A 56,814-nucleotide genomic window follows, 5' to 3' on the forward strand; every position below is an offset into this window, starting at 1 on the left:
CTCCGAAGCCATTTCACCCACGAGCTGGCCGGCGCGGGTGACCTTGAAGGCCGCCTTCTTGACCTCTTCGGCGACCTCGTTGAGGGTGGCGCCCTCAAGGGAGCCGAGCGCGCGATCGACCACGCCCGGGCCCGATACACCTACGGAAACGACGCAGTCCGGTTCCTCAATGCCGTGGAAGGCACCGGCCATGAAGGGGTTATCGCCCACGGAGTTGGAGAAGATCACGAGCTTGGCGCAGCCGATGGCGCTGCGATCCTTGGTGAGCTCGGCAGCTTCCTTGATGATGCGTCCCATCTGTGCCGCAGCATTCATGTTGATGCCGGCGCGGGAGGAAGCGATATTCACCGAGGAGCAGACCAGGTTTGTCTCTGCCAGGGCTTCCGGGATGGAACGGATAAGCGCCTTTTCGGCGGTCGTTGCGCCCTTTTCGACGAGCGCGGAGTAGCCACCGACGAAGTCAACACCGGTCGCTGCGGCAGCGCGATCCAGCGCGCGGGCAACGTCCACGGGGTTTCCTTCGATACCGGCCACGATGAGCGCGATGGGGGTGACAGAGATGCGCTTGTTGACAATCGGGATGCCGAGCTCGGCCTCGATTCCCTCGCACACCTCAACCAGGTGTGCGGCGCGGGATGTCACGAGGTCGTACACGGCCTCGGCGGTGGCTTCCATGGTGGGGCGTGTGCAGCCGAGCAGCGAAATGCCCATAGTGACGGTGCGGATATCGAGACGGTACTTCTCGATCATCTCGATGGTGTCGAGAATGCTGGCGGTATTGAAGCGGTTAAGCATGACTGGTTATCGTCCCTAGATCTCGTTCATTGCGGTGAACAGCGCTTCCGACTGCACGCGAATGGATTGCTTGATGGACTCACCGACGGTGTTCATCCGCTCCTGGAGCTGCTGGATGCTGACCTCGTTCTCATCGAATTCGACGCGCAAGATCATGGTGAAGTACTCAGACATGAGAGTCTGGGAGACGTCAACGATATTGACGTTAAGTTCTGCGAGAGCGGTGGACACGGCGGAGATAATGCCGGTGTTATCGACACCGGTAACAGTCATGATGGCGATCATGACTAGATTGTAGCCTGTACGTTTTTCCAGCTGCTCTGGGGTCCTGCAGAGAGATCAGATAGCGCGTACGGTGGCGCACATGACTGATACGACAACAACTGCACGCAAGAAGGTTTTGTACATCGGCGGCCACGGAAAGGTTGGGCTTTTGGCGGCGCCCAAGCTTGTCGACGCCAACCTCACCGTCCATTCCCTTATCCGTAGCCCCGACCAGGTCGCTGATATTGAAGCCCTAGGCGCCACCGCAGTGGTGCGCGATCTCACCGAGCTTTCTGTTGAGGACTGGGCAGAGCTTTTGGCTGACTATGACGTCGTCGTGTGGGGCGCTGGAAACGGTGGCCGCGCGGGTGCGGAAGTGACGTGGGCAGTCGACCGCGATGCGGCACTTGCCTCCATCGCTGGCTTGGAGAAGCTAGCGGAGGAGGGGAAGCACACCCCGGCCTACGTGATGATTTCCTACATCGGCGCTACGGAGAACACGACCGATCCTGCGGATGAGAAGTGGTACGCCTACGTGGAGTCCAAGAAGGCCGTAGATAATAAGCTCAATTTCACGGATCTTAACTACCTCATCCTGGGCCCTGCGGCCCTGACTGAAGAGCCTTCGCGTGGCATCACCGTGTTGGACAAGGATGCAGAGCGGACCGGAAAGCTGACCACTTCCCGGGAGCTTGTTGCCGAGGTTGTCGCTGAGGTTGCTCGCCGCGATAGCTTCCCGGCCTCGCCTCTGGAGTTCATCGATGGTGAAGGCCGCGTTAAGGACATCTAGGATGCAGGAGACGCCGCGGCGTTAAGGCCAGCACTTACTTGCTCGCGGGTCAGACCGTTGTGCAAGCTCGCCTGGCGAAAAGGTTTAGTAGCGAGGTGGGCGGCGATGTACCACCCCGTGGTGTGCTCGAAGGTGGCTTGGCTTTGGAAGCGCACCACGGCAATACCTTGCTCGCGGAAGGCCCGGGGAGAAGTGTGGGATTCAAACTCGTCGCTGATGATTTCTTTAACCGTGCCGTCGGGAAGGAAGAGGCGCACCTTGGCTTTGTAGTAGTACTCGGTGGGATCGGCATGCGGCACGTGCCGACCGGTCTGCCAGATCTCGCTGAGCAGAGCGGGATAGTACTCAATCCAGCCTTTTTCTGCGGCGGTGCCCAGTCGGCGTGCGCCCCACGTCGAACTGCGGATGGACCGGATCTGTCTCCCTACCGCGACCACGAGCACGAGGACAAAGACTGCGACGGCCAATCCCTGCCACCCCGAGCTGATGGACGTATCTTCGCCGATAATGGCTGATATCGCGATAGCGAGTAGCACCACCGCCACGATGAGGTTGGTTCGCAGGTTCTTCCATCCAGATGTGGATCCACCGGGCAGAGGCCCAGCCGCTGCAATGGCCCGACCGACGGCAGCTGTCGTAGGAGAAGGGTTTGGCGAAGATACTTCCCTTAAGCTACGAGGAATGAGCCTTTCGGAGTATTCATGATCCGGAAAGTCGAAGGGGGCTATCGCTTGCTGAGACATTGTGGTGGGCTCCTGAAGAAGGTGGGGCGTCCCGATGGCACGCTGTTGAGCGTTAACCTTTTACCCAGTTCTGCTCAGCAAAAGACAGCGCCGCCTCGATGTTCTTCTTGCGCAGACCATGCTGGAGTTCTAGTTGCGGTTTGTCCGAGTCGGCGCGGTATCCCACCACACTCCAGCCGTTATTGTGGTTGAAGTCAACGGTGGCGACGAGGGGACCGTCGGCGAGCAGCCGGCCGCGAAGCTTCAGCCAATTCGGGTTCGGAGCGACGAACTCCGCTGTCATGGCCTTTTTCAACGAGCCGTCTGGCTGCAAGATGAGTATCGGGGCGGTGTAATAGTAGTCGGTGTTGTCGTTGTAGTCGACGCGGCGCTTGTAGACGAGCTCCCCGATTAACGCAGGACGGTACTCAACCCACCCATTCGCCCAGGCGGTCCGCAACCTAGTTCTCCTTCCCCAGCGACCCCGCACGAGCATGACTCCGACAAAGATGAATACCAGTGCGGCAAGCCCGTTGATAATGCTGGCTATTGGTATCCCGCCGTTCGTTCCGTCTGCGCCCGGAAATAGGATAAAGAGGAATAGCACATGGAACACTGTGAAGAATAGGGACATGACACCCATGGAGATGAAGATGAATCCAAAGATGATCGCGCCGAGATTCGTATGGCCGATCGGTCGCCCGACACTATTGATAGCTTCGCGTATACCGCTGCGGTCCACGTTAGGGTTCGGCTGCTGATCGTGCTCCTTTAATTCCTTAGGCGCGAGGGAGCCGGCACTGGCTGCATCAAATTTCAGCGGTGACCGAGGCAATTGAAGAGAAGATTGCGTCATGAATCACAGTGTAAAGGGGTTAGAGCCGCCTTTCTCGTCGGTTCAACACCCAATGGGGAGTAGGACCCGTGTTGGGCGGCGGGCCAACCAATCGAACAGCGGCTTAGCGCACCCAATGCTGTTCGGCGAATTGGAGAACGGCATCAACTTGGCGGCCGGTGAGTCCATTGGAGAGTTCCGCCTCCGAGCTCGTTCCGTCGGTGCGGTAAGCAGCGACGGTCCAGCCATTATTGTTCGCAGTATCCACGGTAGCGATCCGGGAGCCCTCTGCCAGTGCAGCGCCACGTGATCTCAACGAGTTCGGGTTGTTTGCGCGGAACTCTCCGGACATGGCCTTCGCCATTGTTCCGTCTGGTTGAAGGATCATGAGCGGCGCGGAGTAATAGAAATAGGTCCGTTCACGATCGTCGGGACCTTCGGTTTTGCTGCGCAGGTAAACCAACTCACCGATGAGAGCGGGACGGTATTCTACCCAGCCATTGCGCCACGCGGTGCGCAGACGCCGAGCTTGACCGATCTCCTTGAGGATGTTCCACAGGCTCACAGCGAGAAAGGTCGCGCTGAGGAAACACAAAATGATAGGGATTAACGAAAATATGCCGATGTCAGAGAAGCTGAATCGCGGAGGACCAAAATCACCAGCGAAGAAAGAGATCGACATCTTGCACATAAATAGTCCAACTAGACCTATGATGACCCAGACTGCCAGGTCGCTGAGCTTCAGGCGCCCAGGCTGGGGCCCAGCCTCCTCGATGACCTCGCGGATCCCTGAATTATCCATTCGGGGGTTCGGCTGAGCATCGTGGGCACGCTGTTCTTTCGGGGCAAGCCGGGGTGTGGCGTTCAGACTAATTCCACACTGCGTCCGCGGAAGCTGTAGGGGAGTATGGTCCATGCGCCACAGTGTAGCGTCAACCACACTCCGGCACTGAGTGTTAAGCGCTTAGTGATCGGCGTGTGGGCCACGAATCGATTGCTCTACTAAGGACAACACCTGTTCTAGATTCTTCGTGTCCCCGAGGGCCAGGCGGTTGATAAAACCGTCCATGAAGGTCTCCAGATAAGTTACGAGGGTATCGATGGAGACGTCGTCGCGCAGCCGGCCCTTCTCAGCGTTTGATTCCAAGCGCGCGCGAACCGCCTTATCCAAAACCTGCTGCTCTTCATGCCACCGAGCAGCGAAGGAGGGATCGGTGCGCAACATCGAGGTCACCGCGAGTCTGGTGGCGAGCCAATCGTGGCGCTCTGGGTGACGCAACATCTCGCTCATTACCTCAACGAGACCGTTGTTTGCTACAACCTCGGCTTCGCGGGCCGCGTCTTCCCGGGCCAGGGCCAAAAAGAGAGACTCTTTATCGCCGAAGTGGTGAAAGATAGCCCCGCGCGATTTGCCCGTGGCTTCTTCGAGGCGTCGAACCGTGGCACCTTCATAGCCGTGCTCAGCGAAGCATCTGCGTGCACCGACCAGAATGTCATGGCGGCGGCGGTTCAGTTCGGAGTCGCTCATAATCGGCATGGTTGGGGAAAGCTCCTTAAAGCACGGCTGGGGGTAGACAGGTGACAGAAGTATGAGGGGATGAGGGGGAGAGAAGCAGAAAGGCCAGCCAGCACTCGATGTTGCTAGCTGGCCTATCCGCCTAACTATGCAGGCCGCACCGTATCCGGGGAACCTGCATGGTGGGCAAGGGTGGTTTAGGCCTTGACCATCTGGCGCAGAACGAACTGCAGGATGCCGCCGTGGCGGTAGTAGTCGGCCTCACCAGGCGTGTCGATGCGAACCTTGGCATCAAACTCAACGGTCTCGCCGGATTCCTTGGTGGCGGTTACGTGAACCGACTTCGGAATGCCGCCCTCGTTGAGAGCCTCAATACCTTCGATGTCAAAGGTTTCGGTGCCGTCCAAGCCGAGGGACTCGTGGGACTCGCCCTCCGGGAACTGCAGCGGAATAACGCCCATACCAATGAGGTTCGAGCGGTGGATGCGCTCGAAGGACTCAGTGATGACAGCCTTCACGCCAAGTAGGTTGGTGCCCTTAGCAGCCCAGTCACGGGAGGAACCGGTGCCGTACTCCTTACCTGCCAGGACAACCAGCGGGATATCGGCTGCCTTGTAGTTCTCGCAGGCGTCGAAGATGAAGGCCTGCGGTGCGCCCTCCTGGGTGAAGTCGCGGGTGTAGCCACCGGCGACGTCGACCAGCTGGTTCTGGAGGCGGATGTTAGCGAACGTACCGCGCATCATGACCTCGTGGTTACCACGACGGGAACCCAGGGAGTTGTAGTCCTGGCGCTCCACACCGTTGGCATCGAGGTACTGAGCGGCCGGGGTACCCGGCTTAATGGAGGAGGCCGGGGAGATGTGGTCGGTGGTCACGGAGTCACCGAGCTTTGCAAGGACGCGAGCGCCCTTGATGTCCTGAACGGGCTCCGGCTCAGTCGGCATGCCATCGAAGTACGGTGCCTTGCGGATGTAGGTGGAGTCTTCGTTCCACTTGAAAGTCTCACCCTCCGGGACATCCAGGCTGCGCCATGCGTCGTCGCCCTTGAACACGTCGGCGTAGTCAGCCTCGTAGAGCTCGCGGGAGATGGCCTGCTGGATGGTGTCCTCGATCTCCTGCGGAGAAGGCCAGATGTCCTTGAGGAAGACATCGTTGCCATCCTGATCCTGGCCCAGCGGCTGGGTCTCGAAATCGAAGTCCATGGTGCCCGCAATAGCGTAGGCAATGACCATGATGGGGGAAGCCAAGTAGTTCATCTTGACGTCCGGGGAAATACGGCCCTCGAAGTTACGGTTACCGGAAAGCACCGCGGTAGCAGCCAGATCATGCTCGTTGATGGCGTTGGAGATCTCCTCCGGCAGCGGGCCGGAGTTACCGATACAGGTGGTGCAGCCGAAGCCGGAGAGGTAGAAGCCCAGGGCCTCCAGATCCTTCCACAGGTCTGCGCGCTGGAAGTAGCCATCGACAACCTGGGAACCCGGAGCACAAATGGTCTTAACCCACGGCTTGGACTTCAGGCCCTTTTCAGCAGCCTTACGTGCGATAAGACCAGCGCCGACCATGACGGACGGGTTGGAGGTGTTGGTGCAGGAGGTGATGGAAGCGATGGCAACCATACCGTGGTCCAGCGTGTACTCGCCGCCGTTCGGGGAGGTGACGGTCACCGGGTTGGACTGGCGGCCGGAGCTGCCCTTAGCAGCGGACTCACCCTCGCCTGCGCGGGATTTGTTCAGGCCACCGGTCACGTCAACGAGGGAGTTCTCGTCGCCGCCCTCGGCGGTCATGCGCTTGGCCTCAACGGTGGATTCGTCGACGACGACGTCACCGGAAGCGTAGGTTGGCAGGTCCTTACGGAACTGCTCCTTGGCCTCGGAGAGGAGGATGCGGTCCTGCGGGCGCTTCGGGCCAGCGATGGACGGCTTCACGGTGGACAGGTCCAGCTCGAGGTACTCGGAGTACTCTGCCTCCGGAGCATCCTGCTCCAGCCACATACCCTGAGCCTTGGCGTATGCCTCGACGCGGTCGATCTGCTCCTGCGGGCGGCCGGTGAGCTCGAGGTACTTGATGGTCTCCTCGTCGATCGGGAAGATTGCAGCGGTGGAGCCGAACTCGGGGGACATGTTACCGATGGTGGCGCGGTTGGCCAGCGGCACGGCCTTCACGCCGTTGCCGTAGAACTCAACGAACTTCTGAACCACGCCGTGCTGACGCAGCATCTCAGTAATAGTCAGAACAACGTCGGTAGCCGTCACGCCGGTCGGAATCTCGCCGGTGAGCTTGAAGCCCACGACGCGCGGGATCAGCATGGACACCGGCTGGCCCAGCATCGCTGCCTCTGCCTCGATGCCGCCAACGCCCCAGCCCAGGATGCCTAGGCCGTTCTCCATGGTGGTGTGGGAGTCGGTACCAATACAGGTATCCGGGTATGCGAGACCGTCGTTGTCGAAGACCACGCGGGAGAGGTACTCAATGTTGACCTGGTGGACAATACCGGTTCCCGGGGGAACAACGCGGAAGTTGGAGAAGTTCTCAGCACCCCAGCGCAGGAACTGGTAGCGCTCCTGGTTGCGCTCGTACTCGATCTCAACGTTCTTCTCAAGGGCCTCGGTGGAGCCGAAGGCTTCGACGATGACGGAGTGGTCAATAACCATCTCGGCCGGGTTGAGCGGGTTCACCTGGTCCGGCTTGCCGCCGAGTGCGGTGATTGCCTCACGCATGGTTGCGAGGTCCACCACGCAAGGGACACCAGTGAAGTCCTGCATGAGAACGCGGGCCGGGGTGAACTGAATCTCAGTATCCGGCTCAGCGGACGGATCCCAATTGGCCAAAGCGTTGATGTGATCCTTGGTTACGTTCTTACCGTCCTCGTAGCGCAGCTGGTTCTCAGCCAGAACCTTGAGGGAGTACGGAAGCTTCTCCAGGCCCTCGACTGCGTTGATGTCAAAGTAGTCATAAGACTTACCATTGACCTCAAGAGTCTTCTTGGCGCCGAAGGAGTTCAGGCTTTCAGTCATAAGGAGCTCCATTCCTTGCTTTTCGCTTGTGGGTTATCGAACACTTGTCGAGGGTTCGTCGAACTATCCGACTAGCACTGACCCTTCAGGGGGCCAGGCGTGTCGACGATCTTTGAACGCGCATGTTCTCTAATACATTGTAGATGTAAGAACCCTCGGTCGACACCACTATAACAGTACGCGCGTTCTGTTTCATCCATTTTGGGGGTAGCGGCGCGTCGCGAAGCTTGTCCGGGTCCGGCGGTTTAGGCTCGACCACGAATCTGGGGAACCGAAGCGCTACAAGACAACGAGGAGTGGCAGATGATCCCGGCGGACGTAAATGTAGACGATATTGCCGCACAGCTGTCAGCCGACGGCGTTGCCTTCTCTAATCCGGAGCTGGCGCTTGACGACGACCTCCAGGCCCACATCTCAGCCTCATTACAACCCGGACACGGTATCGCAGTGGTTGACGTCTTCCCGGAGAAGATTCCGGATCTCCGCGACTTAGCGACAACCCTCCAGCAACAGACAGGGCTAGACACTGTCATCTTGCAGGCGCCCATGAAGGTCTCCGCGGTGAGCAATTCTTATGACCGCGCAACCTTGGAGGCGGCCGAAGATGCGTTGCCAACCGGTCTCGATCAGGTCACGCTGCTCAATGATTTCTATGCCACCGCTGACCATTTTTCAGCACCATGGGGAATCATTCTGGGGCTCCTTTTCTGCCTCGCTTCGGCCGTCGGATGGATAGCCTTCCGCGCGTCTGCTCGGCACAATTTGATCGCCGAAAAATAGGCGGAATAACTACGGCGCGCACTTCGCTACTCGTTGGGGCCTGACGGCAGGGGAGTGGGGAAGTGGCAAAAGTCAACCACTATCCCTTTACTTTCGAAGCGGGGGAGTGGTTTGCGTCGCGCGCCGAACGGCAAGTTATCCGTGATTGCGGGGCTTGCCAGGCCGTGAAATTTCACCGAGGGTCAAATGGCCCGCTAGAGCATCGTGCCCCAGTCCGACATGAAGGACGGATGTAGCAATCTGGGGCAATCACGAGAGCGGTCGGTGAGACAAGCCTCAAGGCGTGACGCCACACACGCACTGACAGGCCGACTTGGAAACAGACCTTGGGAGCGGGCGTTACCTAAAAGTGACAAACATCACAATCACACCTTGGTAACAAAGTCATTGCAGGTTAGGTGCTCCTGTCATGCCCTGTGGCCGCACGTGGCTGATGTGAAAGTTGAGGAAAGTGTGCGAGATGGCGTGTCGGTGACGTATGGTTCACGTATCGACTCACGGGTTGACTATTGCTCCATACGTTCATGGACCAAGCCTTGACTCTCAATTGATTTGTCGCACGGGTATGTGGGGAAGCACGCCACGAGCGAAGGGAACAGTTGGGGTTCACCGCCTGGTGGATGAACGTCGTGTCGCTGCTGACGCGAGTAGCAGAACAGTTTGCTCGAGGCAGTCGGTACCAGTGTTCAACTTTTAAAAATCGAAACACCTACCTTCCGAGTGGAAGAGGCTTCACACACTTCATTGTGCGCGTCTTTGTAGCGGGCAAGAAGCGGCCGTATGCTCTTCCGGTTTCCGGTTGGGTGCCAGCCATGGAGGCGGGCACTTGTGCCATGTGGGCGCGAGTTGCTGCTTTCACGAGCGCGGCGTCCAGCGAGGAGGAACCGTGAGAGACGTGGCCCTCAGCCAGAGGTGTGCCCCTTCGTCGTCGGATCGCGGCTAGTCCTAGGCGTACTCGCTATCGAGCGAGGGACGCTCTGCAACTGGAAGATTGGGTCGGCGGTCTGATGAGACGTTGGTGCATACACAGCGCCCGCGCAGTACCTTTAGTGTCTCCGTTGTTGGCAGGACACAGTGCCCTTTAGGGGCACGAACGCAGGAATACTCCTGCCTGCGCCAGGACGTACATGCCTCGTTCGACCACTCTTGTTCGCGTATCCATCACCGCTTCATCAGCCTCGAAGGCGTAACTCTAGGAAGCGCACGGCTTTCCTTAGGCACGCATGCAACCTTTCAGCTTCGAAGTGGTGGGGGAGGCGACGCACCCCGCAGTACCTACTCGCTATTGGCGAAGAAGCAACCTCAAGTCCCAGCGACGTTTTCTGCTGCCGCATCCGGCTTCGCCCAGCCATGAGGAAATACTGTAGGGATGCACAACTACATGGGTAGGTGTCTAGGAGATAACTCTCGTGGCCACCACATCATCCTTCGGCTTCCGGCGCTTCAAAGCAGCCTTCGCTGCTATTGCGACCACTGCAGCCTTATCTACTGCCTCCTCGCTCACTCCTGCAGTGGCGGCGGAACCTGAGCAGCTCAACATTGACTCCCTGCTATCCTCCGATAATCCGTCCATCGCTGACCTCGCCGGCGCTATCGCGCAGATCGAGGAACGTATCGCTCAAGCTGAAGCGGCCATCGGTATCCAACGCGAATCTGTGAACCGGGCGCTCGTCGATCTCAACGACGCTCGGACCAAGGCGGCCCAGGCACGCCAGGGGACCACGACGGCGCGCGAGCAACTCGACGCCGCGCAGGCGGATGTCGCGGATGCGCAAGCAAAGTTGGACGAGGTCTCACGTTCGGCCTACCGCCGCGCCAATACCTCCGACACCGTTGCGCATGCAGCAGGTAAGGATGCCCGCTCGGATATGCTTGAGCGTCAGTCCTATCTACGTTCACAATCCGATAAGCAACAGGCCGTGTTGCGTGACTTGGAAAAGCAGCGGACGGAAAAGGCCAATAAGGAATCTCAGCTGCGTAAGACCCAGCAGCTTGCTGAGGAGCGCGCAGACCGGGCCGCCGATGCCGAGACCGCGGCACGCGATCAGCTCACCGCCTCCGAAGCCTCCATCAAGGATTCGGCATCCGAGCGCGATGATCTTCTCTCACAACTCTCCGCTCTCCATAAGGCCCTCAATCAAGCTAAGGGGGTTGACGAAAATGAAGTGTCAACCCCTGAGGCTGGAACAGAGGTCAACGATGGAGCGTTGACTTCGGAGGTGCAGAGCGATACGCAGGACGCCACCGAGGCCACCGACGACGCCGATGAGCCCACGGTAGTCCCGTCCGAGCCCGCCAACACAACGACTGCCGCCGAGTCCACGACCAACGCACCGGCTGGCCCTTCGGCCTCTGATGCCAAGACTCCTACGCTCCAAGCACAGCGCTCGACCCCTGCGGCCTCTGCGGAGGAGATGAAGGAACTTTCAAGCGCTGCAAACGCGGTTGCTTCGGATCCAAACGTGCAGGAGCTGTCTTCTACTCGCGCAACGGGCTCTGAGAAGAAGGAGACAGGGCAGCCCCGAGGCGGCAGCTCTTTTGATCCGGGTGACATCGATCCTGAGACTGTTGCCCTCGGCATCGGCGTAGTTGGAACCGTCGCCTCGATGGTGGCGGCGTCCCAGCCTAACCACAACAACAGCTTGACCCAGGACGAGATCGACGCGCTTGTGCAGGGCTCTTCGAAGCTGTTTGCTCTTCAGGGCGAAGGCGAGAGCACGGGGTCCACGGCAGCGGGATCCACCGAGACGTCGACGAGCGAATCGGCATCCACAACCACGGCCACTGAGGACGAGGATTCTCTTGCCTCCGATGTGTCCGGCGTCCTAGAAGAGCTTGATACCACCGACAGCGTGACCAAGGAGGCATCGGCAACGCTGGGCGACGCCTCCCGCGAAGCAAAGATCGAGACCGTGATTGAGCGCGCCACCTCCCAGGTCGGAGTTCCGTATGCGTGGGGCGGCGGTGACGCAAATGGCCCTACCAAGGGCATCCGTGATGGAGGCGTTGCAGACTCCCACGGTGACTACAACAAGGTTGGTTTCGACTGCTCGGGTCTGGTTCTGTATGCCTTCGCGGGTGTGGGTATCTCCTTGCCGCACTACACCGGTTACCAGTACCAGAAGGGAACGAAGATTTCTCCGAGCGAAATGGAGCGCGGCGACCTTATCTTCTATGGCCCGAACGGCAACCAGCACGTGGCGATCTACCTTGGTGATGGCACCATGGTTGAAGCTCCCCAGTCTGGCCAAAACGTCAGTATCACCCCAGTACGCCAAGGCGGCATGGCCCCCTATGCCGTGCGCCTGATCTAACAAGGCGCGTTGCTAGACTGGGCTGTATGACTGACACACTGCGTACTGCCCAGGGCAACGCCCACAGCACCGATTCGGTGCCCTCCTCATTTGACGCCCTCCTCGTTCTTTCTTTCGGTGGCCCGGAAGGAAACGAGGAGGTTGTTCCATTTTTGGAGAATGTAACCCGCGGCCGTGGCATTCCCCGTGAGCGCCTCGAAGTAGTAGGGGAGCACTACTTTCATTTCGGCGGCGTAAGCCCGCTCAATGCACTGAATCGAGAGATCATCGACAATATCTCGGCAGAGCTTTCGGATCGCGGACATAATCTGCCGGTCTATTTTGGCAACCGTAACTGGCATCCCTTTGGGACAGAGGCCGTTGACCAGATGGCAGCGGACGGAGTGCGCAGCGTCGCCGTGTTTGCCACCTCGGCCTGGGGCGGCTACAGCGCCTGCCGGCAATACAACGAAGACATCGTTGCCCTGCGTCAGCACGTTGAGGATAAGAACCTTCCAGACATAACCTTCACCAAGCTGCGCCAGTTCTTCGATCACCCGAAGTTTGTAGAGGAAATGGCTGCCGCTGTCCGGGAGGCCTACACGCAGGTTCCGGACGACAAGCTGGCTAGCACTCGCATGCTCTTCACCGCGCACTCAGTGCCCACGGCACACGATGCGGTTGGAGGTGACGAAGGGGATAAACATATTTACTCCCGCCAGGTGGCGGAGGCCTCTCGCCTCGTCGCCGAGGCCGCCGGCGTTAAGGACTATGACCTCGTGTGGCAATCGCGCTCTGGTAACCCGGCCACACCGTGGCTGGAACCAGACATCGTAGACCACACCACACGGATCCACGAAGAGGAAGGCGTCAACGGCGTCGTCGTCTGTCCCATCGGATTCATCTCTGATCACATGGAGGTGATCTGGGATCTCGATTCCGAGCTCAAGCAGGCCGCCGATGCGATGGGCGTCAGTGTCTACCGCACCCGCACCGCCGGGCCGTCTGAGCGCTTTGCATCGCTGATCGTGGATCTGATCGAGGAACTAGAGCAGGGCAGTGTGCCCGCGTCCCTCGGCGAGGTCACAGTGCAGGGGTGCACGGTCAACGGCGAGCCCTGCGCCGATGGTTGCTGCGATATTTGGTCGCTGCGCAAGCCTCACTAGCGTGCGAATTCGCTTAACGCGTAGGCCACTCCCGCCATGCGCGCTTGGCGGATGTGGCGCCACAGGCGCAGAAGCTGCGGATCGAGGCTGTGGTCTTGGACTCGATCAGTCACCGTCTCGATAATGGCAGCAACCCGGTCAGCCCGAGCAAAGAGCTTTGCCGCACGCCCCGGCACCGCTGAGGGCAAGCCCGGGGTGTCGTAGAAGTCGCTCAGCGTACCTACGGTCAGCCGCGGGTTGGGGAGAGCATCGCTGCGATACCCCGTTGCTTCGATGAGAGAGGCCGATTCATTCGTTGCAGTGCTCAGCAGCGCATCCGCTTCTCCTGGGCTCAGCCACGCGGGCGAGGGCAACGGGTCCGTTTCCTCAATCACCGTCCACCGCGTCACACCTGCGATGTAGGTGGGGATAAGCACTAAATTCCTATCAGGATCGTTGGTGCGCACAACGATGGCGCCGGCCGGGTTTTCGGCCGCAGCTTGAGCGGACTCGGATCCCGCCGGAAGAGCCGGCGCTTCGCCGGGCCCAGAAAGGACCAGCCGCAGCAATGGCTCGCGTTCACCGCGCTCGATGATCGCGGCCGACTCGCGCCTTAGAAGTGACATAACATTAACGAAAGGCTTACCGTCAGCGGCTACTTGCTCGCCGCCAAGCTCAGTGAGAGCGTCGAGGAAGTCATCGGTAGATTCCTGGCCCCACAACCACGCTCCAAGCCACACGGCAACGTTTTGTAGAGGGGACCAGACTTCGGCGCGCATATCCATGGCTGGACAGTGTAGACGATAGGGTAGACCGCTATGAGCTTGAATTCCCGGGACCCCTATGGCGGCGATATTTTTGCCGGACATGCACGCAACAAGAAGACGGAGTACCCCGAGGTACCCGCAGAACCAGGCATGGTGGTCGAGGTTCGCGGTGATGATTTTGTGGGAGCGGTCTTAGGCGTTGACAAGACCGTGTGGGGCCCAGTAGTGCGGCTCGAGGATCGGCACGGAAACGCACGTGTCTTCAAACTCGTCAAAGGTGGATTTTTATTGGAGGGGCAGCCGGTTACGCTGACCCGCTACGTCGAAAAGCAAGCACCCCGCAAGTCCAATTCAGGATCACGCCGCGTGGAAAATGTGGAAGCGAAGGTAGCCGCGCCATCACGCATTTGGGTCGAGGGCATCCACGATGCCGCCATCGTGGAAAAGGTGTGGGGCCACGACCTGCGCGTGGAAGGTGTGGTCGTCGAATACCTCGAAGGTCTGGACAACCTCGAGGAACGTCTCGCCGAATTTCAGCCGGGCCCTGGACGCCGCGTAGGGGTTTTGGCGGATCACCTTGTCGAAGGATCGAAGGAGACGCGGTTGACGCAGACGGTCGGCGAGCACGTGCTCGTTACCGGGCATCCCTTCATTGATATCTGGGCAGCAGTCAAACCTGAGCGCCTCGGGCTGCGAGCCTGGCCGGACGTGCCCTTTGGAGAGGACTGGAAGACTGGCATCTGCCGCCGTGTTGGATGGTCTGACCCTAAGGAAGGCTGGAGCCGCGTCTACAACGCCGTGACGTCATTCCGGGATCTGGATTCCACGCTGATCGGTGCGGTAGAGCGGCTCGTGGACTTCGTCACCACACCGGAGCTGAGCAAAGAGGATTTACTCTAATCCGCATTTGCTCGGTCGATGAGGTTGACCGCCAGCTGGCAGCCGGCGGTCTCTGCCGCCCAGCCCGCAGCTTGCAGGCGTTGGGACATCGCCTGTTTGGATATGCCCAGTTCTTCAGCGGCCTCATTTTGGTTCAGCCCGCCGCGTACCAGCGAGGTGGCCTCGCGGCCCTCCATCGTGCGCTTGTTCAAGACAAAGCCTAAAAGGGCGAAGGCCGCCGCAATATCCTGCGCTTGCTGTGCCCGCCCGCGACGATCCACCTTGGCGTAGACGTGCCCCGCACGAGCGGAGCCTTTGACCGCGGCGGTAGCCACCGCCCGAGTTTCGGCGTCACCGGCCCCTTGGCCGGGGATAACTCCGATGCCGATGGCCCAATCACCGTCCGCGAGCAGCGCCATCACAACATCGCAGACTGCGGAAGAAGAATAGGCCACGGCGCAGATATCCTCGACACCGAGAACCTCGAATTCACCAATGCCTTCCAGGGTGGACAAGGCAGCGGCGGAGCGTTGAACCAAATCAGCTCGGCGTACCGAGCGGCCGCGGTAACGGGCGTGGACTGCTAGCACAGTGCGGGACTCCTTCCAGAGAGAAACAAGGCCCAGTCTACCCCTTGCGCTTGACCGAGCCGTGCGTTCCGGGGGCAAGCGGCAAACGCGTGTCAAGGATGAGCCCAACGGCCCCGAGCGCGGCCGCTAACAGGAAGGCGACGATGGTGTAGGGGCTCGTGGAGCCTGTGAGCGCATCCCCAAAGAAGACGCCGATGGCGGTCGTGGGGATAGAGCCGATGAGCGTGGCTACGGAGAAGTGCATGACCGAAATGGGAGTCAGCGCGGCGACATAGTTGAGTAAGGAAAAAGGAACTCCCGCCACCATCCGCAGTGACGCTACAGCCAGCCAGCCGCGCCGGTCGAGTCGAGCGTTGATTGCGTACACCGCTGGGTGCGTGAGGTGCGGACGAATCCACTCACCGAGCAAGCTGCGCACAATGAGCAAGGAAACGGTAGCGGAGATGGTCAGCGCCACGAGAGAGATGGCCAACCCCAGCCACGGACCGAAAAGCAGGCCAGCGGCGAGCGTCCATACAGTTCGCGGGATGGGAAACTGCGTAAAGAAAACATAGGCCCCTGTAAAGGCCACAACGAACCAAGGCCCAAGGTGCTCCGACCACGAGCGCAGCACGGCGAGCGAGGGGACGTCGACAAGCACGGCACCTACAATCAACGCCGCGCCGGCAACGATTACTGCTGCCCACCGCTTCCAGCTCCAGCGACGAAAGCTCTGCCATGCCGATCGTCCCAGTGACACGAAGAAGTCACCGACGCTGCGCACCCAACCAGTTTTCATAGGGCTTCAAGCCTAGCGCTACAAGGCTGCTGATCCCTCATTCAGGCTGCATGAAGAATACTCGCCCCCAGCTCTAGCGGGGAGGAAATAAAAGCAGATATCAACGCCGTCTAGGGAGGGGCTGGCAGTTTCGCCCCAACTTGCTGGCAAGCCCCAATCCAGTGCATACGATATGGACTTCGCGGAGGATACTGAAGAGCGGTGCGCATCCGCACTGCTTTCTTGTCGTGTCTGTCCTGACACCGATGATCTTTTTGGAGTGGATCTTGGACTTTCTTCATAACCTCACGTCCTATATGGACGCGGCCACCTTACTCGAAGCGTTCGGGCCGTGGGTGATTGGCGGAATTGCGCTCGTTGTATTCATCGAATCAGGCGTGCTCTTTCCGTTTCTTCCGGGAGACTCCCTTTTGGTGACCGCCGCGATTCTGCGCCACGATCTTCATGTCTCACTGTGGCTGCTTATCACCGTGGGTATCGTGGCTGCTATTGCAGGTGATCAAGTGGGCTATTGGATTGGCCACCGCTTCGGGCGCGGCTTGTTTCAGCAGGATGCACGGCTCCTCAAGTTGGAGTACCTTAACACCGCGGAGAATTTTTTCCGCAAGCACGGCCCTCTTGCTTTGGTGCTGGGACGGTTCGTTCCGATCGTACGTACCTTCATCCCGGTGGCTGCCGGGACGGCCGGGATGCGCTATAAGAAGTTCATTGGCTGGAATGTCAGCGGGGCAGTGGCTTGGGTGCTTTCTATGAACCTCGTCGGCGTCTTTCTGGGCAATATTCCGGGCATCGCCAACTCGATTGAGAAGATCATGCTGCTCATTATTGCGCTGTCAGTAGCTCCCATTGCGATCAAGGCAGTACACAGCTACGTCACGTCGAAGAAGAAAGCCACGGTGGTCGAAGAGCGGGAACCCACTATTACTACAGCGGGATAGGGGATTGTGCGGGGCCTCCGAGTCGGGGCGCCCGCGGCCGCCGGCCGGACCAACGAAAGCAGGAACCCCGTGTCTCACATCATCTTTTCCGATGGTGCGAGACACGGGGTTTCGGTTGTGCCCGAGGGGGGACTTGAACCCCCACGTCCGTTAATAGGACACTAGCACCTCAAGCTAGCGCGTCTGCCATTCCGCCACCCGGGCTAGGGTGTTTGTTCAGCCTCTCGGCTGGGCACTCGAATACTGTATCCCGAACCGGTGCCACTTCACAAATCAGCACTACACGCCATGTTTTCACGCTACTTTTAAGGGTTGAAAACACACCGGTGAAAGTACGTTGTTCGTTAGCGCTTGCGCGTGCCGGACGGTGCACCCGCAAGCCCTGTATATGGCGTCTGCACCCTAAATCGGCGCGCTGAATATAGCTTTCCGGTACAAAGGGATCTATGACTAGCAACACTTCAGATACCACCGTGAACTACGCCACTGACTCTCGTTTCCCGGGCCCGGACCCTTACGCACCGTTGGGAGATGTCCCCAGCTTCACCGTGACGTCCTCTGACATCGAGGAAGGCTCAGAGATCGCGGAGCGTTTCCGCGCGCCTGAGAATGTGTCCCCGCAGCTGTCGTGGTCCGACGTACCGGAGGGAACTAAGTCCTTCGCCGTCACCTGCTTTGATCCTGACGCACCAACGGGCTCAGGTTTCTGGCACTGGGCGGCTTTCAACATTCCTGCCGATGTCCGCGAGCTACCTACTGGTGCCGGCTCTGCTGAAGACCTCGGCCACGACGGTGTCATCAGCCTGCGAGGCGATAGCGGCCAACGCGTCTACTACGGACCCCAGCCGCCAACCGGGCATGCTCCGCACCGCTACTTGTTCGCCGTACACGCCGTTGACGTAGAAAAACTGGACATTGATCCGGACGCCACTCCAACGGTCCTCGGTTTCAACCTCTTCTTCCACACGCTTGGCCGTGCGGTTACCTGGGGCTGGTACGAAGCCCACTAAAAGGGCCAATTACACTCATCACAATGAGTAAGAATCCGGAGACCAACCCCACCACCGACGGAGTAGACATCCCCGCCGCCCTGCGCGTGGGCGGCGCCTTCATGCTGCTGGCCGCCGTGCTCGCGCTATTCGGGCTCGTATCCATATTTACCGACGGCTGGGGAGCTACCTTCGAATGGACATGGCGCCGCCTGGCCATTGTGGGTGCGGCGCTTCTCGTCGGCGCATTCAGCACCCAACGCCGCGATCAGCGGGGCAGCCGCGAGCAGATCATCGCCCTGGTCCTGGCGCTCGTCCTCATCATCGCCAGCCGGGCGCTTCCCAACACGGTTCTCACCACGATGGGCCAGTACGTGGTCTTCCTGTACGCCGTCGCAGCAGGGTTGTGTGCGGTCATTATCCGCCGCACCTTGCGCTAGGACCGCCGTGGCGGTCTAGTCCGCCCATTCCAGGCCGGAACCTACAGCCTCCGAGATGTTGCTCAAGCCGTGAGCGTGAATCTGCTGAGCAATGCCACGGTGGATGTCGCGGATCCAATCCGGGCCGCCGTAGATCAGGCCGGTGTAGCCCTGCAGCAGCGAGGCTCCTGCGGTGATACGCTCCCACGCCTGCTCCGGGGTGGAGATACCACCGGCCGAGATCAGAACCAGCTTATCGCCCACACGGGAGTGGAGGCGCTGCAGGACCTCCAGCGAGCGCGCAGCCACCGGAGGGCCGGACACGCCGCCGGCTCCCATCGCCGCGACCTCCTCAGACGGGGTTACCAACCCCTCGCGTGAGATGGTGGTATTTGTGGCCACAATGCCTGCTAGTCCAACCTCTACGGCCATATCAGCTACGGCATCAATATCCTCATCGCTGAGGTCCGGTGCAATCTTCACCAAGACCGGCGAGGACGTCGATTCCACCACGGCCTCCATAATGGGGCGCAGGGATTCCACCGCCTGCAGGTCGCGCAGGCCCGGGGTATTAGGGGAGGAGACGTTGACCACGACATAATCGGCCAGATCCCCTAACACTGAGGCGCATTGGCGGTAGTCATCCACCGCATGCTCAGCTTCAGTGACTTTGTTCTTACCGATGTTGATGCCCACGACATCGTTAGAGCGGCGCTTGCGTAGGTTGCGGGCAGCCGCCAGCGCGCCCTCGTTGTTAAAGCCCATGCGATTCAAGATGGCCTTGTCAGCCTTGAGCCGGAAAAGTCGGGGTGCTGGATTGCCCGGCTGCGCCTTCGGGGTGATGGTGCCGAGCTCGGCGTATCCGAAGCCGATGGGGGACCAGACGTCGGCAGCCGCCGCATTCTTATCAAAACCTGCGGCCAGCCCCAGCGGGCGCGGGAAGCGCACGCCAAAGACCTCTTGTGCCAGGACCGGATCAGTGACCGGTACGACCTTGCCCAGCGCACGGTTAAGCGGCGAGGCGACCTGGAGCGCGGCGAGACCGCTATTGATGATGCCGTGGATGCGTTCCGGGCTGAGTTTGAACATTCCCTTCAACGCGGCCTGGTAGGCCGCGTGGCGGGCACGGTCAAGGGCTGAGTACTGCATGCGGTGTCCTTAAAAAGAAGTGAAAATGAAAAGGGGCGGGATGGTGAAATTTAGCGGGGTGTCTCGTCGAGTTGCGGATCGCTGATGAACTGGAGGCCGTCACCGCTAGCTGAGGCGGTGACGAGGGTGCCGTCGCCAAGCACGGCAACGTTCTGAGCGTCCGCCACCGTGGCCATGCTGCCGACGGACTCCGGAACACCCGCAGCGACGGTGAAGGCGTGCAACAGATTGTTGTCAGTGGTGGTCACCCAAGTCAAGGAACGCTCTGCGTCCCAGGCCACGCCCCACGGCGTGCCGTCGATGTTTCCGTACTGGTGTAGGCGGATGACGTCGCTGGCGGTGTAAATGGCCACGCGTTTGCCCACGGTGTCTGAAGCTACGACCACGGCGCCCTCACCGCCCGCGATCTGTCCCACGCCCTGGCCCGAGCGAAGGCGTCCGCCCGCGCGATCCTTCTCCCAGTCCAACGACTGAATTGTGGAGTCCTCCCTGAAGATGCGGACGATGCCGTCGGCGCCATCCGGATTGGGGACGGAGATGAGCTGATCCGAGCCTGCTTCCACCGTGATATCGCTGCTACGTTCACCGTCCACGTAGACCCCGATAGTCGTGGACTCCCCAGAGCCCACAAAAACCTCGCCGCTGGAGGCCTCTGCGGCCACCGTCACCGGCGTCTCCTCATCCACTGCTAACTCCTGGGGGGAATCCGGCCTCTGGGGATCAAAGACCAGTACCTTATCCCCACAGGCGAGAAGGAAGTGCTGGTCGGAGGCAGTCAGGTCGCCACATTTCGCATCGACGGATACTGTGGTGGCCTTCTCCTCGGAGAAGTCATCGGCGGTGCCTACGGCGAGTGACTCATCGGTGCGAACTGCAAGGACGTCACCGACTGCGGCGAGATCCGACACGGCATCGAAGGGGACGACGTTGCCCACCGGCTTGGTGGCCGCCGGGGAGGAGGCGGGTTCGGCCTTGCCATAGACCGCGGAATTGGGATCTGCGCCAACACCAACCGTGGGATTGCAGGCGGCAAGAGCGCAGGCGCTGGTGAGAAGGGCAGAAGAAAGCAGAACACGACGCATTTTCACGATCCCTCATCCTAGCAGTCAGCGTGGTGGAAACCGGAAGCCATGGACCGCGCTAGTAGGCTGTCGCGGGTGACTACAACAGCGACAACTGAAGCCATGACATGGATGCAGGTCATCATCCTCTCCCTCGTCCAAGGCCTCACCGAATTCCTGCCCGTGAGCTCTTCCGGACACCTGCGCATCGTGTCCACCCTGTTTTGGGGCCAAGACGCAGGCGCCTCCTTCACTGCGGTTATCCAGCTCGGCACCGAGTTGGCAGTGATCGTGTACTTCGCGGGAATGATTTGGCAGATCCTCAAAGGCTGGTTCATAGGTCTCGTGCGCAAGGACCAGCGTGGCCAGGATTACCGCATGGGATGGATGGTCATCGTCGGTTCCATCCCCATTGGCATCCTGGGCGTGCTGGGCAAGGACCTGATTAGGGATAACCTACGCAACCTGTGGATTACCGCCTCCATGCTCGTGCTCTTCTCTTTCGTTTTCATCATCGCCGAGAGGGTAGGGAAGAAGGAACGCAGCTTCGAGGAACTGACGATGCGCGATGCCATCGTCATGGGCCTGTGCCAGTGCTTGGCACTTATCCCAGGTGTCTCGCGCTCGGGAGGAACGATTTCGGGCGGCCTCTTTTTGGGCTTGGATCGCGAGGTGGCGACGCGCTTTAGCTTCCTCTTGGCCATTCCTGCGGTCATGGCTTCGGGGCTGTTTTCGCTTGGCGACGCCTTCGGCCCCACCGTGGGGCAGTCTGCCACCGGCGCCCAGCTGCTCGTCGGCACGCTCATCGCGTTCGTCGTCGGCTATGCGTCTATTGCGTGGCTGCTGAAGTTCGTGGGCAGCCACTCCTTCGAATGGTTTGCGGCCTACCGCATTCCTGTCGGGCTTCTCGTCATGCTGTTGCTGGGCCTCGGGGTTCTTGCCCCCTAACCGGCCATGCGCCCGCGGCGGTGGGGTCACACGTTAGGATGGTGCCCATGCAATCTTGGCCCGTCCCGCACATCGATTCCGTCCCTGGCGTCCCGTCGCCGCTTCACCTCTATGATTCCGCTGATGAAGAGGTAAAGAAGCTCAACATCAAGGGGGAGACCGCCACGATGTATGTCTGTGGCATTACCCCTTATGATTCCACTCACCTGGGCCATGCAGCGACCTATCTCACGTTTGATCTGATTTGCCGCCAATTGCTGGATAACGGCTACACCGTGAATTACGCCCAGAACATCACCGACGTGGATGATCCGCTCTTCGAGCGCGCTGAGCGCGACGGTGTGGATTGGCGCGAACTGGGCACCTCGCAGATCAATCTTTTCCGCTCGGACATGGAGCTGCTCTCCGTGTTTCCGCCTCAGCACTTCGTCGGAGCGATGGAGGCCATCGACGAGATTACGGTCATGGTGCAGGCGCTTCTCGACGCCGATGCAGCCTACGTTGTCGACGATCCTGAGTTCCCGGATATCTACGCTTCCATCGAGGCCACGAAGAACTTCGGCTACGAGTCGAATTATTCCCGCGAGCAGATGGAGACCTTCTTTGCCGAGCGCGGCGGTGACCCGGACCGTCCCGGCAAGCGGGATCCTTTGGATGCGCTCATTTGGCGCGCCCACCGCGAGGGCGAACCCGCCTGGGAATCTCCGTTTGGCCCGGGGCGTCCGGGCTGGCACATCGAGTGTTCCGCCATCGCGACCAACCGGCTCGGGTCCAGCTTTGATATCCAGGGCGGCGGATCGGATCTGAAGTTCCCGCACCACGAATTCTCCGCGGCCCATGCGGAAGCAGCGTTGGGTGTGGAGCGGATGGCCCAGTCCTATGTGCATACCGGCATGATCGGCTTGGACGGCACCAAGATGTCGAAGTCATTGGGCAACCTGGTGTTCGTCCACAAGCTCGTCGAGGCTGGCGTCGACCCTTCGGCCATCCGTCTCGGTGTCTTCGCCGGCCACTATCGAGCCGACCGTGACTGGTCCGATGCGGTCCTGAACACCGCGCAGGAGCGGCTGGAGCGCTGGCGGGCGGCTTCCCGCACGGCAGGCAACGTGGGGGAAGTCAAGGAGGTCGTGCACCACGTACGTCGTGCCTTGGCCGACGACCTCGATACGCCACGTGCCCTTGAGGTCATCGATCAATGGGCAGATAAGGCACTGCAGGATGCTGCTCCGGATGAGGAGGCGTCCAGCTTGCTGCGCACTGCACTTAATTCTCTGCTGGGCGTGCGCCTCTAGACAACTTCAGGCATGATTTAGCTCATGACGATTCGCGCCGAATTCCAGCCCACCGTAGATGAGTTCATGTCCAACCTCGAGTCCTTTGCCACCGGGGATTACCTCAAGGAAGAGGAAAAGGAGTTCTGGGAGGCACCGTTCGATGCAACGGTGCTCCCGGATCTTCGCAACATCCTCGAGTCCTTCCTCGATGATCTGGATAAGCTGCCCGATGATCCGGAAGGTGGGCTGTTGAGTGCAGCGGTGCGCCCCTCCGTGGAGAAACTCGCCGCCTTCAACCGAAAGAATGCTGACGCAGTGCTGGAGCCGGAGGAAAAGGAGGAGCTCACGGAGCTTATCCACTCTGCCTCGGCGGCCACCGGCGCGGATGACGATGCCTTGGGACAGCTACCGGAACTGGATTTTTAATTGACTGATAGCGAGCAGGCTGCAGGTGCTACCCGTCCCGCAGCGATCTTCTGGGATATGGATGGCACCCTTACTAATTCCGAGCCCCTTTGGGAGCAAGCCACCTTCCACCTCTCCGAAACGCTGGGACGCCGGCTAACGCCGACGGAGCGGTTAGCCACGGTAGGTGCCACGTTCGAGGACACCTTAGCCATCTGCGCCGATAAGGCGGGCGTCGTGCTTCAGCCGGGAGATACCGAAAAGTACCGCCGGCTCATGTTCGACTATGTCAAGTCCCTTTTCGCCGAACACCTCGAGATTTTCCCGGGTATTCCGGAGCTGCTTGGTGAGCTCAAGGAGTTGGGTGTGCCCATGATGGTGACCACGAATACCGAACGTTACGTGGCGGACTCCGCGATCGCGTCTTTAGGCCGACACTACTTCGTGGACACGATTTGCGGTGACGAAGTCCCGCGGGGCAAGCCCGCTCCGGACATGTATGCCGAAGCTGCCCGCCGGGTAGGCGCCTTACCGCAGGATTGCCTGGTCTTTGAAGATTCTGCAGCCGGCATGCGCGCGGCTGTCGACGCCGGCTGCACCGTTATCGCGTTGCCTGAGGGCGACCACGTTGCGGTACCGGAGGAGGCGACCGTCATCACTGAGTTGCGCGGAACCCAGCACCGCCATCTCGACGGCGCTTCAGCTTCCGACGTGCACGACTGGTACAACCGCCTACGCGCACTCTAGCCGCCGCGGATTCGCTGCGGGGCGGTGGAGCGGTTGACTCCTTCCGTCGGGATTTCGGCTAGGGAGGAAGCATTTTATGCAGCAGTGTGGAAGAATAAGCCATTGTGAAGAATTTTGAGAGCCTGTTTGAGGAATTGTCCCAGAAAATCGCCGAGCGCCCTGAAGGCTCCGGCACCGTGGAAGCTTTTGACAAAGGGATCCACCACCTGGGCAAGAAAATCATCGAAGAGGCTGGCGAAGTGTGGATTGCCGCAGAATATCAGTCCGATGAAGAGCTCGCCGAGGAGATGTCGCAGCTGCTGTACTGGCTCCAAGTCATGGCCCACAAGCGTGGCCTGAAGCTCGAGGATATTTACACCTACCTCTAATCGGCCGCCCAGTACGAGGGCTTCCAGCAGTTTCAACAACCAGCGCAATCACCGTAGAAAGCACCGCACACTCATGATCAAAATCGCCGTCCCTAACAAAGGCTCTCTGTCCGAGGCCGCTCTGGAGATCCTCAAGGAAGCAGGATATAAGGGCCGTGGTCACAATAAATCGTTGAACGTAGTGGATGAGGACAACGGCGTCGAGTTCTTCTTCCTGCGTCCGAAAGATATCGCCATTTATGTCGCGCAGGGTGTCCTTGATCTCGGGATTACTGGCCGCGACTTGGCTCTCGATTCGCGCGCGAAATTCAACGAAGTCTTGGACCTCGGTTTTGGCGCCTCGACGTTCCGCTACGCAGCACCAGCGGGGGAGCAGTGGGATGTTCCGAAGCTCCAGGGCAAGCGCATCGCCACTTCGTACCCTAACGTTGTGCGCAATCACCTCAGCGCGAATGGAATTGAGGCTGACGTCATTCGCCTCGACGGAGCGGTAGAGATTTCGATTCACCTCGGTGTCGCAGACGTGATCGCAGATGTTGTCTCAACGGGAACTACCCTGCGTCAGCAAGGGCTTAAGCCCTTTGGCGAACCCATCGTTTCTTCCGAGGCGGTCGTGATCAAGCGCGAGGGCGAAGAAGTCACGGCCGAAGAGAACGTTGTGCTCAGCCGCATTCGCGGAATCCTCAACGCCCGCCACTATGTCATGCTCGATTACAACGTGGCGGAAGAGAAGCTCCCAGACGTCGAAGCTGTGACCCCCGGCTTGACTGGTCCCACCATCTCACCACTGGCACGCGAAGGGTGGGTGGCTGTGCGCGTCATGGTGCCCCGCAAGCAGGCTAATCAGGTGATGGACGCGCTGGAAGGGCTTGGCGCCGAGGCAATCTTGGCTTCGGATCTGCGAATTGCCCGCTTTTAGGGGGAGAATCCAAGCATTTTATTCGCGCTCCTAGCTACGATGGGGGCTGACCATCATCGTTCTTCGATTTTTATGCAAGGAGTCAGCCCCGATGGCAAAGACAACTAAGAAGGATGCTCAGCCGGAGGCCAAGGAGACCAAGGACGTGAAGTCCCAGGTCGAGGAAAAAGCCACCAACAAGGCTCCGAAGTCCCCGTCCAGCAAAAAGACGCGTACTGAGACTGATCTTCTCGGCTCCGTAGAGGTTCCGAGCGATGCGTACTACGGCGTTCATACGCTGCGCGCTATCGAGAACTTCCAGATTTCCTACGTGACCATCAACACCATCCCGGATTTCATCCGCGGTATGGTGCAGGTCAAGAAGGCTACCGCGATGGCTAACCGCCGTCTGCACGTCCTTCCTAAGAAGAAGGCAGAGGCAATCATCTGGGCTTGTGACCAGATCCTGGAAGAGGGCCGCTGCATGGACCAGTTCCCGCTGGATGTCTTCCAGGGTGGCGCTGGTACCTCCCTCAACATGAACACCAACGAGGTTGTAGCCAACCTGGCACTCGAGTACCTCGGTGAGGAAAAGGGTTCCTACGACGTCATCAACCCGAACGATGATGTCAACATGTCCCAGTCCACCAATGACGCATACCCCACCGGCTTCCGCTTGGGCATCTACTACGCCATGGAAGACCTCATCGAGCGCATCGATACCCTGCAGGCAGCATTCCACGCCAAGGGCAACGAGTTCGTTGACATCCTAAAGATGGGCCGCACCCAGCTGCAGGATGCCGTTCCGATGACCCTTGGTGATGAATTCAAGGCCTTCGCGCACAACCTTGCGGAAGAGCAGGCCATCCTGCGTGACGCCCAGAAGCGTCTGCTGGAGATCAACCTCGGCGCAACCGCTATCGGTACCGGCGTGAATACCCCGGCCGGCTACCGCCACCAGGTCACCGCCGCATTGTCCGAGGTCACTGGTCTGGAGATTAAGACCGCCCGCGATCTCATTGAGGCAACCTCTGACTGTGGCGCTTACGTACTGCTGCACTCCACCATCAAGCGTGCAGCAATGAAGCTGGCCAAGATCTGTAATGACCTGCGCCTGCTGTCGTCTGGCCCCCGCGCTGGCCTGGCCGAAATCAACCTGCCGCCGCGTCAGGCTGGTTCCTCCATCATGCCGGGTAAGGTCAACCCGGTTATTCCGGAGGTTGTCAACCAGGTCTGCTTCAAGATCTTCGGCAACGACCACGTCGTCACCATGGCCGCTGAGGCAGGCCAGCTGCAGCTCAACGTCATGGAGCCGGTGATCGGTGAGGCACTGTTCCAGTCCATCCGCATCATGGGCAACGCCGTCGACACCCTGCGTGAGAAGTGCGTCGTGGGCATCACCGCCAACGCTGACGTCTGCCGTGCTTATGTGGAGAACTCCATCGGTATCGTCACCTACCTGAACCCGTTCATCGGCCACCACAACGGTGACCTCATTGCCAAGGAGTCCCTGAAGACCGGCAAGGGAGTCAAGGAACTGGTTCTGGAGAAGGGCCTGCTCGACGAGGAAACCCTCAACAAGGTTCTGTCCGTGGAAAACCTCATGCACCCGGAGTTCCGCGGCCAGCTGTACATCGACGAATAAATCGTCGCCCAGCACTAGCGAGAGCGAATCGCTCATGCTGTACAACACACGTCCGCGCTGCCTCAATGATGGCGGCGCGGGCGTGTGCCCGTTTTCAACCACACCAGGTATCACGCCCTCTCTCGAGACCGAGCCGTCGGTGCGCACTTTTGTGGAAACGGACACAATCGGGCCTGAATACTCGCTAAAGCCACACCAATAGGGAAGAATAAAAACTGTCAGTTCTCGCGCCATGGTCGTGTTCTGACCGCCGCGCGAATTACCACCCATACTGCAGTTCAACTGCACATATTGGAGTTACACAATGGTTGTAGTGCACATCCTCATCGTCCTTGCGGCGATCTATCTCGGTGCCCGAATCGGTTCAATCGGCATTGGTATGGCCGGCGGCTTGGGCGTTCTACTTTTAGGCCTCACCGGCGTCCCCGTCACCCGCGAAGATATCCCCTTCGATGTCATCGGCATCATCATGACCGTTATCGCGGCCATCGCTGCCATGCAGCGCGCCGGCGGCATGGACTATCTGGTCTACCTGGCAGAGAGATTCCTTCGTAAAAACCCGAAGAAGATCACGTTCTATGCCCCGGTCGTCACGTGGCTGATGACCGTTCTGGCAGGCACTGGACACACCGCTTTTTCCACGCTCCCGGTTATCGTCGAGGTCGCCAAGGAAGGCAAGGTCCGCCCCTCACGCCCGTTGTCCATCGCGGTTGTTGCCTCGCAGATGGCCATCTGCGCCTCACCCATCTCTGCGGCCGTAATCTTGCTGGCCTCCCTGTTGGAGCCCATGGGCGTGGGCTATTTGCAGATCCTCGCCGTGCTCATTCCTGCGACGTTCCTCTCCATTTTCCCTGCCGCCTGGATTGCCAACCGAGCAGGCGCTGAGCTCGAAGATGATCCCGTTTACCAAGAACGCAAGGCCCAAGGCCTGGTAAAGATGCCACAGGGCTCCCACAACTACAGCCCGGTGCAGGGCGCCAAGACCTCCGTGATCATCTTCCTGGTTGCCATCGTCATCGTTATGCTGTGGGCCACCCTGACCTCCTCCCAGGTAGGACTCATCGAAGAGCCGACTCTGCCCCGTAACGAAGCCATCATGACGGTGATGCTTACCGCTGCAACCCTCATCGTCATGATCACCAAGATCTCCGCTGGCGATGTACTCAACACCCCAGTGTTCAAGTCTGGCATGTCTGCCTGTATCTGTGTGCTTGGTGTGGCCTGGTTGGGCACCACGCTGATTAACCACTACATGGAGGACATCCAGGCCATTTCCGGGTCCGTCATCGAATCCGCCCCATGGTTGCTGGCCATCGTGCTCTTCTTTGCTGCGGCGCTGCTGTACTCCCAGGCAGCCACCACCAAGGCTCTCATGCCTGCGGCCCTGGCCCTTGGCGTCAACCCGCTGACCGCTGTCGCTGCCTTCCCCGCGGTATCCGCTCTGTTCATTCTGCCGACGTACCCGACCCTGTTGGCGGCCGTTGAAATGGATGACACTGGCTCGACCCGCATCGGAAAGGCTGTCTTCAACCACCCGTTCATCATTCCTGGCACTGTGAGCATCGCCTTGTCGGTCCTCCTGTGCTACGCCATCGGCGCAGTCGTTCTCTAGCATTATCAAAAAATTATTTGATTTTGCTCAAGACACTTCTTTAGCACGCTAAGCTGGTGGGCATGACTACGCAACCTTCTGATGTTGAGATCGCTCAAGCCCACCAGCTCGAACCCATCACTGATATTGCTGCCCGCGCCGGTATCCCGGCGCCCGCTCTTATCCCTTATGGGCAGAATAAAGCCAAGGTAGATATCACCCAAGTTGGGGATACACCCGCCAACGGCAAGCTCGTCCTCGTTACTGGTGTCTCGCCGACTCCAGCAGGTGAGGGCAAATCCACTGTCCTTATCGGTTTGACCGATGCCCTCACCCAGCTGGGGAAGAAGGCTATCGTGGCACTGCGCGAGCCCTCCCAGGGCCCCGTCATGGGCATTAAGGGAGGCGCCGCTGGAGGCGGCTACTCCCAGGTTGTTCCCATGGAGGACATCAACCTCCACTTCACGGGTGACTTCCACGCCATCTCTGCGGCGACCAATACCTTGGCCGCCATCATCGATAACCACATCCACCAAGGCAACGCTCTCAACATCGATCCGCGTCGCATCACCTGGCAGCGCTGTATCGACGTCAACGACCGCGCGCTGCGCAATGTCGTCACCGGTCTTGGCGGCCCGGCCCACGGTGTACCGGGGGAGACCGGTTTCACCATTACCGCGGCATCCGAAATCATGGCCATCCTGGGACTCGCCACTGACTTGGCAGACCTGAAGAAGCGCCTTGGCGACATCACCGTGGGCTACACCTATGACCAGAAGCCGGTCACTGCGCGCGAGTTGGGGGCAGAAGGCGCGCTGACGGCACTGATGCGCGATGCACTCAACCCCAACTTGGTGCAAACTCTCGGCGGAACCCCGGCCTTCGTCCACGGCGGACCATTTGCCAACATCGCTCACGGCTGCAACACGCTCCTCGCTACCCAAACCGCGATGCGCTTCGGCGATATCGTTCTTACGGAGGCAGGGTTCGGCGCGGATCTCGGCGGTGAAAAATTCCTCGACGTCAAGTCCCGCTTCGGTGACCTCGATGTCGCCGGCGCCGTCGTCGTGGCGACAATCCGTTCCCAGAAGTACAACGGTGGCCAGCCACGTGAGGAACTGACTACGGAAAACCTGGAAGCGTTGAAGAAGGGTGTGGTCAACCTGGAGCGCCACGTGGAGAACCTCCGCAAGTTTGGTCTGACCCCAGTGGTGGCCCTCAACCTCTTCGGCAGCGATACCGATGCCGAGCGCGAGTTCATGCGCCAGTGGGCGGCAGACTTTGACGTCGCGCTCGAGGAAGCAGAGGTGTGGGCCAAGGGAGGCGCCGGCGCCACCGCGCTAGCTGAGCGCCTTTTGGACAGCCTCTCCGAAGGCTCCTCTCACCAGCTTTACGATCCCGCCGATGGTATCGAGGCATCCATCGAGACCATCGCCACGGAAATTTACCGCGCAGAACGCGTCGAGTATTCCTCCAAGGCGCTCAAGGATCTCAAGTACATCAAGGACAACGGCTGGGAGAAGTTCCCCGTCGTTATCTCTAAGACCCAGTACTCCTTCTCCGATGATCCCAGCCAGCTCGGCGCTCCGGAAGGCCACGTCCTCCACGTCCGCGAACTTCAGCCGCGCACCGGCGCTGGTTTCATCGTTGCCCTAACCGGTGACGTCATGACCATGCCGGGCCTGCCGAAGAAGCCCGCGGCAAACAACATCGACGTTGCCGCTGACGGATCGATCTCCGGCTTGTTCTAAGCCGCCGTGCGGTCTACGCAGCGCAATCTACGCGGTCTGGTCGGGCCACCCGGGATACTCGGGTGGCGTTCCGCCAAACGCCGGGCAGAGGTCTTGGAACGAGCACCAACCGCACAGCTTTGAAGTCTTCGGCCTAAAGTCTCCGGCCTTGCCATCGCCTTCGATTTTGGCCCAGAGCTCGCCTAGGTCGCGCTCGAAGTATTCCAGTTCCTCCGGTCCCGGCGTGAGGAACATAGAGTCCAGTACCTTGAGGTACATCAGCCGCAACTGCGTGGGGATCGTGCCAAGCAGCCGCCAGTACACCAATGCGTAGAATTTCATCTGGAACTGCGCGTCCTGGGAATAACGGGGGAGCGGCTTCTTTCCGGTCTTATAGTCCACCACGCGCACCTCGCCAGTGGGGGCAACGTCTACGCGGTCAATGAACCCGCGGACAGGAACACCGTTCGGCAAGACGGTATCGACGTACATCTCGCACTCATGGGCGTCGAAACCTTGCGGGTTTTCCATCTGGAAGTAGCCCTTGATGAGTTCACGTGCTTCGACGAAGAAGTCGAGTTCTTCCTGTTCTGGGACTAATTCGCGTAGCTCGGGATCGGATTCAATCATCACTGCCCATTCGGGCTTAATCATCTTCACCGCCACCGGGTACTCCCGCTCCTCGCGGGGTAGCTGGTGCATCTTTTCCAGGACGGCGTGGACCAGCGTTCCCTTGACCTGTGCCTTCGTCTTGGGCTCGGGGAGCTTGTCGATGGCCCGGAAGCGATAGAGCAGCGGGCACTGCTTGTAATCGGAGGCGCGGGAAGGGGAGAGGGCTAGTCGTTTCGGCATAATGTTTCTCAGCCTAGCGTATAGGCACCCACAGTCCTTCCGGCATCACCCGGCAGTCCGTGGCAAGCTGGAAGCATGAGCACTACGCAAGATTTTCTCGATTTCATCGCCGCCAGCCCGTCCTCCTACCACGCAGCTGAGGAGGTAGCGCGCAGACTCGTTGAGGCGGGTTTTAGCCGCCAGGATGAGTCCGCCGAGTGGTCAGCCGAACCGGGCGGCCACGTCATGGTCCGGGGTGGTGCGGTCATGGCATGGTTTGTCCCCGAGGGCGCGAGCCCGGACTCCGGCTTCCGGATTATCGGCTCCCATACTGATTCGCCCGGTCTTGCTCTCAAGCCCACCCCAGATTTCGACTCCGCCGGTTGGCAGCAGGCGGCCGTGGAAGTCTATGGCGGTGTGCTTCTCCACAGCTGGTTCGACCGTGAGCTCACCGTCGGCGGCCAAGTAATTCTGAACGATGGCACACGCCACTTGGTCAATACCGGGCCTTTGCTGCGCTTGCCTTCGCTGGCTATCCACCTCTACCGCAAGGATGAGTTCAAGCCGGATCGCCAGCGCCACATGCAGCCGGTGCTCTCCGTAGGTACACCGGAGACGTCGGTGATGGGGGTCGTCGGCAAGCAACTCGGCGTTGCCCCAGAAGACATCGCTTCCTTCAACCTCATTACCGCCGATGCCCAGCGCGGTGAAGTCTTTGGCGCCGGCGAAAAGCTCATCGCTGCTGGACGCATGGATAACCTCTCTTCCGTCCACGCCTCCCTGCGTGCCCTTCTCGCCGCTGCCCGCAACGCCGACTCGATTGAGCACAAGGACATCCTCGTCATGGCGGCCTTCGACCATGAAGAAGTTGGCTCCTCTTCGCGCTATGGCGCGGGTGGGCCGATTCTGGGGGATATCCTTACCCGCACCGCTCGGGCGCTTGGCGCCAATGAGGAGCAGCGCTTCCAAATGTTCGCGCGCTCCAGCTGTGTGTCGGCCGATGCCGCCCACTCCGTGCACCCGAACTACGCGGAAAAGCACGATCCCACCCACCACCCGATCATCGGCCAGGGGCCGGTGACCAAGATCAACGGCAACCAGCGCTACGCTTCCGACGCCAACACCGTGGCCCTGTGGGAATCTGCCTGCCGCCGCGCCGAGGTGCCCTACCAGCGCTTCGTAGGCAATAACGACGTGCCCTGCGGCTCCACTATCGGGCCGATTTCCGCCACCCGCTTGGGTATTCCCACCGTCGACGTGGGAGTGCCGATGCTCTCGATGCACTCAGCCCGCGAGCTGGTGGGCGAGCGCGACCAACTATGGCTTGGTAACGCCCTTGAGGCATACTTGGTGGGTTAATCCTAGCCACCCAAACTATGTGAAAGGTACCCACGCCATGGCTTATTCTGGCCCCTTCCGCTACGGCGACCGCGTGCAGCTCACCGATGCCAAGCGGCGTCACTACACCATCGTCCTCGAGGAGGGAGGCCAGTTCCATTCGCACAAGGGCATCATCAACCACGATGATGTCGTCGGCATGGATGAAGGCTCCGTCATCGATTCGACTCTGGGCAGCTCCTTCCTCTTGTTTCGCCACCTCATGGTGGACCATGTCCTGTCGATGCCACGGGGTGCCGCGGTGATTTATCCCAAAGACTCCGCGCAGATTCTGGTCGAAGGCGATATCTTCATGGGCGCACGCGTGCTCGAGGCCGGCGCCGGTTCCGGCGCTCTCTCGATGACGCTGTTGCGCGCCGTGGGGCCGGAAGGCCACGTTTTCTCCTATGAGGTGCGCGATGATCACCTGGAATACGCCGTGGACAACGTCACCGAATACTTCGGTAAGCAGCCCGAATGGTGGAGCCCGCGTCTGGGGGACTTGGCCGATGTCACCGTCGAGGATCTGGGTGGCCCGGTGGACCGCGTCATCCTGGACATGCTCGAGCCCTGGGAGCACCTCGAGAAGGTGCGCGATATCCTCATCCCGGGCGGCGTTTTCATGACCTATGTCGCCACCGTGCCGCAGCTGATGAAGGTGATGGAGGGAATCCGCGAGCTGAAGTGCTTTACGGAGCCGCGGGCCTGGGAGTCCCTCGTGCGCGAATGGAAGGTGGAGGGCTTGGCCACCCGCCCGGAGCACCGCATGAACGCGCACACAGCGTTTCTGATCTGGACACGCCGGCTTGCCGACGGCGTCACGCCACCCCGCCCGCAGCGCCGCGCCCGAAAGTAAACCCTTTCACACTAATCGTGGGTTGCTGCGCGCTAGGGTGGGATCTATGAACGATGCCACTCATTCCCAGGAACTTGGCCAGCAGCGTCGCCAGATAGAGCAGCTCGCTGAACGCAATGCCAAGCTTGCTGCCCTGTTGAAGGATGCTCGCACGAAGCTTCAGCAGATGCTCGCGGAGGTTGACGCCCTTGCGGAGCCCGCCTCCACATACGGTGTCTTTCTGGGCTATTCCGGGCGTGCGCACGATTCGCGCCGCGACGCTGAGGTTTATACCAATGGCCGAGCCATGCGGGTCAAGATTTCGCCGAACCTCGAGCCCGGCTCCCTGAAAGTAGGGCAGCAGGTGCGCTTGGGCGAGGGCTTCGTCGTCGTGGAGGCCTGCGCACCGGTAAATACGGGCGCGTTGGCCACGCTACAGGAGCGTCTCGGCACCGACCGCGCCGTGGTCATTAATTCCTCTGGTGAAGAGCAGGTTATTCTCCTCGCCGCAGCGTTGCGGGATACCGTGCGCGCCGGCGATACCCTCTTGGTCGAGCCCAAATCTGGTGTTGCCACCGAGCGCGTGCACAAGACTGAGGTAGCGCAGCTCACGCTGGAGGAGGTTCCTGACGTCTCCTACGAAGACATCGGCGGTTTGGACGAGCAGATCTCCCTCATCCGTGACTCCGTCGAGCTGCCTTTCCTGCACCCGGAGCTCTACCGCCAGTACGATCTCCAGCCGCCCAAGGGCGTGCTGCTCTACGGCCCGCCAGGCTGCGGAAAGACGCTCATCGCCAAGGCGGTAGCGCATTCGCTGTCCGCGTCGCTGGGAGCTAGTGCCCCCAGCTACTTCCTCAATGTGAAGGGCCCAGAACTGCTCAATAAATTCGTAGGCGAGACTGAGCGCCGCATCCGCCTCATCTTCGAACGCGCCCGCGAGCTTGCTTCCGAGCCCACCGAGGATGGCAGCCAGCGCCCGGTCATCATCTTTTTCGATGAGATGGAATCCATCTTCCGCACGCGTGGCTCCGGTGTGTCCTCCGATATGGAGACCACCGTCGTCCCGCAGCTGCTGACGGAGCTGGACGGTGTGGAGAAGCTCAGCAACGTCATCGTCATCGGCGCCACCAACCGCGAGGAACTCATCGACCCCGCCATCATGCGCCCAGGGCGCCTCGACATCAAGATTCGCGTCAACCGCCCGACCAAGCAGGGCGCGCGGGAAATCTTTGCGCGCCACTTTCCGGAATCAGTCCCGCACGAGGGTGACCTTTCCCAGCTCATCGATACCGCGGTCGACGATCTCTACGCCGAGCGGCCGTTCGTCAAACTCCACTTCGCTAACGCGGATCCGCGTGTGCTGCACTACCGGGACTTCGTGTCCGGCGCAATGATCGCCAACATCGTCTCCCGTGCCAAGAAGCTGGCGATCAAGGAAGCGTTGGACGCAGCCACTGCCACCGATGGGGCGAAGTCCAACGGCATAACCGCAGCGCACCTTCACGAGGCTATAGCCGCGGAACAGGCTGAATCGGAATACGTCCCCACCTCCGCCAACCCGGAAGAGTGGGCAAAGATCGTCGCTGGTACCTCCGCTGGCGCGCATGTCACCGGGGTCGAATTGATGGGAGTGTAGCCATGAGCCGTGTTCTAGGAACCGAAACTGAATATGGAATCTCCACGCCGTCCAACCCGGCGCTGTCACCGATCGTGACCTCCACCCATGCTGTTGTGGCTTATGCCGCCCTGCATACCGGCGCGCGCTCCCGCTGGGATTTTCGGGAGGAGCACCCGCTGCGCGATAGCCGCGGCTTCGATCTCAAGCGCTACCACACCGTGCCGGTGGTGGACCCGAACGCGCTGGGTGTGGCCAACGTGGTGACCGCCAATGGCGCGCGTTTCTACGTCGACCACGCCCACCCCGAATACTCCTCACCGGAGTGCACGAATGCCTGGGATGCGATGCTTTACGACGCCGCCGGTGACCTCATCCTGCGCCGTGCAGGGGAGGCCGTAGCATCGCTGACCGCGCAGGGCACGTCCGTGTTGGCCACACACGATCCCTGCCCGCGGCTGAAGTTTTACAAGAACAATGTGGACGGCAAGGGGGCTTCCTATGGCAGCCACGAGAATTACCAGTACTCTCGGAACACCGACTTCGATGATATTGCCCAGGGGCTGATTCCTTTCTTCGTTGCCCGCCAAGTGGTCACCGGTGCCGGCCGCATGGGTGTGGGCGTCGATGGAGAGGAGCCAGGTTTCCAGATTTCGCAGCGCGCGGACTACATCGAGCAGGAAATCTCCCTAGAAACCACCCTCAACCGCGGCATCATTAACACCCGCGACGAGCCACACGCGGTGGCCGAGGACTTCGGCCGCCTGCACGTCATCATCGGTGACGCCACGATGTCCCACACCTCGACGCTGCTCAAGCTAGGCATGACCTCGCTAGTACTCGATGCCATCGAGAGCGGCGTGGACTTTAGTGACATGCGCCTTATGGAACCGGTGGAGGAGGTGCAGCGGGTGAGCCGCGACCTTACCTTGACCCATCAGCTTAAGCTTCACGACGGCCGCCGCCTCACCGCCCTCGACATCTTGGCCATCTACCGGGAAAGGGTTACCGCCGCCTCCGAAGCGGATGAAAAGGTACTCACCGTCTGGGACGAGGTTGTCGAGCTTCTGGCCGACAACCCGCTCAAGGCCGCCCACCTGCTGGATTGGGTAGCAAAATACCGCTTGATTAAGGGCTACCTGGACCGCGGCGTGGCGGCCGATGATCCGAAGCTGGCGCTGATCGATCTGCAGTACACCGACATCGATCCGGCAAAGTCCCTCTACCATGCGCTCGTGCGCAAGGGGCAGATGCGTACCTTGGTCAGCGAGGAAGAGATTGCTGCTGCAGCGGAAACGCCGCCCGCGGATACCCGCGCCTACCTGCGCGGCCACGCCACCCGAAAGTTCGGGGAGGATGTCTTGGCGGCGTCCTGGCAGTCGCTGACCTTCCGCATCGGTGAGGCCGAGGGAGCCAACTCTGGTACTGCCTGCGTGGCACTCGACGACACAAAAAGACTCGGGCAGGACGAGGTGGGCGCTCTGCTGGAATCTGCGGACAGCGCCGCCGACTTCGTTAATAGTTTGCGCCAGCTCGGGGTGCGAATCGAGTACCCTACACTGTATTAGCGCAGCATTTTCCACTCGCGAAAGGAGCTCTTAAGAATGAGCGGACAGCAGTCTCAGATCAACGCCGGTGGCGGCAACGGTCAAGGAGGCGACACTCCGGAGTTCGACGCCGGACAAGTCAGCATCAACAGCGCGGGTACCGATGACCTCCTCGATGAGATTGACGGCCTTTTGGAGTCCAACGCCGAGGAGTTCGTGCGCTCCTACGTCCAAAAGGGCGGCGAATAAAGGTGGAGCAGCCCTCCGATAGCGCCCCCGTTTATGCACGGCGGATTATGGGCATCGAAACCGAGTACGGCATTACAGCGAGCGCAAGCGATGGACAGCGGGTGATGTCCCCGGATGAGATCGCCCGCGTGCTTTTTCGGCCCATCGTGTCGAAGTACTCTTCCTCCAATATCTTTAGTCCCAACGCCTCCCGCCTCTACCTCGACGTGGGTTCCCACCCGGAGATCGCTACCGCGGAGTGCGATAGCTTAACCCAGCTCATTGCCTATGAGCGCGCCGGCGATGCTGTGGTCAATCGCATGGCCGTGCAGGCGGAGGAAACACTGGCGGCGGAGGGGGAGAAGCGCGCTGTCTACTTGTTCAAGAACAATGTGGACTCGGCCGGCAATTCCTACGGCTGCCACGAGAACTACCTCATCGGCCGCCACGTGGTGCTCAAGGACCTCGGCAAAGCTCTGCTGCCGTTCATGATCACCCGCCAGCTCATCTGTGGCGCAGGGATGGTTAGACCTGCCAAGGGAGAGGAACCCGCGCGTTTCGTGCTCTCCCAACGTGCCGACCAGGTGTGGGAAGGTGTGTCCTCTGCGACGACTCGCTCGCGCCCCATCATCAATACTCGCGACGAACCGCATGGTGATTCCAAGCGTTTCCGCCGCATGCACGTTATCGTTGGCGACTCCAACATGGCCGAACCCACGATGGCCCTCAAAGTTGGCTCCACGCTGCTCATGCTGGAGATGCTGGAAGCCGGTTTTGAGGTGCCGGCATTCTCGGTACTCGAGCCAATTAAACACATTAGGGCCATCGCGCTCGACCCCACCGGCCGCACCGAGCTTCCGCTTGAGGGAGGCGGCAGCACCACCGCGCTCGCCGTGCAGCAGGAGCTCTGTACCGCTGCCGAGCGCTGGCTGGATCACCGCGAGGACGCAGGCACTCCGACGGTTGAGTTGGCCCGGGTCGTGGACTTGTGGAAGCGCACCCTCCAGGCCATTGACACTCAGGATTTCTCCGGCGTTGACCGCGAGATCGATTGGGTCATCAAGCGCAGCCTGCTGAACCGCTACCGCGAGCGCCTGGGCGGGGATTGGTCGCACCCCAAGCTGGCACAGATTGACCTGACCTACCATGACATCCGTCCAGGTCGCGGCCTCTACAGCGTATTGGAGCAGCGCGGCATGGTGAAACGCTGGATCGACGATGCTGCAATCAACGCCGCAGTCGACACCGCCCCGCAGACCACCCGTGCCAAGCTGCGCGGGGAGTTTCTCGCTGTTGCCCGCGAGCTCGATGCCGCGGTAACGGTGGATTGGACGCGGATGAAGGTCAACCGGCCTGAACCGATGACCGAGGAGTTCTCCGACCCCTTTGTGTCCGAGGACCCGCGCCTAGATGGGTTGTTAGACTACATGCGTTCGCACCCAGGCTCGTAGAGCCGTAGAGCTGATCAAGGAACCTGCCACTATGCCTTCAGTAGATCGCACTGCAGCCCGGACGCCGGTCAGAGACCGCGCTATCGAAAGGCTCACCAACCTCACCTTTGCCCTGCATGGGGCAGCGCACCAAGGCGGGGTTCCGGACCGCAGCGCGGCGTGGATCCGCAGCCACGTCGAGGGCTACCAGTCACGCAGCGATGAAGCCTTTCACAAGCAGCTTTCCCGCGACATCGTGACCCTGCAGCGCGCCGGTGTGCCAGTAGTACACAGCAGCGGCGCGGAAGGTTCGCTGTACCGGCTCGATCCCGAAAACTACCAGCTACCTCCCGTCGATTTCACGCCGGAGGAGGCCATGGTTCTCGGCGTAGCCGGCGGCATCGGCACTCCGGGAGGCTTAAGCGATTTCAGTCTCTCCGCGTGGACCAAGATCGCAGCCTCAGGCGCCTCCCGCGACTTGAGCGGAGCGCCGGTGTACACCGCAGTCAACGACATGACCAGGTTGAGCCCAGAGCTCGTCACTGGAGTCATCACCGCAGTGCGTGCTGGGCTGCGCATTTCCTTCGATTACTACGCCACGCCCTCTGCCGAGGCGGTTCGCCGCCATATGGATCCCTGGGGGCTGGTCAACCACCGGGATCGTGTTTATCTCGTCGGTTGGGATGTGGACCGCGAGGCTCCCCGAACTTTTCGCGCTACCCGCGTGGACAACGTCAGGCGCTCGCGCGCTGCGGCCACGCACCTCGAGCCCACTGCACCACTGCAGGATCTCGTTGTAGAGGCGCTGGAGCGGGGCGAAACGGTAAATGCAGTCCTCGAGGTTCCCGAGGGGCAGGCCGCCGAGCTTGTCGACGCCGGACGCAGGCGCGAGGATGGACTTCTAGAACTCACCAACGTACACCACGATTGGTTGGTGCGCACCGCTGCTGGCTATGCACCAGATGTCGTGGTTATCGAGCCACCCGAGGTTCGTGCCGACATCATCGCACTCCTAAGTGTCGGTGATGACCCATCATCAGCGTCTGGCGAGGAGGCCCGCCATGGTTGATCAACCCCGCAAGCTGCAGTCCCTTGTTCGCTCCCTCAACCTCATCCCTTACCTGCGTAACCACCCGGGGCTGACTCCGATGGAGGCTGCCGAGGATTTAGGGATGACCCCTGCTGAGCTTAAGGATGCTATCGACCGTCTCTTCTGCTCCGGTGTGGGCCGCAATACCGAGGACCTTATCGACTTAAGCTTTAGCTACCGCGATGGCATCGAGATCTACAACGACCAGGGCCTGACCCAGGCATTGCGCCTGACCCCAACTGAGGCCGGCGCATTGTTGCTGACGCTCGAGTCCCTTGAGGCAATGCCGGGGCTTGTCGACGTCTCCGCGGTCCACTCTGCCGCCGCGAAGCTGCGCGAGATCATGGATGAAAAGACAGCCGCCATCTATGACTCCCTGGCCACGACCGATCCCGAAGAGTCTGAGGTGCAAGCGGCGTTGGCGGGGGCCGTCGACAAGCGCCGGCAAGTGCGTTTTACCTACTGGAGTATGTCCTCCAACCGGACGAGTGAGCGTACCGTGCATCCGGCCCGCATCTTTATCGTGGACGGCGAACCCTATTTGGTGGCCTGGGACGAGTCGGTGGGGGAGCACCGCACGTTCCGCCTTGACCGGATGAGTGATGTCGAAGTGCTCGACGCTTCCGCGACACCACATGTGCGCGAACTGGATTTCAACCCAGATTCACCCTTTGGTCTAGATCACACTCTTGTTGCGGAGCTGGAGATTCACCAAGAATTCACCTGGCTAGCGGAACACTACGACATCACCCTTGGCGAGACCCTAGAAAATGGCCTCATAGCTGCAACGATGCCGGTCGGCTCGGAGGCGTGGTTTAGCCGTTTCGCGCTCGGCCAAGCTGATCGCATGCGGGTAGTGGGGCCGCAGAAGCTCGTTGACGCCATTTCGGAGCATAGAAAACGAGCACTGGAGCGTTATACTCAACTGCCAGACTAAGAGCTCTCCCGCGTGCACGTCGCTCAGCGTCGCGCTGTGTGAACAAGCACGCTTCATCGACCAAGAAAGAAGGGGCACCCTCAATGACCGTGGGACCTTTGGAAATCGGCCTTGTTGTTCTCGTGATCGTGCTGTTGTTCGGCGCTAAGAAGCTGCCGGAGCTGGCTCGCTCCATGGGCCGGTCTATGCGCATCTTCAAGTCCGAAGTCAAGGAGATGAAAGAGGAGAACAACACCTCTGAGCAGCAGGGCCAGATCGCGGGCTCCAAGCAGTCCGACGAGGACTTCTGGAACAGCCCGGAGATGCAGCCGCGCACTTCCAAGCCGGCTGACGGAAACCAGAACTAATAATCTTTCCCGGCAGGCAGACCACATTCCGAGTCCCTCGGCGTGCTGGGGCCTCGCCTGCCGTCGTGGGCTTTTCTGTGGAGGTCTTGCTTTGAGTACCGCGAGTACACCGTCGAACCCTGCTTCTAACGCGCCGAAGCAAAAATGGAGCTCAAAGCTACGCCGCAAGCCCAAGAACCCAACGGGGGAGATGACCCTAGTCCAGCACCTCCAGGAGCTGCGCCGACGCATCGTCATTTCCCTTCTCGCTCTCGTTGTGGGCGCCATCATCGGTTTCGTCTGGTATCAGAACGCCCCGTTTGGCACGTCACCGCTGGGCGAAATCCTGCGCGGTCCTTATTGTTCGCTTCCTGAGGAAAAGCGTGTTTCTTTCACCGCCGACGGTGAGTGCCGCCTGCTTGCCACTAGCCCGTTCGAAATGCTGTTATTGCGCCTCAAGGTAGGTGCGTTGGCTGGCGCCGTATTGTCCTCACCGGTCTGGCTCTACCAAATCTGGGCCTTCATCGTGCCTGGCCTCCACAAGAACGAGCGCCGCTTTACCTTCTTGTTTGTCTCGACAGCGGTTCTGCTTTTCGTCCTCGGCGCGGTTCTTGCCTACGTCATCCTTTCCGTGGGCTTGGAGTTCCTCATGGGGATGGGCTCCGAGTACCAGACTGCGGCACTGACGGGTGAGCGTTACTTCTACTTCTTGTTGGCGTTGCTCCTGATTTTCGGCGTGAGCTTTGAGATCCCACTACTCGTGGTCTGCCTCAACCTGATTGGTGTCTTGGAGTATGACCACGTCAAGGACAAGCGCCGCATCATCATTGTCGCCATCATGATTTTCGCGGCGGTTGTCACACCGGGCCAAGAGCCCTTCTCAATGTTGGTCTTGGCCGGTGCCCTCGTAATCCTTGTCGAGATAGCCTTCCAATTCTGCCGCATCAACGATAAGCGGCAGAAGCGCGAGCGCCCAGACTGGATGGACCTGGATGATGAAACTGCTTCCTCGTTGGATGAAGGTCCGGGTGCCATTGGCGCACCAACACCGGTATCTGCGTCCAATAACGTTTCTGCATCTTCGCGGCCAGTATCTTCCAGGCCTGTGCCCCCGGCTTCGACCGGTGAAGCTCGGGTGTCGAAGCCTCAACAGACGAACACTCAGCCCCCGCAGAGCGGCTTCTTCGACGACGTTCTCTAGCCTCGTCAGCCTTCTTAGGGAACTTGTTCAACGTTCCCGCTTGGCACCAGGGACCGGCGTATTAGCAGGCGGTGCCTGACAGGTACCCTGGGGACTTATGACACTGACGCATCTGGACGAGTTCACCCAAGCACTACCGTACTCACTGGATGACTTCCAGATCCAGGGATGCCAAGCCGTGGAAGACGGTCACGGCGTTTTGGTCTGTGCTCCCACGGGCGCAGGTAAGACCGTAGTCGGTGAGTTCGCGGTGTCTTTGGCGCTGCGCCAGGGAACCCGCTGTTTCTACACCACTCCCATCAAGGCGCTGAGTAACCAGAAGTATCACGACCTAGTTGATGCACATGGGGAGGATGCTGTTGGGCTATTGACCGGTGATGTCTCCATCAACTCCTCCGCGGACATCCTCGTGATGACCACTGAGGTCCTGCGCAACATGATTTATGCAGGATCCGGCGCACTCGACCGTCTGACCCACGTGGTGATGGATGAGATCCACTTTCTCGCGGATGCCTCCCGCGGCGCAGTGTGGGAAGAGGTCATCCTCAATCTTGAGGAGCACGTCTCCATCATTGGTTTGTCGGCAACGGTGTCCAACTCCGAGGAATTCGGCCGGTGGCTGACCACCGTGCGTGGGGATACCAAGGTCATCGTCACCGAAAAGCGCCCCGTTCCGCTGGATCAGTGGATGATGGTCGGCCGCAAAATCTATCCGCTCTTTGAACCCGACTCAGGCGGCCAGGTAAACGCTGAACTGGCGCGGCGCATCCAGCGCCTAGAGGCGGGCGATACCGATAATGGCCGCACAGACTATGCCCAGAACCGCGCGAGCTTCCGCGCCCGCGCCCGTCACAAAGGTGGCGGGCGCCACGACCGGCACAGTGATCGGCGCAGCGGCGCGCCTCGTGCGCAGGACCGTTACCGTCCGCTTGGCCGCCCGGAGGTTCTCAAAGAGCTGCAATCAATGGAGATGCTGCCGGCAATTACCTTCATCTTCTCCCGCGCGGGCTGCGACGGTGCTCTGTATCAGTGCTTGCGTTCCCGCATGGTGCTGACCTCCCAGGAGGAGGCTGTTGCGATCAAGGCCATCGTCGATAAGGGCGTGGAAGGCATTCCGGAAGAAGACCTCAAGGTCCTTGATTTCAAACGTTGGCGCGAAGCACTCTCGCGTGGCTTCGCCGCTCACCACGCAGGAATGCTGCCGGCCTTTAGGCACATCGTAGAGGAACTGTTCGTCAAGGGCCTCGTGCGGGCAGTCTTCGCCACCGAAACGTTGGCCCTAGGAATCAACATGCCGGCGCGCACCGTGGTGCTGGAAAAACTGGTGAAATTTAACGGCGAGGCACACGTGGACCTGACACCGGGCCAGTACACACAGCTCACCGGCCGCGCCGGTAGGCGAGGCATCGATACCTTGGGCAATGCCGTCGTGCAATGGGCACCCGCTATGGATCCCACCGCGGTGGCGGGGCTTGCCTCAACTCGTACCTATCCGCTCATTTCCACTTTCGAGCCCGGCTACAACATGGCTATCAACCTGCTGGGCATGCTTGGCTTTGATGACTCGCTCCGATTGCTGGAGAAGTCTTTCGCCCAGTACCAGGCGGATGGATCCGTTGTGGAGGAAACCCGCGAGATTGAACGCGCTGAGCACCGCGTCCGCGAACTACGCGCACAGTTGGAGCAGGCCGTAGATAACTTGGCTCCGCCTGCCACCGATGGCGAAGACCCCGCTGAGATTCTCATGGACTATATGCGTCTGCGCCGAGCGCTGACCGAGGAGGAGAAGTCAGCGCGGGCCTTCAAGAAGGAGGAGAGAAACAAGGAAGTTGCCGCAGTACTGGCTCGCTTGCAGGTGGGTGAAGTCATCGCCATCGCAACCAAGAAACGGCCAACGCTGGCTGTCGTTATTACTCCGGCCAACCAGACTGCTGATCCACGCCCCTGGGTAACCACTGAAACGGGATGGTCTGGACGCATCGATTCCGCCGGCATCGATAATCCACCAATCGTCGTTGGGCACATGAAGCTCCCGCGCGCAGCGCAGAAGAACCCGCGCCGCCATACCCGATTTGTCCAGGAGGCCTTCAAGCGCGACTACTACAAGCGTCCGAAGAAGATGCGCACTGAGCCGCGGAATCGCCCCAACAAGAAGATCGCGCAGTTGCGCGATGCCCTCCGCGAACATCCGGTGCACCATTGGCCCGCGACCGACCGCGAACAGCTGGCCGGGGTGGCGCAGAAGCTGGCGCGCCGCGAACGCGAGCTAGCCAGGCTTGAGGATAAGGTCGAGCGCGCCACGGATACTCTTGGCCGCACTTTCGAGCGGATCGTGGATCTTCTGGCGGAGATGGACTACGTGGAGTTTGATGGTTACGGCGAAAACCGCGAGCCGGTCATCACGGATGAGGGCGAGCGTCTGGCCAAAATCCACTCCGAATCGGACCTACTGGTGGCGCAATGCCTCAAGCGCGGTATCTGGAACGACCTCGACCCGGCGGAGCTGGCTGGTGTGGCCTCCCTCTGTGTCTTTGAAAACCGCAAGACCACTCGCGGAGAACCCGGTGCGGCCACTGACGCGATGGCTAACGCCATGGACGCTACGTGGCGCATTTATAGCGAGCTCGTCGCCGATGAGAAACGCCATAACCTGCCGCAAACGAGGGAGCCGGAGCCTTCTTTCGCGCTAGCTATCCACCAGTGGACGGCGGGCGCGCCGCTGGCCTATTGCATGGGCGCGGCTAACGAGTCTGGTGCAGAGCTAACCCCCGGTGACTTTGTCCGCTGGTGCCGCCAGGTCATCGACCTGCTCCAGCAGGTGGCGAAGACGGGCTACGAGGACGAAATTCGTCGCAATGCCCGGCGCGCCATTGACGCGATCCAGCGCGGCGTCGTCGCCATCGGCGCCTAGGCTTAGCGCCTAGTCTTCGGTGCCACCGCGAAGCAGCGCCGTGGCTGCCGCCGCGAGTACTTGGCGGTGGGGCGAAACGAGCGCCACGGTGGCGAGCTTGAGGTTGCGCCCCAACGGGTTAAGGATGAGGGCTTGCGTACCGATAACAGCGTCATCGACTAAAGCTGGACCGCCCGAGTCACCTTTGACTGCCGGAATCGTGTTGAAGACAAATCCGGCGGGGGAGACGGTGGTGCGGAAGTCAATGGACCAGGTGCGGAAGAAGGGAAGGAGAAAAAGCCCACTGCGCTGTTGGGCACGGCGAGCTTTTCCGCCATATCCCCAGGTGGTGACTGGGGCGCGGAATGGCGGGGTACTTTCTGCAAGCCCAGGAAGGTCCCGGGGCGGGGCCGGCCGGTCGAGCAAGCACAGCGCCATGTCGGTCCCATCAATCGTGCGCACGGCGGCCACGCGCCGGTTGAACCCGCCACTCACCCTGTAGTGATCCCCCTTATCAAGACCGTCGCGGAAGAAGTGCGCGCAGGTCAGAACCAACCGGGTTGCCTGTTGGGAGCGGGGTCTTAAGGACGCATCGATGAGCACTCCCGAGCAATAGCTTGAGCGAGTCCGGAGCTTGACGGCAGCGGGATGGGAATTCACGCCTCCCAGCTTAACTGGACGAAGGCGGGCGGTAGGCTAACTGTCATGACTGATTATGCGTCCCGACTAAGCCGTTCCCGCGCTATCGCAGCTGCTAAAGGCATCGACATCCTGTTAGTGGGTACAGGTGCCGAATTCGCGTACCTCACCGGTTCGTGGGTCTCCTCCCACGAGCGCCTGACCTGCTTGGTTATCCGTCCCGATGCCGAACCGGTAATCGTCGCCCCCAGCACCGACATTGAGTCGCTTCAGGGCGTTGCGACCCAGCTGGTGGGATGGAGCGATGGGCAGGATCCCTATGCGCTGGCCTTGGAAGGTGCGCGCCCTACCACCGTTGCCTTGGGATCCTCACTCACCGCCGATCACGTGCTGCGCTTTCAGTCCGCAATTGGCAACCTCGAAGCTAGTACTGCGAAGGAACAGCACCCCGCAAAGTATGTTCTGGCCACCGAGGCCCTCGCCGAGCTTTTTACCCGCAAGGATCCAGATGAGGTGGCTGAGCTACGCACTGCAGCGGCGGCTATCGACGCTGTCCACGCCGAGGTGCCGCGCCTCCTGCAGCCGGGGCGCACCGAGGCCGACGTAGCCGCAGATGTGCGGGAGCTCATTTTGCGCGAGCACCGCGAGGTGGATTTCATCATCGTGGGCTCCGGTCCGAATGGAGCCAATCCACACTATGACTTTGGGGACCGAGTACTCGCCGCCGGCGATCCCGTGGTGGTGGATATTGGCGGCACGCTGCCCTCGGGCTATCACTCCGACTGCACCCGCACCTACGTCGTTGGCGCCGATCCTGCTGCCGCGCCGGCAGAGTTTCGCGAGGCTTACGCGGTCCTAGAGAAGGCCCAGGCTGCCGGCCGAGCTGCTGCGCGCCCGGGCACAACCGCCCAGGAGATCGACCGCGCCACGCGCAGCGTGATCGAAGACGCCGGTTGGGGTGAGTTCTTCACGCACCGCACCGGACACGGCATTGGCCTGTCGACGCACGAGGAGCCCTTCATCATGGAAGGAAACGAGCTGGAGCTTGCCGAGTCCATGGCCTTCTCGATCGAGCCGGGTATCTACGTGCCGGGCAAGTGGGGCATGCGTCTTGAAGACATCGTGGTGACCACCGAGTCTGGCTATGAGTCCCTGAACCAGGCACCGAGGGGGTTGCGCTAATGGGAGAAACTGGCGCGCTACTGATCCTTGGCGGGCGCAGCGATATCGGTGGACAGCTTGCACGTCGGCTGTGTGAGGGTCGCCCGGTAGTTCTCGCCGCGCGGGGCGAACACGGTATGGACGGGCTGCGCTCCGAACTCCTGAGCAGCGGGGCCACCTCCGTTCACACGCTGTCCTTCGACGCCGCGGAAGTTTCCTCCCACCGCGCGGTCATCGAACAAGCTGCAGCACTTGCAGGGGCAGAGATCACCACGGCCGTCGTCGCCTTCGGAATTCTGGGCGATCAGGAGCGCGCGGAGCACGACGAAGCCCACGCCTTCGACATAGCGCTGGTGGACTATGCAGCGCAGGTATCCATGCTCACCGTGCTTGCCGACGTCATGACGAGAGGGCACATCGTGGCCTTTTCCTCCATCGCTGGGTGGCGGGCCCGCCGGGCCAACTATGTCTATGGCTCGACCAAGGCGGGCCTGGATGCCTTCTGCCAAGGCTTAGCGGATCGATTGCAGGGCAGCGGCCTAGCGCTGATCACCGCGCGCCCCGGCTTCGTCATTGGTTCGATGACTCAAGGCATGACACCCGCGCCCTTGTCCGTTACCCCTGACGTTGTGGCCCAAGCGGTGGTCAAGGCCATTGAGTCCTCGGCAGGTTCGCGGCCGGCTTCCCGCACGCTATGGATTCCACGGCCTCTTCAGCTCTTAGCGTGGGTGATGAAGCTGGTACCGCGTCCCATCTGGCGGCACATGCCGCGCTAGCGGTGCCCGAGGGCAGGAGAATTCGCATCGAAGATGAATCCGCGCGGTGCAAGGACGCGCAACACAACGTCAGCATCTCCCTCGGCTAGATCGTGGATGACCAATCCGCGCCAGGGGGTTACCGAGATGGAAACGCCCAGCTGGGCGATAAGCCCAGCGTATTCTCCGGGCAGCACGCCATCCTGCAGGCCCGCGCCCAGATCGACGCGGCCGGGCTTCGTGTGCTCAGTCAGCCAGCCGATGGGCAGCGCAGGCGAAGTGGGGGCTGAACCTGCCGCATCCGAGACACGTTCTAGGTCCTGCAGGTGCTCTGCAGAGACCTTTTCCGCAAAGTCCACGAGTTGGGAAATGGCATCCGCAAGCCCCAGCAGCGGCCCGGTGGGCTCGCCGTCGCGGATCAGGCGTGCGGCGACGGTATCTTCATCGTGTTCCGCCTCATCACCAGAGAGCTGAAGGCCAGCCGACACCCCGTGCGAGAGGAGATCACCAGCACCGCTATCCACACCAAAAAGCGCGGCACGGGCTATCGCAGGGGCATCCTGATCGACGTCGGCTAAGGCTTCCGCGATCCGCTGCGCTACCTGACGGGCGCGCAGCGAGAGGGGAGAGGCCAGCACGTGAGCGGCGGTGGTGGGCAGGGGGACGTCGCCAAGCACCTGCGCATTGGCGACGCCTCGCAGGCCGATGACGCTGTGCTGCTCTAGGTACACATTGCCATCGCCATGTTCTCTGGCGGCCTGGCCCAGAGCGAGCCACTGCTCGGGGGTGACAACGCCGCCGGCGGGATGGAAGCGCAAGGTAGCGGATTCGGGATGCTTCGACTCAGGGAGGGACATGGTGGGACAGTCTAGTCGCTCCGGGAGGGTCTCCTGCGAAGCGCCAAGCCCAGCAAGTATGGTGGGCGACATGCCGTTTGTTCTCTTCATCGCGTACATCCTCCTAGAAACTATGGCCTTTTGGGCCGTTGCCGAGTGGATTGGTGTGCTGTGGGCGCTGCTTGCCTTGGCGCTGACCATGCTCTTCGGCATGACTATCGCCAGCTGGGAAGTCCGCCGCATGATGGTCAGCCGCATCCGTCAAACCGATGACGGTGTGTACGTCATGGAGGATCCCACCCCGGGCAAGACGGCAGGCAACGTTGGCCTGACCATGGTGGGCGGAATCCTGCTGTCACTGCCCGGATTTGTCTCCACGGTCTTCGGAGCACTGCTTATCTTTGCGCCCACGCGGTCCATCATCCGCACGCTACTTGCGGCATCGATGTTCCGGAAGATCGAAAACATGGGCGTGCGCGTGTACGAAGCCTCACCCATGGCCCAGCACCGCGATTCCTATGGTTCCTTCGGCACCTTTGACGCAGGCGCCAGCGGTGATGGAATGGGGGGCATGGATCAAACTGGCCAGTCGCATGAGGTCTTGGATGAAGATGAAATCCGCACGTGGACCCAACACGTCAAGCCCGAAGACTTTGAGGACGGAAAGAAGTAGTGCTGGTACTTGTGGCCCGGCTCGCTCTCGCTGCTGCGTCGGGCGCGGTGACCTACCTTGCCGTTGAGCCACGCGGCTGGTGGGCCGCCGGCATAATCGGCATGGCGATGCTCGTGGCAGCGCTCTCACCGTGGAGAAAACCCCTCGGTCTGGGGTGGGCGGCCCTCGTCGCTTGTGTACATAGCGCGGTGTTGTACTTGTTCACGCTGCCATGGATTGGTGAGTTAGTGGGCAACATGCCCTATATTGCGCTCGCTTTATTCCTGTCTCTGTACAGCATCCTCCTTGGTATCGGCGGGGCGGCGCTGCTGCGCTTAAACTACGGTTTCGCTCTCTTCCCGTTCTTCTACGTGGCGGTAGAAATGCTGCGCTCCTCAGTGCCCTTTGGCGGTTTTGCGTGGGTGCGCCTCGCTTGGGGGCAAATAGAGGGCCCACTCGCCAATCTCGCCTCGTGGGGCGGGCCGGCACTCATTACCTGCGCGGTAGTCTGCGTAGGCGCGGGCATGGTGGGGCTTGCCCGCTCACCGCGCCTGGCATGTGCGTTCTTGGCCGTGCCGATGCTTGCCGGATTATTGGCGGCACAGAGCGTGGACCGCCCAGGCCGCACAACAGGCACGGTGACGGTCGCCGCAGTGCAAGGAAACGTTCCACGGCTGGGCCTTGACTTTGCCGCCCAACGCCGCGCGGTGCTGGATAACCACGTCCGGGTCACTGAGCAGGCAGCCCAGGATGGCGCTGAGCCAGACATCGTCATTTGGCCGGAGAACTCCTCCGATATCAACCCTTTTGCGAATGAGGACGCCCGAGAGCTTATCGACGGCGCCGCCCACGACATCGATGCACCAATCCTCGTCGGAACGCTGACCCAGGATGAGGTTGGCGCACGGAACACCATGCAGGTGTTTAACCCGGATGGCTCGGCAGGGGAGTACCACCACAAGAAGTACCTGCAGCCTTTTGGTGAGACGATGCCGATGCGCGATTTCTTTAGGAAGATCACCGACCTGGTGGACCTGGCAGGCGACATGAAGCCCGGTGACGGTCCGGGCGTGGTCACCATGGCTGGGACCGCAGTGGGCGTTGCCACGTGTTATGAGATCAGCTTTGACCAGGCGTTCCGAACCGCCATCAACAATGGGGCGCAGATCCTCACGACACCGACGAACAATGCCACCTTTAGTGACTCCGACATGACCTACCAGCAGTTGGCCATGAGCCGCTTGCGCGCGATCGAGGCGGATCGGGCCGTCGTTGTGGCGGCTACGTCTGGGGTCTCTGCCATCGTCCACCCGGATGGCTCAGTGAGCCAGGCCAGCGGTATCTTTGAACCGGCATATCTCGAAGAAGAGCTTCCGCTGCGAGAAGGGCGTACATTTGCGGTGCGTTATGGTTCGCTCCTGCAATGGCTCATGGCTATTATTGGAACGGTCTGTGCGCTGTATGCGATCTATTCCACCCGCTTGTCCGGACGACGCAGCGCGCCTGAAAAAGAAATCTAAAGGAGCAAGGAACTAGTGAGCTCGACCCGCGAATCTACCCTGGTCATCATCCCTACTTACAACGAGATTGAGAACCTACCGCTCATTACCGGGCGTGTGCGCAAGGCAACGCCGGAGGTTCACATCCTGATTGTGGACGATAACTCCCCGGACGGCACCGGTGACGCGGCGGATAAGCTGGCCGCTGATGACTCCCACCTGCACGTTCTCCACCGTGAGGGCAAGGGCGGACTTCTCGGCGCGTACATCGCCGGTTTCAAGTGGGGCCTGGAGAAGGACTACCAGGTGCTGTGCGAGATGGATGCTGACGGCTCCCACGCACCGGAGCAGCTGCACCTGCTGTTGGAGGAAATTGACAAGGGTGCCGACTTGGTCATCGGCTCTCGCTATGTTCCGGGCGGCGAGACCGTCAATTGGCCAGCCAACCGCGAGCTGCTTTCTCGCCTGGGCAACAAGTACATCTCGGTCGCCTTGGGCGCCGGCATCAACGACATGACCGCCGGTTACCGCGCCTTCCGTCGCGAGCTACTCGAGCACCTAGACTTCGAGGAGCTCTCTAACGCCGGCTACATTTTCCAGGTTGACGTTGCCTTCCGCGCCATCAAAGATGGCTTCGATGTCCGCGAGGTACCGATCACCTTTACCGAGCGAGAGCTGGGTGAGTCGAAGCTTGACGGCTCTTTTGTCAAGGATTCTCTGCTGGAGGTCACCAAGTGGGGCGTTGCGCACCGCTCCGAGCAGGTGAGCGACTTTACCTCTGAGGTATCCAAGATCACCTCACGCACGGTAAAGGACATGGAGCTTGGCCCCAAGTTCAGCAACGCTAAGACTGCTGTTTCCGACTTTGTCTCCGAGGTATCCAACTTGGTGAAGGGCACACTCAACCGCTAAAACTGCTTTCCTCACCACGAGCCCGAAGGCCTGTCATGGCTTTCGGGCTTTTGTGGTAATAACCACCATCGGTGCTAATGTCGTAAGTGGCACTTTATCCGGTGCACAGTGACTTGTTTCACTTCATTCTCACACTACGGATCGTTCGGCACGTACCTGCCGATGGAGGAGAGTTTGCTATGGCAACCGTAACGTTCAAAGATGCATCCCTAACCTATCCAGGAGCTACAGAACCCACCGTCAAGAAGTTCAACCTGGAAATCGCTGACGGCGAGTTCCTCGTCTTGGTCGGCCCATCCGGCTGTGGTAAATCCACCACGCTGCGCATGCTGGCCGGCTTGGAAAACGTCACGGACGGTGCCATCTTCATCGGCGACAAGGACGTCACCCACGTCGCACCGCGTGACCGAGACATCGCTATGGTCTTCCAGAACTATGCTCTCTACCCGCACATGACCGTGCGCGAGAACATGGGTTTTGCGCTAAAGATCGCAGGCAAATCCCAGGACGAGATCAACAAGCGCGTCGATGAAGCCGCCGCTACCTTGGGCCTGACCGAATTCTTGGAGCGCAAGCCGAAGGCCCTGTCCGGTGGTCAGCGCCAGCGCGTAGCCATGGGCCGCGCCATCGTTCGTAATCCCCAGGTCTTCCTCATGGATGAGCCACTGTCCAACCTCGACGCCAAGCTGCGTGTGCAGACGCGTACCCAGATCGCGGCTTTGCAGCGCAAGCTCGGGGTCACCACCGTCTACGTCACCCACGACCAAACCGAGGCACTGACCATGGGTGACCGCATCGCGGTACTCAAGGACGGCTACCTGCAGCAGGTCGGCGCACCCCGCGAGCTCTACGACCGCCCAGCCAACGTCTTCGTCGCCGGCTTCATCGGTTCCCCGGCCATGAACCTCGGTACCTTTACGGTCAAGGATGGTGACGCTACCTCGGGGCACGCCCGCATCAAGCTGTCCCCGGAAACCATCGCGGCCATGACCCCGGAAGACAATGATCGCATCACCATCGGTTTCCGCCCGGAGGCCCTAGAGATCATCCCGGAGGGCGAATCCACCGACCACTCCATTCCCATCAAGCTCGACTTCGTAGAGGAACTTGGCTCTGATTCCTTCCTCTACGGCAAGCTGGTGGGCGAAGGTGACCTCGGCTCCTCGAGCGAGGATGTCCCCGAATCCGGTCAGATCGTCGTTCGTTCCGCACCGAACACCGCACCCGCCCCGGGCAGCGTTTTCTATGCACGCATCGTCGAAGGCGGCCAGCACAACTTCTCAGCCTCGACTGGAAAGCGCCTGCCGTAGCCCGTGCCCGGCTACTGCGAGCCAAGCAGCACGGATAGGCATAGAGCCAGGATTAATTCAGCTACGAAGGTGGAGTGACTCGACGTGAAAGAGTCTATGAGTATCACCTCCTCGACGTACGCGTCGGCACTTCTGACGCTGCCGTGGGATACGCCCCTGGAACAGTGGCCCGCTGAACTCATCGCGGCCCTTCCTAGGGGTATTTCCCGGCACATCGTGCGTTTCGTGGGGATTAACCGCGGCATCGTCGCGGTCAAGGAAATCGGCGCGCGTACCGCCCACCACGAATACAAAATGCTGCGCGAACTGCAGCGTCTTGGCGCACCCAGTGTGCGCCCTGTTGCCGTGATTACCGGCCGACACCCAGCCAAAGAGAGCTACGGGGAGCTCACCGCGGCGCTGGTCACTGAGCACCTGGAGTTTTCCCTACCGTACCGCGAGATCTTCTCGCGACACCTCACGGTAGTCGAGGCGGAAAAGCTAATCCGGGCCCTGTCAGTGCTACTCGTGCGCATGCATCTGCTGAACTTCTATTGGGGCGATGTATCGCTGTCGAACACCCTCTTCCGGCGGGACGCCGAGACCTATTCGGCCTATCTTGTCGACGCCGAAACGGGGGAGTTCCAGCCCAATCTCTCCGAATCACGCAGGCTTTACGACGTCGACATCGCCCGCGTCAACATCATCGGTGAACTCATGGACCTGCAAGCAGGAGAATGCTTGGATTCCTCCATCGATGTCATCGCCCTAGGCAGCCTGGTTGAGAGCTCTTACCTCGAGCTGTGGACGGAACTAACCGCCGAAGAATCCGTGGACGCCAGCGAGTATTGGCGCGTCTCCGAGCGGATTGACCGCCTTAATCAGCTGGGTTTCGATGTAGGCGAGCTCAAGGTCACGAAGGACGATTCGAAACACGTGGTGCGGATTCGCCCAGTGGTGGTCGATCCCGGCCACTACCGCGCGCAGTTATTGAGTTTGACGGGATTAAGCGTCGAGGAGCACCAAGCCCAGCGCCTCTTGGGTTCCATCCAGGCCTACCAAGCCGTCGAATGTGGGCCCCACGTGGGGCTTACCCAGGCCGCGCACCTGTGGATGACGCAAGAGTATGAGCCGACTATCGCCGCTGTCCCCGTAGAGATGTTGCAGAAGCTCGAACCCGCGCAGATTTTTCACGAAATCGTGGACCACCGTTGGTTCCTTGCCCAAGAGAGGGGAGAGGACGTGTCCCTTCCGGAGGCGACGGCATCCTACCTTGAGTCTGTGCTGCCCGCCCGCCGAGACGAGGCGCGGCTTCTCCACGCACAGCCCGCAAAGGGAGACTTGTCATAACCGCCTGCGTGCCCCAGTGGCCTCCAAAACCACAGATCGAAAACGCGGCTCTCAGCTGATTATTATATGGATTTGTATGTTTTAAGCCCGATTGCCCCTTAAATGGGGAAGGATTTCGTGCCCGAATATGGATATGGTCACAATCGGGCGTTTTAGGTCCGTTTTCTTTTGATTATGTGGAATACCTCACTAAGGTAGGAGACAGGCTAACCAGTTCATAGTTGGATTGCGATCCGCTATGAAGCACTTGGTGGCGCTGGGAACAATCCTTCGTCACGGAAGGAATCCCAGACACAACCGAATACGGGCCGGGTATCCATCTCGGCTCATCATCCCGCTTTTCATCAAGAAAGATGAGGACCTCATGAAGCGTCTTACTCGCATCGCATCCATCAGCATGGCTTCCATGCTCGCCGCCGCAAGTCTCGTCGCGTGCTCCGGCTCTACCGACGAGGAAGGCGATGTATACTTCCTGAACTTCAAGCCCGAACAGGACGCCGCATACCAGGAGATCGCAAAGGCCTACACTGAAGAGACCGGCGTCAAGGTCAAGGTCGTCACTGCCGCCTCCGGCTCCTATGAGCAGACCCTCAAGGCAGAAATTGGCAAGGACGAAGCCCCGACTCTCTTCCAGGTCAATGGCCCAGCTGGCTTCATCACCTGGCAGGACTACATGGCAGATATGTCGGATACCGAGGTAGCCAAGCAGCTCACCGACGATATTCCGCCGCTGACCACCGAAGATGGCGAGGTACGTGGCGTTCCGTTCGCCGTCGAGGGCTTCGGCATCATCTACAACGACGAGATCTTCGACAAGTACATCGCCACCTCCGGCGCGAAGATCAAGTCCACCGACGAAATCAAGAGCTACCAGAAGCTCAAGGAAGTCGCCGAGGACATGCAGGCCAAGAAGGATGAGCTTGGCATCGAGGGCGCCTTCGCCTCCACCTCGCTGACTTCCGGCGAAGACTGGCGTTGGCAGACTCACCTGGCTAATGCTCCTATCTGGCAGGAGTACCAGGACAAGAATGTCGAGGACACCAACGAAATCGACTTCTCCTACAACAAGGAATTCAAGAACCTCTTCGACCTCTACCTGGATAATTCCACCGTGGCGAAGACCCTGGCCCCCTCCAAGACCGTGTCTGACTCCATGGCTGAGTTTGCGCAGGGCAAGGCCGCCATGGTCCAGAACGGTAACTGGGCATGGTCCCAGATCGCTGAGACCTCTGGAAACGTGGTCAAGGAAGACAAGATCAAGTTCCTGCCGATGTACATGGGCCTGCCGGACGAAGAAAACTACGGCATCAACGTCGGTACCGAGAACTACTTGGGTGTGAACTCTGAGGCCTCCGAAGTCGACCAGAAGGCCACCAAGGACTTCGTGGACTGGTTGTTTACCTCCGAGACTGGCAAGGAGCACGTGGTTAAGGACCTCGGCTTCATCGCACCGTTCGAAAGCTACACCGCCGAGGACACCCCGAATGATCCCCTCGCTGAGCAGGTCGCGGAAGCTATCGCTAACAAGGATCTGACCACCTACCCGTGGAACTTCCAGTACTTCCCGTCCCAGCAGTTCAAGGATGACTTCGGCCAGGCCCTGTCGCAGTACGCCTCCGGCACCCTGAAGTGGGAGGACGTCGTCAAGCAGTTCAAGGACAACTGGGCTGCCGAGAAGGAATCCAACTGGGGCTAGGCCTTAAGTTCCCACCCCCTCGCCACACGCCTTCCCGCTAGGAAGCGTGTGGCACCACTTGAAATTAAGGTTTCACCACCATGCAAGCAACGCTGAAGAAGTACTTCCCAGTCTTTGTCTTGCCCACCCTTCTGGCATTCATGATTGCCTTCTTGGTGCCGTTCATCGTGGGATTCTTCCTCTCTTTTACGAAGTTCACCACCATCACCAACGCCAAGTGGGTTGGCATCGACAACTACGCCAAAGCTTTCTCCCAACGCGAAGGTTTCATCTCGGCCTTCGGTTTCACCGTCCTCGTGGTCATCGTTTCTGTGATCACCGTCAACGTCTTCGCCTTCCTCTTGGCGTGGATGCTGACCCGCAAACTCCGCGGAACCAACTTTTTCCGCACGGTCTTCTTTATGCCGAACCTCATCGGCGGCATCGTGCTGGGCTATACCTGGCAGACCATGATCAACGCCGTGCTCTCGCACTATGCCACGACCATCAGCGCGGACTGGAAGTTCGGCTACGCCGGCCTCATCATGCTGCTTAACTGGCAGCTCATCGGCTACATGATGATTATTTACATCGCTGGCTTACAGAATGTCCCACCTGAGCTCATCGAGGCAGCCGAGCTCGACGGCGTCAACAAGTGGGAGATGCTTCGCCATGTCACCATCCCGATGGTCATGCCGTCCATCACTATCTGCCTCTTCCTGACTTTGTCGAACTCGTTCAAGCTCTTCGACCAGAACCTTGCGCTCACCAACGGCGCGCCCGGCGGACAAACTGAGATGGTCGCGCTCAACATCGTTAACACGCTGTTCAACCGTATGAACGTCGAGGGCGTGGGTCAGGCCAAGGCCGTCATCTTCGTCGTCGTCGTGGTCGTCATCGCGTACTTCCAGCTGCGCGCGACCCGCTCCAAGGAAATCGAGGCATAAGTCATGACTACCAGCACTTCAGCGCAGGCCGTCCCGGCCTCGAAGAAGAAGGATCACCAGCTTCCCTCGGACAATAAGACCCGGATGTCTGGCGGCGCCAAGTTCGTGGTCTACGCCATCTTGGTGTTCTTCACCATCGTCTTCCTTGGGCCGATCCTCTTCATCTTCATTAACTCCTTTAAGTCCAAGTTTGCTATCTCCTCCGATCCTTTCTCTCTTCCCATCGGTGAAACCTGGGTCGGCTTCGAGAACTTCATGGTGGGCTTGACCAAGCAGGGCTTCTTGGAAGCCACCCTGTGGTCTTTCGTCATCACGATTCTGTCCGTCATCGTCATCGTGTTCTTCTCCGCGATGACCGCCTACTACATCACGCGCGTCAAGACGTGGTGGACAAACCTTCTGTACTACCTCTTCGTGGTGTCCATGATTATCCCGTTCCAGATGGTCATGTTCCCGACGGTC

53 protein-coding genes and 1 tRNA gene (1 of these 54 cut by a window edge) are annotated in these 56,814 nt (G+C 60.2%); 38 read left to right on the top strand and 16 right to left on the bottom strand.

What is annotated here, in order from left to right; translation table 11 throughout:
* Together HMPREF2565_RS06965 and HMPREF2565_RS06970 are read right to left on the bottom strand one after the other, a co-directional pair.
* Window positions 1–795 (bottom strand): DUF711 family protein (locus HMPREF2565_RS06965; RefSeq protein ID WP_141745895.1); only part of this gene is annotated, 795 nt, incomplete at its 3' end.
* 15 nt (window positions 796–810) lie between these two features.
* On the bottom strand, window positions 811–1,080 hold the full coding sequence (locus HMPREF2565_RS06970) for an ACT domain-containing protein (RefSeq protein WP_010186707.1): 270 nt from the start codon (window positions 1,078–1,080) through the stop codon (window positions 811–813).
* A gap of 79 nt (window positions 1,081–1,159) precedes the next feature.
* On the opposite strand from HMPREF2565_RS06970, the gene HMPREF2565_RS06975 reads away from it, so the two are divergent.
* Complete coding sequence (locus HMPREF2565_RS06975; protein WP_071407069.1) at window positions 1,160–1,849, top strand: SDR family oxidoreductase; 690 nt, start codon at window positions 1,160–1,162, stop codon at window positions 1,847–1,849.
* Here the strand turns inward: HMPREF2565_RS06975 and HMPREF2565_RS06980 are convergent.
* The 5 genes from HMPREF2565_RS06980 to can all read right to left on the bottom strand — a co-directional run bounded on the left by HMPREF2565_RS06980 (window position 1,846) and on the right by can (window position 7,936).
* The gene (locus tag HMPREF2565_RS06980) at window positions 1,846–2,592 is read right to left on the bottom strand and encodes a hypothetical protein (protein ID WP_071407070.1); all 747 of its coding nucleotides are present in this window, start codon (window positions 2,590–2,592) and stop codon (window positions 1,846–1,848) included. The genes HMPREF2565_RS06975 and HMPREF2565_RS06980 overlap by 4 nt on opposite strands.
* Before the next feature lie 52 nt (window positions 2,593–2,644).
* Entirely contained in the window at window positions 2,645–3,427 is a 783-nt protein-coding gene (locus HMPREF2565_RS06985) for a hypothetical protein (RefSeq protein ID WP_071407071.1), read from the bottom strand.
* Window positions 3,428–3,530: 103 nt separating this feature from the next.
* On the bottom strand, window positions 3,531–4,322 hold the full coding sequence (locus tag HMPREF2565_RS06990) for a hypothetical protein (protein WP_246818664.1): 792 nt from the start codon (window positions 4,320–4,322) through the stop codon (window positions 3,531–3,533).
* Window positions 4,323–4,370: 48 nt separating this feature from the next.
* Complete coding sequence (locus HMPREF2565_RS06995; RefSeq protein ID WP_049157671.1) at window positions 4,371–4,943, bottom strand: TetR/AcrR family transcriptional regulator; 573 nt, start codon at window positions 4,941–4,943, stop codon at window positions 4,371–4,373.
* 176 nt (window positions 4,944–5,119) lie between these two features.
* Entirely contained in the window at window positions 5,120–7,936 is a 2,817-nt protein-coding gene (gene can, locus HMPREF2565_RS07000; protein ID WP_204370977.1) for an aconitate hydratase, read from the bottom strand.
* A gap of 303 nt (window positions 7,937–8,239) precedes the next feature.
* Here can and HMPREF2565_RS07005 point away from each other — a divergent pair, with 303 nt between their 5' ends.
* From HMPREF2565_RS07005 to HMPREF2565_RS07015, 3 genes are all read left to right on the top strand, one after another.
* The gene (locus HMPREF2565_RS07005; protein ID WP_049157675.1) at window positions 8,240–8,716 is read left to right on the top strand and encodes an Rv1476 family membrane protein; all 477 of its coding nucleotides are present in this window, start codon (window positions 8,240–8,242) and stop codon (window positions 8,714–8,716) included.
* Between the two features lie 1,409 nt (window positions 8,717–10,125).
* On the top strand, window positions 10,126–12,030 hold the full coding sequence (locus HMPREF2565_RS07010) for a DIP1281 family NlpC/P60 protein (protein WP_070821071.1): 1,905 nt from the start codon (window positions 10,126–10,128) through the stop codon (window positions 12,028–12,030).
* Window positions 12,031–12,056: 26 nt separating this feature from the next.
* Entirely contained in the window at window positions 12,057–13,175 is a 1,119-nt protein-coding gene (locus tag HMPREF2565_RS07015; RefSeq protein WP_071407072.1) for a ferrochelatase, read from the top strand.
* Here HMPREF2565_RS07015 and HMPREF2565_RS07020 read toward each other — a convergent pair.
* Window positions 13,172–13,939 (bottom strand): hypothetical protein, encoded by a 768-nt coding sequence (locus HMPREF2565_RS07020; protein ID WP_071407073.1) that lies wholly within the window; start codon window positions 13,937–13,939, stop codon window positions 13,172–13,174. The two genes, HMPREF2565_RS07015 and HMPREF2565_RS07020, sit on opposite strands and share 4 nt — an antisense overlap.
* Window positions 13,940–13,972: 33 nt before the next feature.
* Here HMPREF2565_RS07020 and HMPREF2565_RS07025 point away from each other — a divergent pair, with 33 nt between their 5' ends.
* Window positions 13,973–14,821, top strand: a complete 849-nt coding sequence (locus HMPREF2565_RS07025) for a DUF3097 domain-containing protein (protein ID WP_070547421.1) — start codon at window positions 13,973–13,975, stop codon at window positions 14,819–14,821.
* Here the strand turns inward: HMPREF2565_RS07025 and HMPREF2565_RS07030 are convergent.
* Together HMPREF2565_RS07030 and HMPREF2565_RS07035 are read right to left on the bottom strand one after the other, a co-directional pair.
* Entirely contained in the window at window positions 14,818–15,390 is a 573-nt protein-coding gene (locus HMPREF2565_RS07030; protein ID WP_046649134.1) for a hypothetical protein, read from the bottom strand. The genes HMPREF2565_RS07025 and HMPREF2565_RS07030 overlap by 4 nt on opposite strands.
* A 37-nt stretch (window positions 15,391–15,427) precedes the next feature.
* Window positions 15,428–16,168, bottom strand: coding sequence for a TVP38/TMEM64 family protein (locus HMPREF2565_RS07035; RefSeq protein ID WP_071407074.1), 741 nt, complete (start codon window positions 16,166–16,168; stop codon window positions 15,428–15,430).
* 296 nt (window positions 16,169–16,464) lie between these two features.
* Here HMPREF2565_RS07035 and HMPREF2565_RS07040 point away from each other — a divergent pair, with 296 nt between their 5' ends.
* The gene (locus tag HMPREF2565_RS07040) at window positions 16,465–17,106 is read left to right on the top strand and encodes a DedA family protein (RefSeq protein ID WP_046649180.1); all 642 of its coding nucleotides are present in this window, start codon (window positions 16,465–16,467) and stop codon (window positions 17,104–17,106) included.
* 118 nt (window positions 17,107–17,224) lie between these two features.
* On the opposite strand, the gene HMPREF2565_RS07045 is transcribed toward HMPREF2565_RS07040, so the two are convergent.
* Window positions 17,225–17,310, bottom strand: a tRNA-Leu gene (locus tag HMPREF2565_RS07045).
* Window positions 17,311–17,552: 242 nt separating this feature from the next.
* Between HMPREF2565_RS07045 and HMPREF2565_RS07050 the strand changes: the two genes are divergently transcribed.
* A complete protein-coding gene (locus tag HMPREF2565_RS07050; protein WP_071407075.1) occupies window positions 17,553–18,116 on the top strand; it encodes a YbhB/YbcL family Raf kinase inhibitor-like protein in 564 nt (187 codons plus the stop codon).
* Between the two features lie 23 nt (window positions 18,117–18,139).
* Entirely contained in the window at window positions 18,140–18,535 is a 396-nt protein-coding gene (locus HMPREF2565_RS07055) for a hypothetical protein (RefSeq protein WP_046649137.1), read from the top strand.
* A 15-nt stretch (window positions 18,536–18,550) separates the two neighbouring features.
* Here HMPREF2565_RS07055 and HMPREF2565_RS07060 read toward each other — a convergent pair whose 3' ends face one another.
* Entirely contained in the window at window positions 18,551–19,663 is a 1,113-nt protein-coding gene (locus HMPREF2565_RS07060) for a quinone-dependent dihydroorotate dehydrogenase (protein WP_071407076.1), read from the bottom strand.
* A 50-nt stretch (window positions 19,664–19,713) separates the two neighbouring features.
* Window positions 19,714–20,745, bottom strand: a complete 1,032-nt coding sequence (locus tag HMPREF2565_RS07065) for a hypothetical protein (RefSeq protein WP_070517795.1) — start codon at window positions 20,743–20,745, stop codon at window positions 19,714–19,716.
* Between the two features lie 102 nt (window positions 20,746–20,847).
* Here HMPREF2565_RS07065 and HMPREF2565_RS07070 point away from each other — a divergent pair, with 102 nt between their 5' ends.
* The 9 genes from HMPREF2565_RS07070 to HMPREF2565_RS07110 all read left to right on the top strand — a co-directional run bounded on the left by HMPREF2565_RS07070 (window position 20,848) and on the right by HMPREF2565_RS07110 (window position 30,351).
* Window positions 20,848–21,672 carry an undecaprenyl-diphosphate phosphatase gene (locus tag HMPREF2565_RS07070; protein WP_232745459.1) on the top strand — a complete coding sequence of 275 codons (825 nt, stop codon included), beginning with the start codon at window positions 20,848–20,850 and terminating at the stop codon, window positions 21,670–21,672.
* Between the two features lie 47 nt (window positions 21,673–21,719).
* Window positions 21,720–22,964, top strand: coding sequence for a cysteine--1-D-myo-inosityl 2-amino-2-deoxy-alpha-D-glucopyranoside ligase (mshC, locus tag HMPREF2565_RS07075; RefSeq protein WP_071407077.1), 1,245 nt, complete (start codon window positions 21,720–21,722; stop codon window positions 22,962–22,964).
* 24 nt (window positions 22,965–22,988) lie between these two features.
* Window positions 22,989–23,372 carry a hypothetical protein gene (locus tag HMPREF2565_RS07080; RefSeq protein ID WP_049157689.1) on the top strand — a complete coding sequence of 128 codons (384 nt, stop codon included), beginning with the start codon at window positions 22,989–22,991 and terminating at the stop codon, window positions 23,370–23,372.
* Window positions 23,373–24,098 carry an HAD family hydrolase gene (locus HMPREF2565_RS07085; RefSeq protein ID WP_049157690.1) on the top strand — a complete coding sequence of 242 codons (726 nt, stop codon included), beginning with the start codon at window positions 23,373–23,375 and terminating at the stop codon, window positions 24,096–24,098. It abuts the gene before it with no gap.
* A gap of 104 nt (window positions 24,099–24,202) precedes the next feature.
* Window positions 24,203–24,466 (top strand): phosphoribosyl-ATP diphosphatase, encoded by a 264-nt coding sequence (locus tag HMPREF2565_RS07090; RefSeq protein WP_046649144.1) that lies wholly within the window; start codon window positions 24,203–24,205, stop codon window positions 24,464–24,466.
* Between the two features lie 73 nt (window positions 24,467–24,539).
* Entirely contained in the window at window positions 24,540–25,385 is an 846-nt protein-coding gene (hisG, locus tag HMPREF2565_RS07095; RefSeq protein ID WP_046649145.1) for an ATP phosphoribosyltransferase, read from the top strand.
* A 91-nt stretch (window positions 25,386–25,476) separates the two neighbouring features.
* Window positions 25,477–27,009, top strand: a complete 1,533-nt coding sequence (gene aspA / locus HMPREF2565_RS07100; protein WP_046649146.1) for an aspartate ammonia-lyase — start codon at window positions 25,477–25,479, stop codon at window positions 27,007–27,009.
* 304 nt (window positions 27,010–27,313) lie between these two features.
* A complete protein-coding gene (locus HMPREF2565_RS07105; protein WP_049157692.1) occupies window positions 27,314–28,621 on the top strand; it encodes an anaerobic C4-dicarboxylate transporter in 1,308 nt (435 codons plus the stop codon).
* 62 nt (window positions 28,622–28,683) lie between these two features.
* The gene (locus tag HMPREF2565_RS07110) at window positions 28,684–30,351 is read left to right on the top strand and encodes a formate--tetrahydrofolate ligase (protein ID WP_049157693.1); all 1,668 of its coding nucleotides are present in this window, start codon (window positions 28,684–28,686) and stop codon (window positions 30,349–30,351) included.
* A 27-nt stretch (window positions 30,352–30,378) separates the two neighbouring features.
* On the opposite strand, the gene HMPREF2565_RS07115 is transcribed toward HMPREF2565_RS07110, so the two are convergent.
* The gene (locus HMPREF2565_RS07115; RefSeq protein WP_049157696.1) at window positions 30,379–31,182 is read right to left on the bottom strand and encodes a RecB family exonuclease; all 804 of its coding nucleotides are present in this window, start codon (window positions 31,180–31,182) and stop codon (window positions 30,379–30,381) included.
* Window positions 31,183–31,257: 75 nt separating this feature from the next.
* Here HMPREF2565_RS07115 and HMPREF2565_RS07120 point away from each other — a divergent pair, with 75 nt between their 5' ends.
* The 11 genes from HMPREF2565_RS07120 (at window position 31,258) to HMPREF2565_RS07170 (ending at window position 44,658) form a co-directional block, all read left to right on the top strand.
* Entirely contained in the window at window positions 31,258–32,520 is a 1,263-nt protein-coding gene (locus tag HMPREF2565_RS07120; RefSeq protein ID WP_049157697.1) for a M18 family aminopeptidase, read from the top strand.
* Between the two features lie 37 nt (window positions 32,521–32,557).
* Window positions 32,558–33,394 (top strand): tRNA (adenine-N1)-methyltransferase, encoded by an 837-nt coding sequence (locus HMPREF2565_RS07125; RefSeq protein ID WP_049157698.1) that lies wholly within the window; start codon window positions 32,558–32,560, stop codon window positions 33,392–33,394.
* A gap of 46 nt (window positions 33,395–33,440) precedes the next feature.
* Window positions 33,441–35,009 (top strand): proteasome ATPase, encoded by a 1,569-nt coding sequence (gene arc, locus HMPREF2565_RS07130; RefSeq protein ID WP_049157700.1) that lies wholly within the window; start codon window positions 33,441–33,443, stop codon window positions 35,007–35,009.
* A gap of 2 nt (window positions 35,010–35,011) precedes the next feature.
* The gene (gene dop, locus HMPREF2565_RS07135; RefSeq protein ID WP_070517793.1) at window positions 35,012–36,556 is read left to right on the top strand and encodes a depupylase/deamidase Dop; all 1,545 of its coding nucleotides are present in this window, start codon (window positions 35,012–35,014) and stop codon (window positions 36,554–36,556) included.
* Between the two features lie 36 nt (window positions 36,557–36,592).
* Window positions 36,593–36,784 (top strand): ubiquitin-like protein Pup, encoded by a 192-nt coding sequence (locus HMPREF2565_RS07140; protein WP_010186632.1) that lies wholly within the window; start codon window positions 36,593–36,595, stop codon window positions 36,782–36,784.
* 47 nt (window positions 36,785–36,831) lie between these two features.
* The gene (pafA, locus tag HMPREF2565_RS07145) at window positions 36,832–38,214 is read left to right on the top strand and encodes a Pup--protein ligase (protein WP_049157703.1); all 1,383 of its coding nucleotides are present in this window, start codon (window positions 36,832–36,834) and stop codon (window positions 38,212–38,214) included.
* Window positions 38,215–38,245: 31 nt separating this feature from the next.
* Window positions 38,246–39,262 carry a helix-turn-helix transcriptional regulator gene (locus HMPREF2565_RS07150; RefSeq protein ID WP_049157706.1) on the top strand — a complete coding sequence of 339 codons (1,017 nt, stop codon included), beginning with the start codon at window positions 38,246–38,248 and terminating at the stop codon, window positions 39,260–39,262.
* Entirely contained in the window at window positions 39,255–40,220 is a 966-nt protein-coding gene (locus HMPREF2565_RS07155) for a helix-turn-helix transcriptional regulator (protein WP_049157708.1), read from the top strand. The genes HMPREF2565_RS07150 and HMPREF2565_RS07155 overlap by 8 nt, the downstream gene beginning before the upstream one ends.
* An 83-nt stretch (window positions 40,221–40,303) precedes the next feature.
* On the top strand, window positions 40,304–40,567 hold the full coding sequence (gene tatA, locus HMPREF2565_RS07160; RefSeq protein WP_046649155.1) for a Sec-independent protein translocase subunit TatA: 264 nt from the start codon (window positions 40,304–40,306) through the stop codon (window positions 40,565–40,567).
* Window positions 40,568–40,757: 190 nt separating this feature from the next.
* A complete protein-coding gene (gene tatC, locus HMPREF2565_RS07165) occupies window positions 40,758–41,747 on the top strand; it encodes a twin-arginine translocase subunit TatC (RefSeq protein WP_071407078.1) in 990 nt (329 codons plus the stop codon).
* A gap of 97 nt (window positions 41,748–41,844) precedes the next feature.
* The gene (locus tag HMPREF2565_RS07170; protein WP_071407079.1) at window positions 41,845–44,658 is read left to right on the top strand and encodes a DEAD/DEAH box helicase; all 2,814 of its coding nucleotides are present in this window, start codon (window positions 41,845–41,847) and stop codon (window positions 44,656–44,658) included.
* A 9-nt stretch (window positions 44,659–44,667) separates the two neighbouring features.
* On the opposite strand, the gene HMPREF2565_RS07175 is transcribed toward HMPREF2565_RS07170, so the two are convergent.
* On the bottom strand, window positions 44,668–45,297 hold the full coding sequence (locus HMPREF2565_RS07175) for a trypsin-like peptidase domain-containing protein (protein WP_232761031.1): 630 nt from the start codon (window positions 45,295–45,297) through the stop codon (window positions 44,668–44,670).
* Window positions 45,298–45,342: 45 nt separating this feature from the next.
* On the opposite strand from HMPREF2565_RS07175, the gene HMPREF2565_RS07180 reads away from it, so the two are divergent.
* Complete coding sequence (locus HMPREF2565_RS07180; RefSeq protein ID WP_071407080.1) at window positions 45,343–46,458, top strand: M24 family metallopeptidase; 1,116 nt, start codon at window positions 45,343–45,345, stop codon at window positions 46,456–46,458.
* Window positions 46,458–47,213 (top strand): SDR family oxidoreductase, encoded by a 756-nt coding sequence (locus tag HMPREF2565_RS07185; RefSeq protein ID WP_071407081.1) that lies wholly within the window; start codon window positions 46,458–46,460, stop codon window positions 47,211–47,213. The genes HMPREF2565_RS07180 and HMPREF2565_RS07185 overlap by 1 nt, the downstream gene beginning before the upstream one ends.
* On the opposite strand, the gene HMPREF2565_RS07190 is transcribed toward HMPREF2565_RS07185, so the two are convergent.
* Window positions 47,210–48,049 carry a cobalamin biosynthesis protein gene (locus tag HMPREF2565_RS07190; RefSeq protein ID WP_046649160.1) on the bottom strand — a complete coding sequence of 280 codons (840 nt, stop codon included), beginning with the start codon at window positions 48,047–48,049 and terminating at the stop codon, window positions 47,210–47,212. The genes HMPREF2565_RS07185 and HMPREF2565_RS07190 overlap by 4 nt on opposite strands.
* A 70-nt stretch (window positions 48,050–48,119) precedes the next feature.
* On the opposite strand from HMPREF2565_RS07190, the gene HMPREF2565_RS07195 reads away from it, so the two are divergent.
* The 8 genes from HMPREF2565_RS07195 to HMPREF2565_RS07230 all read left to right on the top strand — a co-directional run.
* Window positions 48,120–48,701 carry an FxsA family protein gene (locus tag HMPREF2565_RS07195; protein WP_070511899.1) on the top strand — a complete coding sequence of 194 codons (582 nt, stop codon included), beginning with the start codon at window positions 48,120–48,122 and terminating at the stop codon, window positions 48,699–48,701.
* Window positions 48,701–50,200, top strand: coding sequence for an apolipoprotein N-acyltransferase (gene lnt / locus HMPREF2565_RS07200; RefSeq protein ID WP_070517791.1), 1,500 nt, complete (start codon window positions 48,701–48,703; stop codon window positions 50,198–50,200). The genes HMPREF2565_RS07195 and lnt overlap by 1 nt, the downstream gene beginning before the upstream one ends.
* A gap of 15 nt (window positions 50,201–50,215) precedes the next feature.
* Entirely contained in the window at window positions 50,216–51,091 is an 876-nt protein-coding gene (locus tag HMPREF2565_RS07205) for a polyprenol monophosphomannose synthase (protein ID WP_071407082.1), read from the top strand.
* Window positions 51,092–51,270: 179 nt separating this feature from the next.
* Window positions 51,271–52,401 carry an ABC transporter ATP-binding protein gene (locus HMPREF2565_RS07210; protein WP_049157728.1) on the top strand — a complete coding sequence of 377 codons (1,131 nt, stop codon included), beginning with the start codon at window positions 51,271–51,273 and terminating at the stop codon, window positions 52,399–52,401.
* A gap of 84 nt (window positions 52,402–52,485) precedes the next feature.
* Window positions 52,486–53,730, top strand: a complete 1,245-nt coding sequence (locus HMPREF2565_RS07215; protein WP_070517789.1) for a DUF4032 domain-containing protein — start codon at window positions 52,486–52,488, stop codon at window positions 53,728–53,730.
* Between the two features lie 364 nt (window positions 53,731–54,094).
* Complete coding sequence (locus HMPREF2565_RS07220) at window positions 54,095–55,426, top strand: ABC transporter substrate-binding protein (protein ID WP_070517788.1); 1,332 nt, start codon at window positions 54,095–54,097, stop codon at window positions 55,424–55,426.
* Window positions 55,427–55,506: 80 nt separating this feature from the next.
* Window positions 55,507–56,352, top strand: coding sequence for a carbohydrate ABC transporter permease (locus tag HMPREF2565_RS07225; RefSeq protein WP_046649167.1), 846 nt, complete (start codon window positions 55,507–55,509; stop codon window positions 56,350–56,352).
* A gap of 3 nt (window positions 56,353–56,355) precedes the next feature.
* Window positions 56,356–56,814, top strand: partial view of a carbohydrate ABC transporter permease gene (locus HMPREF2565_RS07230; protein ID WP_049154663.1) — the 5' portion only. It continues 456 nt past the right edge of the window; only the first 459 of its 915 coding nucleotides appear in the window; its start codon is at window positions 56,356–56,358; its stop codon lies beyond the right edge, outside the window.

It is taken from the genome of Corynebacterium sp. HMSC072A04 (assembly GCF_001809235.1).
In the GTDB taxonomy this organism is placed as follows: Bacteria; Actinomycetota; Actinomycetes; order Mycobacteriales; family Mycobacteriaceae; genus Corynebacterium; species Corynebacterium hiratae.

What these genes read in the sequence shown, in the direction of transcription:
- HMPREF2565_RS06970 (WP_010186707.1), bottom strand. Translation starts at nt 1,080, where the DNA reads ATGATCGCCATCATGACTGTTACCGGTGTCGATAACACCGGCATTATC.
- HMPREF2565_RS06975 (WP_071407069.1), top strand. Translation starts at nt 1,160, where the DNA reads ATGACTGATACGACAACAACTGCACGCAAGAAGGTTTTGTACATCGGC.
- HMPREF2565_RS06980 (WP_071407070.1), bottom strand. Translation starts at nt 2,592, where the DNA reads ATGTCTCAGCAAGCGATAGCCCCCTTCGACTTTCCGGATCATGAATAC.
- HMPREF2565_RS06985 (WP_071407071.1), bottom strand. Translation starts at nt 3,427, where the DNA reads ATGACGCAATCTTCTCTTCAATTGCCTCGGTCACCGCTGAAATTTGAT.
- HMPREF2565_RS06990 (WP_246818664.1), bottom strand. Translation starts at nt 4,322, where the DNA reads ATGGACCATACTCCCCTACAGCTTCCGCGGACGCAGTGTGGAATTAGT.
- HMPREF2565_RS06995 (WP_049157671.1), bottom strand. Translation starts at nt 4,943, where the DNA reads ATGCCGATTATGAGCGACTCCGAACTGAACCGCCGCCGCCATGACATT.
- can (WP_204370977.1), bottom strand. Translation starts at nt 7,936, where the DNA reads ATGACTGAAAGCCTGAACTCCTTCGGCGCCAAGAAGACTCTTGAGGTC.
- HMPREF2565_RS07005 (WP_049157675.1), top strand. Translation starts at nt 8,240, where the DNA reads ATGATCCCGGCGGACGTAAATGTAGACGATATTGCCGCACAGCTGTCA.
- HMPREF2565_RS07015 (WP_071407072.1), top strand. Translation starts at nt 12,057, where the DNA reads ATGACTGACACACTGCGTACTGCCCAGGGCAACGCCCACAGCACCGAT.
- HMPREF2565_RS07020 (WP_071407073.1), bottom strand. Translation starts at nt 13,939, where the DNA reads ATGGATATGCGCGCCGAAGTCTGGTCCCCTCTACAAAACGTTGCCGTG.
- HMPREF2565_RS07025 (WP_070547421.1), top strand. Translation starts at nt 13,973, where the DNA reads ATGAGCTTGAATTCCCGGGACCCCTATGGCGGCGATATTTTTGCCGGA.
- HMPREF2565_RS07035 (WP_071407074.1), bottom strand. Translation starts at nt 16,168, where the DNA reads ATGAAAACTGGTTGGGTGCGCAGCGTCGGTGACTTCTTCGTGTCACTG.
- HMPREF2565_RS07040 (WP_046649180.1), top strand. Translation starts at nt 16,465, where the DNA reads ATGGACGCGGCCACCTTACTCGAAGCGTTCGGGCCGTGGGTGATTGGC.
- HMPREF2565_RS07050 (WP_071407075.1), top strand. Translation starts at nt 17,553, where the DNA reads ATGACTAGCAACACTTCAGATACCACCGTGAACTACGCCACTGACTCT.
- HMPREF2565_RS07055 (WP_046649137.1), top strand. Translation starts at nt 18,140, where the DNA reads ATGAGTAAGAATCCGGAGACCAACCCCACCACCGACGGAGTAGACATC.
- HMPREF2565_RS07060 (WP_071407076.1), bottom strand. Translation starts at nt 19,663, where the DNA reads ATGCAGTACTCAGCCCTTGACCGTGCCCGCCACGCGGCCTACCAGGCC.
- HMPREF2565_RS07065 (WP_070517795.1), bottom strand. Translation starts at nt 20,745, where the DNA reads ATGCGTCGTGTTCTGCTTTCTTCTGCCCTTCTCACCAGCGCCTGCGCT.
- HMPREF2565_RS07070 (WP_232745459.1), top strand. Translation starts at nt 20,848, where the DNA reads ATGACATGGATGCAGGTCATCATCCTCTCCCTCGTCCAAGGCCTCACC.
- mshC (WP_071407077.1), top strand. Translation starts at nt 21,720, where the DNA reads ATGCAATCTTGGCCCGTCCCGCACATCGATTCCGTCCCTGGCGTCCCG.
- HMPREF2565_RS07080 (WP_049157689.1), top strand. Translation starts at nt 22,989, where the DNA reads ATGACGATTCGCGCCGAATTCCAGCCCACCGTAGATGAGTTCATGTCC.
- hisG (WP_046649145.1), top strand. Translation starts at nt 24,540, where the DNA reads ATGATCAAAATCGCCGTCCCTAACAAAGGCTCTCTGTCCGAGGCCGCT.
- aspA (WP_046649146.1), top strand. Translation starts at nt 25,477, where the DNA reads ATGGCAAAGACAACTAAGAAGGATGCTCAGCCGGAGGCCAAGGAGACC.
- HMPREF2565_RS07105 (WP_049157692.1), top strand. Translation starts at nt 27,314, where the DNA reads ATGGTTGTAGTGCACATCCTCATCGTCCTTGCGGCGATCTATCTCGGT.
- HMPREF2565_RS07110 (WP_049157693.1), top strand. Translation starts at nt 28,684, where the DNA reads ATGACTACGCAACCTTCTGATGTTGAGATCGCTCAAGCCCACCAGCTC.
- HMPREF2565_RS07115 (WP_049157696.1), bottom strand. Translation starts at nt 31,182, where the DNA reads ATGCCGAAACGACTAGCCCTCTCCCCTTCCCGCGCCTCCGATTACAAG.
- HMPREF2565_RS07120 (WP_049157697.1), top strand. Translation starts at nt 31,258, where the DNA reads ATGAGCACTACGCAAGATTTTCTCGATTTCATCGCCGCCAGCCCGTCC.
- HMPREF2565_RS07125 (WP_049157698.1), top strand. Translation starts at nt 32,558, where the DNA reads ATGGCTTATTCTGGCCCCTTCCGCTACGGCGACCGCGTGCAGCTCACC.
- arc (WP_049157700.1), top strand. Translation starts at nt 33,441, where the DNA reads ATGAACGATGCCACTCATTCCCAGGAACTTGGCCAGCAGCGTCGCCAG.
- dop (WP_070517793.1), top strand. Translation starts at nt 35,012, where the DNA reads ATGAGCCGTGTTCTAGGAACCGAAACTGAATATGGAATCTCCACGCCG.
- HMPREF2565_RS07140 (WP_010186632.1), top strand. Translation starts at nt 36,593, where the DNA reads ATGAGCGGACAGCAGTCTCAGATCAACGCCGGTGGCGGCAACGGTCAA.
- pafA (WP_049157703.1), top strand. Translation starts at nt 36,832, where the DNA reads ATGGGCATCGAAACCGAGTACGGCATTACAGCGAGCGCAAGCGATGGA.
- HMPREF2565_RS07150 (WP_049157706.1), top strand. Translation starts at nt 38,246, where the DNA reads ATGCCTTCAGTAGATCGCACTGCAGCCCGGACGCCGGTCAGAGACCGC.
- HMPREF2565_RS07155 (WP_049157708.1), top strand. Translation starts at nt 39,255, where the DNA reads ATGGTTGATCAACCCCGCAAGCTGCAGTCCCTTGTTCGCTCCCTCAAC.
- tatA (WP_046649155.1), top strand. Translation starts at nt 40,304, where the DNA reads ATGACCGTGGGACCTTTGGAAATCGGCCTTGTTGTTCTCGTGATCGTG.
- tatC (WP_071407078.1), top strand. Translation starts at nt 40,758, where the DNA reads ATGACCCTAGTCCAGCACCTCCAGGAGCTGCGCCGACGCATCGTCATT.
- HMPREF2565_RS07170 (WP_071407079.1), top strand. Translation starts at nt 41,845, where the DNA reads ATGACACTGACGCATCTGGACGAGTTCACCCAAGCACTACCGTACTCA.
- HMPREF2565_RS07180 (WP_071407080.1), top strand. Translation starts at nt 45,343, where the DNA reads ATGACTGATTATGCGTCCCGACTAAGCCGTTCCCGCGCTATCGCAGCT.
- HMPREF2565_RS07185 (WP_071407081.1), top strand. Translation starts at nt 46,458, where the DNA reads ATGGGAGAAACTGGCGCGCTACTGATCCTTGGCGGGCGCAGCGATATC.
- HMPREF2565_RS07190 (WP_046649160.1), bottom strand. Translation starts at nt 48,049, where the DNA reads ATGTCCCTCCCTGAGTCGAAGCATCCCGAATCCGCTACCTTGCGCTTC.
- HMPREF2565_RS07195 (WP_070511899.1), top strand. Translation starts at nt 48,120, where the DNA reads ATGCCGTTTGTTCTCTTCATCGCGTACATCCTCCTAGAAACTATGGCC.
- HMPREF2565_RS07210 (WP_049157728.1), top strand. Translation starts at nt 51,271, where the DNA reads ATGGCAACCGTAACGTTCAAAGATGCATCCCTAACCTATCCAGGAGCT.
- HMPREF2565_RS07220 (WP_070517788.1), top strand. Translation starts at nt 54,095, where the DNA reads ATGAAGCGTCTTACTCGCATCGCATCCATCAGCATGGCTTCCATGCTC.
- HMPREF2565_RS07225 (WP_046649167.1), top strand. Translation starts at nt 55,507, where the DNA reads ATGCAAGCAACGCTGAAGAAGTACTTCCCAGTCTTTGTCTTGCCCACC.